General features: G+C 72.4%; 53 protein-coding genes (1 of these 53 cut by a window edge). 24 read left to right on the forward strand and 29 right to left on the reverse strand.

All coding sequences use genetic code 11. From position 1 onward, the window contains the following. A partial coding sequence (locus tag PV419_RS47450; RefSeq protein WP_319699852.1) for a transposase occupies nt 1-832 on the forward strand: 832 nt, incomplete at its 5' end. Nucleotides 833-978: 146 nt separating this feature from the next. Here the strand turns inward: PV419_RS47450 and PV419_RS47455 are convergent. After that, entirely contained in the window at nt 979-2,628 is a 1,650-nt protein-coding gene (locus PV419_RS47455; RefSeq protein WP_319699854.1) for a cellulase family glycosylhydrolase, read from the reverse strand. Between the two features lie 161 nt (nt 2,629-2,789). On the opposite strand from PV419_RS47455, the gene PV419_RS47460 reads away from it, so the two are divergent. The 4 genes from PV419_RS47460 (at nt 2,790) to PV419_RS47475 (ending at nt 7,473) form a co-directional block, all read left to right on the forward strand. Next, nucleotides 2,790-3,977 carry a sensor histidine kinase gene (locus PV419_RS47460; RefSeq protein ID WP_319699856.1) on the forward strand — a complete coding sequence of 396 codons (1,188 nt, stop codon included), beginning with the start codon at nt 2,790-2,792 and terminating at the stop codon, nt 3,975-3,977. Nucleotides 3,978-4,290: 313 nt separating this feature from the next. Further along, nucleotides 4,291-6,720 carry a GTPase-associated protein 1-related protein gene (locus PV419_RS47465; protein ID WP_319699858.1) on the forward strand — a complete coding sequence of 810 codons (2,430 nt, stop codon included), beginning with the start codon at nt 4,291-4,293 and terminating at the stop codon, nt 6,718-6,720. 6 nt (nt 6,721-6,726) lie between these two features. Then, nucleotides 6,727-7,044, forward strand: a complete 318-nt coding sequence (locus PV419_RS47470) for a hypothetical protein (protein WP_319699860.1) — start codon at nt 6,727-6,729, stop codon at nt 7,042-7,044. A gap of 21 nt (nt 7,045-7,065) precedes the next feature. Further along, complete coding sequence (locus PV419_RS47475) at nt 7,066-7,473, forward strand: amidohydrolase family protein (protein ID WP_319699862.1); 408 nt, start codon at nt 7,066-7,068, stop codon at nt 7,471-7,473. A 101-nt stretch (nt 7,474-7,574) separates the two neighbouring features. Here PV419_RS47475 and PV419_RS47480 read toward each other — a convergent pair whose 3' ends face one another. After that, entirely contained in the window at nt 7,575-8,324 is a 750-nt protein-coding gene (locus PV419_RS47480; protein ID WP_319699863.1) for an SDR family oxidoreductase, read from the reverse strand. A 194-nt stretch (nt 8,325-8,518) separates the two neighbouring features. Between PV419_RS47480 and PV419_RS47485 the strand changes: the two genes are divergently transcribed. From PV419_RS47485 to PV419_RS47500, 4 genes are read left to right on the forward strand one after another with little or no spacing between them, the layout of a single operon-like run. After that, nucleotides 8,519-9,397: a helix-turn-helix transcriptional regulator gene (locus PV419_RS47485; protein WP_319699865.1), complete on the forward strand. Its 879-nt coding sequence runs from the start codon at nt 8,519-8,521 to the stop codon at nt 9,395-9,397. A 52-nt stretch (nt 9,398-9,449) separates the two neighbouring features. Further along, nucleotides 9,450-10,547 (forward strand): glycoside hydrolase family 95 protein, encoded by a 1,098-nt coding sequence (locus tag PV419_RS47490; protein WP_319699867.1) that lies wholly within the window; start codon nt 9,450-9,452, stop codon nt 10,545-10,547. Further along, nucleotides 10,547-11,365, forward strand: a complete 819-nt coding sequence (locus PV419_RS47495; RefSeq protein ID WP_415925531.1) for a glycosyl hydrolase family 95 catalytic domain-containing protein — start codon at nt 10,547-10,549, stop codon at nt 11,363-11,365. Before PV419_RS47490 ends, PV419_RS47495 begins: the two co-directional genes overlap by 1 nt. Nucleotides 11,366-11,415: 50 nt before the next feature. Beyond that, nucleotides 11,416-11,673 (forward strand): glycoside hydrolase family 95-like protein, encoded by a 258-nt coding sequence (locus PV419_RS47500; RefSeq protein ID WP_415925532.1) that lies wholly within the window; start codon nt 11,416-11,418, stop codon nt 11,671-11,673. Between the two features lie 18 nt (nt 11,674-11,691). On the opposite strand, the gene PV419_RS47505 is transcribed toward PV419_RS47500, so the two are convergent. Next, nucleotides 11,692-12,543 carry an AraC family transcriptional regulator gene (locus PV419_RS47505; protein ID WP_319699872.1) on the reverse strand — a complete coding sequence of 284 codons (852 nt, stop codon included), beginning with the start codon at nt 12,541-12,543 and terminating at the stop codon, nt 11,692-11,694. Between the two features lie 76 nt (nt 12,544-12,619). On the opposite strand from PV419_RS47505, the gene PV419_RS47510 reads away from it, so the two are divergent. Both PV419_RS47510 and PV419_RS47515 read left to right on the forward strand, forming a co-directional pair. Beyond that, complete coding sequence (locus PV419_RS47510; RefSeq protein WP_319699874.1) at nt 12,620-13,576, forward strand: DMT family transporter; 957 nt, start codon at nt 12,620-12,622, stop codon at nt 13,574-13,576. Between the two features lie 449 nt (nt 13,577-14,025). Further along, the gene (locus PV419_RS47515; protein WP_319699876.1) at nt 14,026-16,098 is read left to right on the forward strand and encodes a non-reducing end alpha-L-arabinofuranosidase family hydrolase; all 2,073 of its coding nucleotides are present in this window, start codon (nt 14,026-14,028) and stop codon (nt 16,096-16,098) included. 62 nt (nt 16,099-16,160) lie between these two features. Here PV419_RS47515 and PV419_RS47520 read toward each other — a convergent pair whose 3' ends face one another. The 4 genes from PV419_RS47520 to PV419_RS47535 form a co-directional block, all read right to left on the reverse strand. Continuing rightward, complete coding sequence (locus PV419_RS47520) at nt 16,161-16,910, reverse strand: TIGR03943 family putative permease subunit (protein WP_319699878.1); 750 nt, start codon at nt 16,908-16,910, stop codon at nt 16,161-16,163. Continuing rightward, nucleotides 16,907-17,917 (reverse strand): permease, encoded by a 1,011-nt coding sequence (locus PV419_RS47525; RefSeq protein ID WP_415925525.1) that lies wholly within the window; start codon nt 17,915-17,917, stop codon nt 16,907-16,909. The genes PV419_RS47520 and PV419_RS47525 overlap by 4 nt, the downstream gene beginning before the upstream one ends. A 95-nt stretch (nt 17,918-18,012) precedes the next feature. Then, nucleotides 18,013-19,350: a CAP domain-containing protein gene (locus tag PV419_RS47530; protein ID WP_319699879.1), complete on the reverse strand. Its 1,338-nt coding sequence runs from the start codon at nt 19,348-19,350 to the stop codon at nt 18,013-18,015. Nucleotides 19,351-19,429: 79 nt separating this feature from the next. Continuing rightward, nucleotides 19,430-20,875, reverse strand: coding sequence for a glyceraldehyde-3-phosphate dehydrogenase (locus PV419_RS47535; protein ID WP_319699881.1), 1,446 nt, complete (start codon nt 20,873-20,875; stop codon nt 19,430-19,432). Nucleotides 20,876-21,010: 135 nt separating this feature from the next. Here PV419_RS47535 and PV419_RS47540 point away from each other — a divergent pair, with 135 nt between their 5' ends. Next, a complete protein-coding gene (locus tag PV419_RS47540) occupies nt 21,011-23,773 on the forward strand; it encodes a SpoIIE family protein phosphatase (protein ID WP_415925533.1) in 2,763 nt (920 codons plus the stop codon). A gap of 23 nt (nt 23,774-23,796) precedes the next feature. On the opposite strand, the gene PV419_RS47545 is transcribed toward PV419_RS47540, so the two are convergent. Together PV419_RS47545 and PV419_RS47550 are read right to left on the reverse strand one after the other, a co-directional pair. Next, nucleotides 23,797-24,012, reverse strand: coding sequence for a ferredoxin (locus PV419_RS47545; RefSeq protein WP_319699884.1), 216 nt, complete (start codon nt 24,010-24,012; stop codon nt 23,797-23,799). Between the two features lie 5 nt (nt 24,013-24,017). Continuing rightward, on the reverse strand, nt 24,018-25,220 hold the full coding sequence (locus PV419_RS47550; protein WP_319699885.1) for a cytochrome P450: 1,203 nt from the start codon (nt 25,218-25,220) through the stop codon (nt 24,018-24,020). Nucleotides 25,221-25,361: 141 nt separating this feature from the next. Here PV419_RS47550 and PV419_RS47555 point away from each other — a divergent pair, with 141 nt between their 5' ends. Beyond that, nucleotides 25,362-25,949 (forward strand): TetR/AcrR family transcriptional regulator, encoded by a 588-nt coding sequence (locus tag PV419_RS47555; RefSeq protein WP_319699886.1) that lies wholly within the window; start codon nt 25,362-25,364, stop codon nt 25,947-25,949. Nucleotides 25,950-26,018: 69 nt separating this feature from the next. Further along, a complete protein-coding gene (locus tag PV419_RS47560; RefSeq protein WP_319699887.1) occupies nt 26,019-26,786 on the forward strand; it encodes a sulfite exporter TauE/SafE family protein in 768 nt (255 codons plus the stop codon). Between the two features lie 37 nt (nt 26,787-26,823). Here the strand turns inward: PV419_RS47560 and PV419_RS47565 are convergent, their stop codons facing one another. Then, nucleotides 26,824-28,086, reverse strand: a complete 1,263-nt coding sequence (locus tag PV419_RS47565; RefSeq protein ID WP_415925534.1) for an MFS transporter — start codon at nt 28,084-28,086, stop codon at nt 26,824-26,826. Nucleotides 28,087-28,259: 173 nt separating this feature from the next. Here PV419_RS47565 and PV419_RS47570 point away from each other — a divergent pair, with 173 nt between their 5' ends. Further along, on the forward strand, nt 28,260-28,640 hold the full coding sequence (locus PV419_RS47570; RefSeq protein ID WP_319699890.1) for an ArsR family transcriptional regulator: 381 nt from the start codon (nt 28,260-28,262) through the stop codon (nt 28,638-28,640). Nucleotides 28,641-29,079: 439 nt separating this feature from the next. On the opposite strand, the gene PV419_RS47580 is transcribed toward PV419_RS47570, so the two are convergent. The 16 genes from PV419_RS47580 to PV419_RS47655 all read right to left on the reverse strand — a co-directional run bounded on the left by PV419_RS47580 (nt 29,080) and on the right by PV419_RS47655 (nt 44,453). After that, complete coding sequence (locus tag PV419_RS47580; RefSeq protein WP_319699892.1) at nt 29,080-30,654, reverse strand: alkaline phosphatase D family protein; 1,575 nt, start codon at nt 30,652-30,654, stop codon at nt 29,080-29,082. Between the two features lie 146 nt (nt 30,655-30,800). Next, nucleotides 30,801-31,319 carry a GNAT family N-acetyltransferase gene (locus PV419_RS47585; RefSeq protein ID WP_319699894.1) on the reverse strand — a complete coding sequence of 173 codons (519 nt, stop codon included), beginning with the start codon at nt 31,317-31,319 and terminating at the stop codon, nt 30,801-30,803. A gap of 66 nt (nt 31,320-31,385) precedes the next feature. Continuing rightward, complete coding sequence (locus PV419_RS47590) at nt 31,386-31,985, reverse strand: helix-turn-helix domain-containing protein (RefSeq protein ID WP_415925526.1); 600 nt, start codon at nt 31,983-31,985, stop codon at nt 31,386-31,388. A gap of 50 nt (nt 31,986-32,035) precedes the next feature. After that, nucleotides 32,036-36,412 carry a trypsin-like peptidase domain-containing protein gene (locus PV419_RS47595; RefSeq protein WP_319699897.1) on the reverse strand — a complete coding sequence of 1,459 codons (4,377 nt, stop codon included), beginning with the start codon at nt 36,410-36,412 and terminating at the stop codon, nt 32,036-32,038. A 72-nt stretch (nt 36,413-36,484) separates the two neighbouring features. Next, nucleotides 36,485-36,832, reverse strand: a complete 348-nt coding sequence (locus tag PV419_RS47600) for a gas vesicle protein K (RefSeq protein WP_319699899.1) — start codon at nt 36,830-36,832, stop codon at nt 36,485-36,487. Next, nucleotides 36,810-37,001 carry a gas vesicle protein gene (locus tag PV419_RS47605; protein WP_319699901.1) on the reverse strand — a complete coding sequence of 64 codons (192 nt, stop codon included), beginning with the start codon at nt 36,999-37,001 and terminating at the stop codon, nt 36,810-36,812. Before PV419_RS47605 ends, PV419_RS47600 begins: the two co-directional genes overlap by 23 nt. Continuing rightward, nucleotides 36,998-37,795 carry a GvpL/GvpF family gas vesicle protein gene (locus PV419_RS47610; protein ID WP_319699903.1) on the reverse strand — a complete coding sequence of 266 codons (798 nt, stop codon included), beginning with the start codon at nt 37,793-37,795 and terminating at the stop codon, nt 36,998-37,000. Before PV419_RS47610 ends, PV419_RS47605 begins: the two co-directional genes overlap by 4 nt. Further along, nucleotides 37,792-38,202 (reverse strand): gas vesicle protein, encoded by a 411-nt coding sequence (locus tag PV419_RS47615; RefSeq protein ID WP_319699905.1) that lies wholly within the window; start codon nt 38,200-38,202, stop codon nt 37,792-37,794. The genes PV419_RS47610 and PV419_RS47615 overlap by 4 nt, the downstream gene beginning before the upstream one ends. Further along, nucleotides 38,199-38,621 (reverse strand): gas vesicle protein, encoded by a 423-nt coding sequence (locus PV419_RS47620; RefSeq protein ID WP_319699907.1) that lies wholly within the window; start codon nt 38,619-38,621, stop codon nt 38,199-38,201. The genes PV419_RS47615 and PV419_RS47620 overlap by 4 nt, the downstream gene beginning before the upstream one ends. A gap of 3 nt (nt 38,622-38,624) precedes the next feature. Further along, entirely contained in the window at nt 38,625-38,876 is a 252-nt protein-coding gene (locus tag PV419_RS47625; RefSeq protein ID WP_319699909.1) for a gas vesicle protein GvpG, read from the reverse strand. Between the two features lie 2 nt (nt 38,877-38,878). Then, nucleotides 38,879-39,670 (reverse strand): GvpL/GvpF family gas vesicle protein, encoded by a 792-nt coding sequence (locus PV419_RS47630; protein WP_319699910.1) that lies wholly within the window; start codon nt 39,668-39,670, stop codon nt 38,879-38,881. Further along, entirely contained in the window at nt 39,670-40,134 is a 465-nt protein-coding gene (gene gvpJ / locus PV419_RS47635) for a gas vesicle protein GvpJ (protein WP_319699911.1), read from the reverse strand. Before gvpJ ends, PV419_RS47630 begins: the two co-directional genes overlap by 1 nt. Nucleotides 40,135-40,164: 30 nt before the next feature. Beyond that, complete coding sequence (locus PV419_RS47640; RefSeq protein WP_319699913.1) at nt 40,165-41,190, reverse strand: SRPBCC family protein; 1,026 nt, start codon at nt 41,188-41,190, stop codon at nt 40,165-40,167. Nucleotides 41,191-41,196: 6 nt separating this feature from the next. Beyond that, entirely contained in the window at nt 41,197-41,748 is a 552-nt protein-coding gene (locus PV419_RS47645) for a hypothetical protein (RefSeq protein ID WP_319699914.1), read from the reverse strand. Nucleotides 41,749-42,054: 306 nt separating this feature from the next. Beyond that, complete coding sequence (gene glpK / locus PV419_RS47650) at nt 42,055-43,572, reverse strand: glycerol kinase GlpK (RefSeq protein ID WP_319699916.1); 1,518 nt, start codon at nt 43,570-43,572, stop codon at nt 42,055-42,057. A 50-nt stretch (nt 43,573-43,622) separates the two neighbouring features. Further along, nucleotides 43,623-44,453 (reverse strand): MIP/aquaporin family protein, encoded by an 831-nt coding sequence (locus tag PV419_RS47655; RefSeq protein ID WP_319699918.1) that lies wholly within the window; start codon nt 44,451-44,453, stop codon nt 43,623-43,625. Nucleotides 44,454-44,705: 252 nt separating this feature from the next. Between PV419_RS47655 and PV419_RS47660 the strand changes: the two genes are divergently transcribed. The 7 genes from PV419_RS47660 (at nt 44,706) to PV419_RS47690 (ending at nt 50,683) form a co-directional block, all read left to right on the forward strand. Continuing rightward, complete coding sequence (locus PV419_RS47660; RefSeq protein WP_319699920.1) at nt 44,706-45,977, forward strand: FAD-binding protein; 1,272 nt, start codon at nt 44,706-44,708, stop codon at nt 45,975-45,977. A gap of 183 nt (nt 45,978-46,160) precedes the next feature. Beyond that, nucleotides 46,161-46,841 carry a CBS domain-containing protein gene (locus PV419_RS47665; protein ID WP_319699922.1) on the forward strand — a complete coding sequence of 227 codons (681 nt, stop codon included), beginning with the start codon at nt 46,161-46,163 and terminating at the stop codon, nt 46,839-46,841. A 17-nt stretch (nt 46,842-46,858) separates the two neighbouring features. Further along, nucleotides 46,859-47,122 (forward strand): SHOCT domain-containing protein, encoded by a 264-nt coding sequence (locus tag PV419_RS47670; protein WP_319699924.1) that lies wholly within the window; start codon nt 46,859-46,861, stop codon nt 47,120-47,122. 19 nt (nt 47,123-47,141) lie between these two features. Then, nucleotides 47,142-48,068 carry a universal stress protein gene (locus PV419_RS47675; RefSeq protein ID WP_319699926.1) on the forward strand — a complete coding sequence of 309 codons (927 nt, stop codon included), beginning with the start codon at nt 47,142-47,144 and terminating at the stop codon, nt 48,066-48,068. A 107-nt stretch (nt 48,069-48,175) separates the two neighbouring features. After that, nucleotides 48,176-49,258, forward strand: coding sequence for an alcohol dehydrogenase catalytic domain-containing protein (locus PV419_RS47680; protein WP_319699928.1), 1,083 nt, complete (start codon nt 48,176-48,178; stop codon nt 49,256-49,258). Nucleotides 49,259-49,264: 6 nt separating this feature from the next. Continuing rightward, nucleotides 49,265-49,939, forward strand: a complete 675-nt coding sequence (locus tag PV419_RS47685; RefSeq protein WP_319699929.1) for a helix-turn-helix domain-containing protein — start codon at nt 49,265-49,267, stop codon at nt 49,937-49,939. Nucleotides 49,940-50,014: 75 nt separating this feature from the next. Continuing rightward, the gene (locus PV419_RS47690) at nt 50,015-50,683 is read left to right on the forward strand and encodes a CBS domain-containing protein (protein WP_319699930.1); all 669 of its coding nucleotides are present in this window, start codon (nt 50,015-50,017) and stop codon (nt 50,681-50,683) included. 34 nt (nt 50,684-50,717) lie between these two features. Here the strand turns inward: PV419_RS47690 and PV419_RS47695 are convergent, their stop codons facing one another. Beyond that, nucleotides 50,718-51,299 (reverse strand): hypothetical protein, encoded by a 582-nt coding sequence (locus tag PV419_RS47695; protein WP_319699931.1) that lies wholly within the window; start codon nt 51,297-51,299, stop codon nt 50,718-50,720. Nucleotides 51,300-51,548: 249 nt separating this feature from the next. Between PV419_RS47695 and PV419_RS47700 the strand changes: the two genes are divergently transcribed. Both PV419_RS47700 and PV419_RS47705 read left to right on the forward strand, forming a co-directional pair. Continuing rightward, the gene (locus PV419_RS47700; RefSeq protein ID WP_415925527.1) at nt 51,549-52,310 is read left to right on the forward strand and encodes a response regulator; all 762 of its coding nucleotides are present in this window, start codon (nt 51,549-51,551) and stop codon (nt 52,308-52,310) included. A 72-nt stretch (nt 52,311-52,382) separates the two neighbouring features. After that, on the forward strand, nt 52,383-53,378 hold the full coding sequence (locus tag PV419_RS47705; protein WP_319699934.1) for a hypothetical protein: 996 nt from the start codon (nt 52,383-52,385) through the stop codon (nt 53,376-53,378). Here PV419_RS47705 and PV419_RS47710 read toward each other — a convergent pair. Together PV419_RS47710 and cydC are read right to left on the reverse strand one after the other, a co-directional pair. Continuing rightward, the gene (locus PV419_RS47710) at nt 53,278-54,990 is read right to left on the reverse strand and encodes a GAF domain-containing protein (protein WP_319699936.1); all 1,713 of its coding nucleotides are present in this window, start codon (nt 54,988-54,990) and stop codon (nt 53,278-53,280) included. The genes PV419_RS47705 and PV419_RS47710 overlap by 101 nt on opposite strands. A gap of 110 nt (nt 54,991-55,100) precedes the next feature. Next, nucleotides 55,101-56,563, reverse strand: partial view of a thiol reductant ABC exporter subunit CydC gene (gene cydC / locus PV419_RS47715; protein ID WP_319699938.1) — the 3' portion only. 238 nt of this gene lie beyond the right edge of the window; 1,463 of the gene's 1,701 nt are visible here — the last part of the coding sequence; its start codon lies off the right edge, out of view; it ends in the stop codon at nt 55,101-55,103.

Consider the following 56,563-nt stretch of genomic DNA (forward strand, 5'->3'; position numbering starts at 1 on the left):
CCACCTGGACTGCCTCGCGGATCTGTTCCTCCAGTCGCTGCACCTCGCGCAGAAGCTCGGCATGGTCAAGATGGGCCGCGTCGCCCTGGACGGAACGAAGCTTCAGGCCAACGCCTCAAAACACAAGGCGATGAGCTACGGCCGCCTGGTCGACAAGGAAGTGCGGATCGAAACCGAGATTGCCGCCCTGGAGGCCAAGGCCGCTGCCCTGCTGGAGGAGGCGGAGGCCACCGACACCGCCGAGGACCAGGCCTTCGGCCCCGACGGCAAGCAGGCGGACCTGCCCGCCGAGCTGGACCGGCGTGAGAAGCGGCTGGCCAAGCTGCAGGCCGCCCGCGCGCAGATCGAGGCCGAGGCCGCCGAGAAGGCCCGCGCTCACGCTGAAGACAAGGAGCGCCGCCGCCAAGAGCGCGCCGGGACCAGCGACGAGCAGGCCCTGGTCGACGCCGGCTACTGCCCCGAGGCCAACCTCGAGGCCGCCGGGGACCGCCAACTAACCTGTGGCACCGACACCTTCATGGCCACCGGCCGACCCGGCCACGACGAGCAGGTCCCGCCCGCACCCCGCGGGCGCATCCCCAAGGACGCCACCTTGAAGGAGCGCATGGCCCGCAGGCTGCGGACCAAGCCCGGCCGGGCCGCCTACAGCCGCCGCAAGGCCATCATTGAACCAGTCTTCGGCCAGATCATGACCTGCCAGGGCGGCCGCCAGCTCCTCCTGCGCGGCGAGGACCGGGCCCGCGGCGAGTGGCGACTGCTGGCCGCCTGCCACAACCTCCGCAAGATCTTCCGGCACGCCGGAACCGCCGGCCTCGCCGCCGCGATCGGCTGATCCCACCAGGCACACTGGACCCCTTCAGGCCGATTCCCAGGCCGACAGGACCAGGCCGTCCCGCCCCGGCAGGCACACACCGAGCGACCACGACCGATCCCACCACCACGACCACCCAGCCGATTGCCCGTTACTGGGACACGCTCCTAGCCGGTGGCGCAGGCACTGCCGCTGAGGGTGAAGGCGGTCGGCGCGGAGTTGGTGCTGCCCTTGTTGGCGGTGAAGCCGAGGGTGACCGAGCCGCCGGCGGGGATGGTGGAGGTGTAGGAGGCGGGGGTGACGGTCACCGCGGCGCCGGTCTGCTTCGGCGTGCCGCCCCACATGTTGGTCACGGTCTGGCCGTTGGCGAAGGAGAATCCCAGGGTCCAGCCGTTGATGACGGCGGAGCCGGTGTTACGGATGGAGATCTCGCCCTGGAAGCCGCTGCCCCAGTCGCCCACGACGCGGTAGCCGACCGAGCAGTCGGCCCCGGAGCCGCCACCCGCCTGGGTGGTGACACCGACGGTGGCGGAGCGGGCCGAGCGGTTGCCGGCCGCGTCCCGGGCGTAGACGGCGAAGGTGTAGGAGGTGGCGGCGGTCAGGCCGGTGATGGTCGTGCCGGCGCCGGTCGATGTGGCGACCCTCGTCTCGGCGCCACCGCTGACGCGGACGACGTCATAGGCGGTGACGCCCACGTTGTCGGTGGCGGCGGGCCAGGTGAGAGTGGCGGAGGTGGCCGTCACGGCCGAGGCGGTCGGGGTGCCGGGGGTGGTCGGGGCCTGGGTGTCGCCGCCGGAGCCACCGCCGTAGACCGTGGCCTCGCGGGAGGTCTCGGCGATGCCGTTGGGGCCGTTGAAGATGCGCTTGCCCCAATCGGTGAGCTTGTTGGGGTCGAAGCCGGTGGTCAGGTCCAGGATGGGATCGGTGTTGCCGCTCCAGGACCAGGCCAGATAGCCGAGCTTCAGCTGCTGGGCGGCGGCCATCATGGTGTTCTCGTCGGGGTCGCCGTACTGGTCGGCAGGTCCGCCGAACTCGCCGATGAGGATGGGCAGACGGGCGCTCACGAAGGCGTTCAGGTAGTCGGTGATCTCCTGTGCCGTGTCGTAGACGCTGTACATGTGGATCGAGAAGATCAGGTTGCCGGTGGTATCGGCCTTGTAGACGGCCTGCGCGTTGTCGCGCATGACGTTCTGCCAGTCCTGGCCCCAGTTGGGGGCGTCGATCATGATCGTGTGCTGGAACCCGGCGTTGCGCAGCTTCTGGATGGCGGCGGTGGTGGGGGCGGTCCAGCCGGAGGGGTTGGTGTTGCCCCAGGGTTCATTGCCGATGTTGATGATGATGTAGTTCTCTTCGCCGGTCAGCACGCTCTTGAGGCCGATCCAGTAGTCGGCCGCCTGGTCGAGCGAGGCGGCCGCGGACTCCTCGCCGTAGCCGGTGGTGTCGTGCACCTCCAGGACGCAGATGAGCCGGTTGGCCTTGCACTGGGCGACGATGGCGGCCACGTCTTCGGGGCTGTTCCTGGTCCAGCGGTGGCCGTTGGAGAGGACGACGCGGACGGTGTTGGCGCCCAGCGCCTTGATGTCGGCCAGCGACTGGGTCTCACCCGGGTACCACGTGTGGGCGTGGTTGACGCCGCGCATGATGAAGTCGTTGCCGTTGCCCTCCAGCAGGCGGCCGTTGCTGATGTGGAGGCCGGTGGCCAGCGGGGCGCGCGGCTCGGCGTGGCCGGCGGCCTGGGCGGCCGGGCCGAGGCCCACGATCCCGAGGAGGCCGGCCAATACGGCCAGCAGGACGGTAAGCGATCTCTTTCGTCTCATCGCGACTCCAAGGAGTGAGCGTCCGATGGCTTACGCGGGCAAGGCATTGGGAGCGCTCCCATCAACGCATCGCGCTCGAGGCACGTCAAGGTCTCCGACGGGAGCCGGTCCGGTCGACAGCCGCTCGGGCACCCGCCGCACGCCGCGTAAGCTGCTCGGCGATGGACATACGAGAGGACGTGCGGGGGTGGTGGGAGCGGGGCCGAGCACTGGTGGCGGCCAAACCCCTGGCCGTTGACATCGGGATCGCGCTCCTGGTCCAGGCGGCGGTGACGATGCCGTTCGTGGTGCCGCGCCCGGCCGATTTCGAACCGGCGACCTGGCCCGCCTACGGGCTGACCACGCTCACCGTGCTCCCCCTGATCTGGCGTCGGCGCGCTCCCCTCGCCGTCTTGTTCGCGATCCTGGCGGCCAGCGCGCTGTACCAGCTGGCGCTGGAGGGACCCGGCCAGCCGCTGCCGTACACCGGGCTCGTCATCGTCTATACGATCGCCGCCCTGTCACCGCCGTGGAAGCGGCTGGTCACCGGGGGTGTGCTGCTGGTCGCCGTGCCCCTGTCGGTGCGGCTCAACACCGAGTCGGCGCGCGAGCTGACCTTCTCCCTCTTCGTGTTCGCGGCGGCCTATGTCCTCGGGCGGCTGACCGATGCCCGGCAGCGCGCGAACCGGGTCGAGGCCGAGCAGGCCGCCGCGCGCGAACGGGCCCGGATCGCACGGGAGATGCACGACATCCTCTCCCACGCGGTGAGCCTGATGATCGTGCAGGCGGAGGCCGGGCCCGTGGCGGTGCGTACGGCTCCGGAGCGGGCGGAGGCCGCCTTCGACGCGATCTCCGAGACGGGCCGGGACGCCATGGCGCAGCTGCGCCGGATGCTGGGGGTGCTGCGCGAGGGCGACGAGCCGGACGGCGCCCCGCGCGAGCCGCAGCCGGGCCTCGCCGGTCTGCCCGATCTCCTCGGCCGGATCCAGGCCAGTGGCCTTGACGTCGCCTACGCAACGGCCGGAGCCGTGCGGGCGCTGCCGGACGCGGTCGGGGCGGCCGTCTTCCGGATCGTCCAGGAGGCGCTGACCAACGCGGTCAAGCACGCGGATGCCCGCGCCGTGTCCGTACGACTCACTTACGCGGCGCACGAAATGGAGATCCGGGTGACGGACGACGGGCGCGGCCCCCAGCCCGGTTCCGGCGGCGGGCACGGTCTCGTCGGGGTCCGCGAGCGGGCGACGGCGCACGGCGGTACGGCGGTCACCGGGCCGGGCCCGGACGGCCGGGGCTTCGAGGTGCGGGTCCGTATCCCCGTAAGTTCGTCCGTCTTCTCGCTTGAGAGGCATGAGGCACCGTGGGGGAGTTGAGGGGCCGTTTGCGGTTGCCCGAAGTTCAGTCGGGCACTGGGCGACTGGCTGATGTGGCCGACGATCCCGTATCTGCGCCAGTCCGGCCCACGGAAACGTCCACGGCCCTATCCTCGGAGACCCTGCCACCCCAGGGGTGGGTCTGCTGTGATAATCCTTCACACAGTCGACTGGGAGCAGGGGGGCGGGCGGTGGTGGAGTTCGGGCATCGCCTCGGGCTGCCTGGCGCCCTGTCCGGACTGTCGCTGCTCGGACGCCGAGGCCTCCTCCCGCTGAGCAAACCCGGCAAGCCCGAAGCCGTGGAGGCCGGAACATGAGCCTGGCGCAGCTGCACTACACCTCGGCACCGCCGGGGCCCGACGGGTCCGGATCCCGCTTCACCGCGGTCAGCCCCGGGGTGCCACCGTCGCTGCTCGGGGAGGCCGAGCAGCTCCTCGGATACGAGCCGCCACATGACGCTCCCCCGCGTCCCTCCGACTTCCAACCCGCCTCCTTTCCCGAGGTGTTCAGCTACAGCCTGCTCTCCGACGGCAGCGGACTTCTGGCCCGGACGGTGTACACGGGAGCCGACCACAGCGGGCGCTGGGGCAACTTCCACGCCCATGCCGTGCATCTGCCCACCGGTGCGCCACTGCCGGGCGGCGCGCTGCCCATCACCGCCTGGGGTTCCCCGCAGTGGGCCACGCGCACCCCGGAGGGTGGGGTGCCGGAGCCGCTGGAGGCGCTGACCGCCTCGGGGCGCATGGACCGGGACGGCCTGGTCGCTTTCGCGGGCTCCCGCGCGCCGTGGCTCGCGCGCTTCTTCGCCGATCTGCGCAGGCTGAGCGAGGACGAGTCCGCGCCGCAGATCGTCCTTGTCGAGCAGGACAGCGCTGATGTGGCCCGGTGGATCGCCCTGGCCTGCGCCGCGTTGCCGCGTGACCGTGCCCACCGGCTGACGTTCACCACCTACACGCGGCGGCCGGAGCTCTCCCGGCAGCAGATCATCGGCGTACGGCCGGAAGACGACCGGGAGCCGACCGGCCTCGACCACCGCTACCGCGTGTACGACGTGGCCGGCCGGAAGACCGGGGAGCCGGTATCCGACGCCTGGGCACAGGCGGCCGCGGGCATCTGGCTGGGCGGCGCCCCCGAGCTGTTCAAGGAGGCCGACGCGCTCCCGGGCGGCCAAGTCGCCCCCGGTACGCTCGCCGTCGCCGCGCTGTGCGCGGGGCTCGACCTCGGCACCACCGGCCGGACCGAGGCGGCCAACTGGGCACGCCACCACCCGGAGGCCTTGAGCGACGATCGGCTGCACCGGCTGCTGGCGGCGCTGTGTGTGCCGGCCGGGGCCCGGCCCGAGGCCGAAAAGACCGCGCTGACGGGGCTGTTCACCTGCCTCGACGGCAGGGTGCCGACCGCCGTCAGCACACCCCTCGCCGCGCTGGTGCTGACCGAAGCCGTCCATGCGCCCGCACCCGGCCCGGGGCTCGGAGCCCTCCGGCCCGACGCACTCACCGAGGATGTCCGGCTGCGCCTCGCGAGCGAACTCGCGGCCGATCTGCGCGCCGGCGTGTCGGACGCCGATCAGGGCGCCGCACACCCCTTGGAACTGCTGCGCATCGCCGACATGCTCGGCGTGGACTGCTCGGATCTGCTGCCGGAGGTGGCACACGGGCTCGCCCATGCGCTGCTGACCGACCCGGAAGCGACACACACCCCCGCGGTACGCCTGGCGCTGGAGGAGCACTTCGCGTTGCGGACCGCGCTGCTCGGCAAGCTCGACGCTCTGGCCGCGGGCGATCCGCTCGCCGCGGCCCGGCTGTTGGCCCGGGTTCCGCTGCGGTTCGCGGAGAGCCAGGCCCTGCCCCACCTGCGTATGTGCGCCGAGGCGCCGCGGGTGACGACGGGCGGAGGCGACCGCGCCACCGCGCTGAACGCCGTGTTGCGATCCGGTGGTGTTTCGGTGTTCGCCGAGCCGCTCGTCCTGCGCACCGCGGTCCGGCTGGTGTGGGGTGACGACGCGCCGACCGCCGGAGAGGCCCGGCTGATGCTCGGCGACATCGGATCCGACGCCCACCGCGCGGCGGGCACTTCCGCCATCCTGATCAAGACCGCGCTCGAAGGACCCGCGGAGGATGCCGAGGTACCCGATCTGGCCCATGACCTCCTGCGCTGTTTCACCGAGGATCTGGCACCGCGCGACCGTGCGTCCCTGACGCTCCTCGAGTTCGCACGCGATCTGAGGAGCCGCCTCGCCGGGCCCGGCTGGACCGACCGGGCGCTGTCGCTTCGGGCCATGGCGGAACCGGTGGAACCCACGGTTCTCGAGCATGCCTTCGGAGCGCTCGCGGACCGTGTGCTGTCCGAGGACGCCCCGGACGGAGAGTTGTACGCGCTGATCCACAGCGGGGATCCGGGCCTCCTTGCCGCCTACGGCCAGGCCGCGCGGTCCGAGCGGGTGCGTGACCGGCTCCGCACCGATCCCGCGTATGTGGCCGAGTGCTTCACCGCGTGGAGTTCGCATCCCCAGGCGGGTGGTGGCTGGCAGGAGACGCGGACGGCGCTGCTGGACTCGGTGCTCCGTCCGATGGTGCGGACGCTGCCCGACGCGCACCTCACCTCCGTCGAGCACTGTCTGGAGCGTACGAGCGTCCGCTGGGCCGATGAGTTCCGGACGTGGAACCGTCCCGGCGCGTTCGGCCGCATCGGTCGCCGCCTGGCCGGCCGGAAGCGAAAGGGGACGCCCGAAGGACACCGCTGAGCCTCGGTGGCTGTTCCCGCCCCCAGCCGGGCCCGACGCGAATTATCACGCAGATCACTCATCGAGCAGAGCGGCAAGGTGGCGGTCGGGGCTGGTGCCCTATGGCTGGGCGGCCCCTTGGCCGGCCTCGCCACCGAGGCATCCGCGGCACAGGGCAAGGCGGGGACGGAGGGCGACACCCGGCAGATCACCGTCAGCCAGGTCACCAACGCGTCCGCCGCGCTCTCGCCCGACGGCCGCCACCTGGTCTACCAGTCCTACGCCGACGGCAACTTCCACCTCTGGCTCGCCCGGGCGGACGGCACCGAGGGGGCGCAGGTGTGAGTCGGCACCGACAGCCCGCTGGTGCCCCCGGCCGTCTACTACCACCTGAATGTGCAGACCATGGTGCGCTACGGCGCCAGCCCGTACCAGGCGCTGCGCGCGGCCACCGTGACGGGCGCGCGGGCGCTGGGCATGAGCGCCCACCTGGGCACGGTCGAGCCGGGGAAGCTGGCCGACCTGGTGCTGGTGGAGGGCGACCCGCTGACCGACATCAGGGCGGCCGCGGCGGTACGGCAGGTGGTGCTCGGTGGCGTGGTGCACACGGTGGACGACCTGGTGGCCGAAGGGCCGGGGGCGGCTCGTAAGGCCTCGTCTGCGAGGAAGGCCGCGACGAAGACCACGCCGAGGGCCGAGGACGTGCCGCAGGGCCCGGCCCGGCAGCGCTACTGGTGGCACCGTGAGGAACACACGCACGGCCCCTGCTGCTGAGCTGCCTCCCCGCCGGCGGCGAGTCCGAGCCACCGCGGTGCGGCGTGCATGATCGGTACCGGGTGCCCACGCACGCCGCACACCTGGATCTCGACGTACGGTCAGACGATGCCGCCGTTGGCACGGATGACCTGGCCGTTGACCCAGTGGCCGGCCGGTGAGGCGAGGAAGGCGACGACGTTCGCGATGTCGGCGGGGGTGCCGAGGCGTTCCAGTGGGGGCTGGGCGGCCAGCCGGGCGACGGTCTCCTCGTCCTTGCCCTCGAGGAACAGGTCGGTGGCGGTGGGGCCGGGGGCGACGGTGTTGACCGTGACGTCCCGGCCGCGCAGCTCGCGCGCGAGGATCATCGTGAGCGCCTCGGCGGCGCCCTTGCTGGCGCTGTAGGCGCCGTAGCCGGGCAGGGCCAGGCCCACCACGGAGGTGGAGAAGGTGACGATCGCCCCGCCGTCGCGGATCCTCCTGGCGGACTGCTGGGCGACGACGAAGGTGCCGCGGATGTTGGTGCGGTGCAGCGCGTCCAGCTCCGTCAGGTCCAGGTCGGCCACCGGGGCCAGGTACATGCGGCCGGCCGCGTGGACGACGACGTCGATGCCGCCGTACTCGGCCTCCGCGGTGTCGAAGAGCGCGGCCACCTGCTGCTCGTCGGCGACATCGGCCCGGACGGCGACCGCCCTGCCGCCGGCGGCGGCGATCTCCTTGACGGCGGCCTCGGCCAGATCACGGTTGCCCGCGTACCCGACCACGACGGCGTATCCGTCGGCGGCCAGCCGGCTCACCGTCTCGCGACCGATGCCACGGGAACCGCCCGTGACGATGGCGACGCGACTCTTCGCGGTTTCTTGGGTGGACATGGAATCTCCCGCAGAGCAGATGGGGGATGGAACATCGGATGGATCGTGGCGCAGGGCGTCCGTGTCGGCCTCGGTGTCGGCGCCCTGCCTGTGTCTCCAGCATGGGCCGGTGTTCCCGGGCCGGCCAGGGCTGTCTCCACCCTGGGGTTCCCATCCCCTGGCTCAGCCCGCCGGCACGAGCGACGATGGGGGGCGTGAACCATGCCGAGCTCGCCGCATTCCTCAAATCCAGGCGCGATCGGATCCGCCCCTTTGACGTCGGCCTGCCCAGCGGGCCCCGGCGCCGGGTGCCGGGCCTGCGGCGCGAGGAGGTCGCCCATCTGGCCGGGCTGTCCGCGGACTACTACACCGAGCTGGAACGCGGGCGCGGCGCGCAGCCCTCGGCCCAGGTTTTGGCCGCTCTCGCCCGAGCGCTGCGGCTGGACGGCGACGAACGGGACCATCTGTTCCACCTCGCCGACCGGCCGGTCCCACCGGCGGCGCACGGCCCGGACGCGCATGTCCAGCCCGGCCTGCTCGGTCTGCTCGACCAGCTCACCACCACCCCCGCCCAGGTGATCACCGACCTGCACGAAACCCTCGTGCAGAACCCCCTGGCTGCCGCGCTCGTCGGCCGGCCCCCGGCGGTACGCGGCCCGGCGGCAAGTTTCGTCCACCGCTGGTTCACCGATCCAAACGCCCGTACGCTCTACCCGCCCGAGGACCACTCCCACCACTCCCGGGTCTTCGTCGCCGACCTCCAGGCGGTCGCCGCCCGGCGCGGCAGGGACACCGAGGTGTCCCGGATGGTGGCCGCGCTGCGCCGACGCAGCGAGGAGTTCGCCGCCCTCTGGGACACTCACGACGTCGCCCTCCGGCGGACCGACCACAAACGCATCGTCCACCCCGCGCTGGGCGTCATCGAGTTGGACTGCCACAGCCTGTTCAGCGAGGACGGACGCCAACGCCTGCTGTGGTTCAGCGCCCCGCCCGGCACCGAAGGCGCCGCCCAGCTGGAGCTGCTCTCCGTCATCGGCACACAGGACATGACGACCACGACCAACCCGGACGGACGCCGGCAGCCGAAGTCCTGACCCGCCTCCGACGTGTTGACAGTAGACCTCCGATGAATTGACTTTTGAGTCCATGGACCGCAGACATTTCTTCGCTCTGTCCACAGCGACCGCGGCCGGTGCGACCGGCCTCGCGTCCGGCGGTGCCCACGCCGCCGAGAAGACCATCGCCGAGAAGACCGGCGGTGCCACGCGCCCCGGCGAGCTCACCCTCTGGTACCCGCGGCCCGCTTCCGAGTGGCTGGAGGCGCTGCCCATCGGCAACGGACGGCTCGGCGCCATGGTGTTCGGCGGCACCGACACCGAACGGCTCCAGTTCAACGAGGACACGGTGTGGGCCGGCGGGCCGTACGACCCGGCCAATCCTCAGGGCCCGAGCAACCTTCCGGAGATCCGCAGGAGGGTCTTCGCCGGCGAATGGGCCGGCGCCCAGGCCCTGGTCGACAGCACCTTCATGGGAAACCCCCTCTCCGAGCTGCCCTATCAGACGGTCGGCGATCTGCGGCTGACCTTCTCTTCCCAAGGCGAGGTCAGCGGCTACCGGCGTGAGCTCGACATCGACTCCGCCGTCACCTCGGTCCGCTACACACAAGGCGGCGTCACCTACCGGCGCGAGGTCATCGCCAGCCATCCCGACCAGGTCATCGCCTTGCGGCTGACCGCGGACACCCCCGGTGCCATCTCGTTCACCGCCGCCTTCGACAGCCCTCAGAGCGTGACCGGTTCCTCGCCCGACCGGATCACCGTCGCGATCGACGGCACCGGGCAGACCCGGAGCGGCGTCACCGGGCAGGTGCGGTTCCGGGCGCTGGCCCGTGCCCGTGTTGAGGGGGGCACGGTCAACAGCGAGAGCGGAAAGCTCACGGTGGCCGGTGCCGACTCGGTCACCCTGCTGGTGTCCATCGGGACCAGCTATACGGACTTCAGCAACGCGACCGGCGACCACGCCGCCCGCGCCGCCGCCCCGCTCGACGCCGCGTCCGACATCCCGTTCACGACGCTGTGCAAGCGCCACACCGACGACTACCGGCGCCTGTTCCGCAGGGTGACGCTCGACCTGGGTTCGACCGATGCGGCCAGGCTGCCCACCGACGAGCGGGTCAGGAACTTCGCTTCCGCCTCCGATCCCCAACTGGTCGCGCTGTACTACCAGTTCGGTGGTATCTGCTGATCGCCTGCTCGCGGCCCGGCACCCAGCCGGCCAACCTTCAGAGCCTCTGGAACGATCTGCTCAGCCCGCCTTGGTCATGCCGGTACACCATCGACATCAACACCGAGATGAACTACTGGCCGGCCCCCGTCACCAACCTTCTGGAGTGCTGGGAGCCGGTCTTCGACATGCTCGCCGACCTGTCGGTTTCCGGCGCGAAGACCGCTCGGACGCAGTACGGGGCGCGCGGCTGGGTCGCCCATCACAACGTCGACGGCTGGCGTGGCACCGCCCCCTGCGACAAGGCCTTCTACGGCACCTGGCCCACCGGAGGGGCCTGGCTGGCCACCGGCATCTGGGACCACTATCTGTTCACGGGCGACAAGGAAGCGCTGCACGAGCGCTACCCGGTACTCAAGGGCGCGGTGCGGTTCTTCCTCGACACCCTGGTCACCGACCCCTCCAGCGGCCACCTCGTCACCTGCCCGTCGATGTCGCCCGAACACGCCCACCACCCGGACGTGTCCCTGTGTGCGGGGCCGACGATGGACAACCAGATTCTGCGTGATCTCTTCGACGGCTTCGTCAAGGTCTCCGAACTGCTCGCCGAGGACACGGACATGCGGGGCGAGGCGCGTACCGTGCGCGGGGAGTTGCCGCCCATGAAGATCGGCGCCCAGGGCCAGTTGCAGGAGTGGCAGGAGGACTGGGACGCCATCGCCCCGGAGCAGAACCACCGGCACATCTCGCACCTGTACGGCCTGCACCCCAGCATCCAGATCACCAAGCGCGGCGCCCGTTCCAGATCGACGGCAACTTCGGTGCCACATCGGGGATAACGGAGTGGCTGCTGCAGTCCCACGCCGGTGAACTCCACCTCCTGCCCGCCCTGCCTCCGTCGCTCCCAGACGGCCGGATCCACGGGCTCCTGGCCCGCGGCGGCTTCGAGGTGGATCTCACCTGGAGCGACGCCGCCCTGGCCGACTGCCGGCTGCGCTCCCGTACCGGCACCCGCGCCGTGGTCCGAGCGGCGATGCGGCTCAAGGTGATCGCGCGGGGGAAGCCGGTGGAGGTGGCGCACCCCGAGCCGGACCTCACCTCTTTCGACACCGTCCCCGGGCACACGTGCCGCCTCCTCCCCGTCTGACGGCCCGGCCACTTTGAGCTACCCGACGCCGAGCGCACGGCGGAAGGTGCCCGGAGTCAGGCCGTAGGTGCGGTGGAACCAGCGGGTGAAGTGGGCCTGGTCGGCGAAGCCGGTGGCGGCTGCCGCGGCGGCGGGGCTGATCCCGGTGGTCATCAGGTCGCGGGCGCGGCGGAGGCGGAGTTGGCGCTGGTAGGCACTGGGGGCCAGGCCGTATTCGGCGCGGAAGGCGCGGTAGAGGGTGTAGCGGCTGCAGCCGATCGTCTCGGCCAGGGCGTCGGCGGGCAGGGGTGCCGCGGACGGTTCGAGGCAGGACTCGCGGAGGAGGACGAGCGCCCGGCGGGCGATCTGATGCTGGGCGCTCGCCGATTCCACGCGCAGTCGGGGGGCGCGGGTGGCGCCGCGGCGGGCCATCGCCAGCACGGCCGCGGTCAGGCATTCGTCCCGTACGCAGGTGTCCGCGGGTCCGCTGAGCACGGCGTGGAGGCGGGCGAGAGCGCCGGTGAGCGCGGGGTCGTCGAGGACGGGCTGTCCGAACAGGGGCATGGCCGCGGCGCCCCCGCCGGCCGCGTCGGTGAGGACGTCGCGCACCAGCGCGGGGCCGATGTGCACGATGCGGTACTGGTAGCCCAGTTCCGCGGCGGCCCGGCCGTCGTGCACATCGTCCGGGTTGAAGGCCATCACCATCCCGGCGCCGCTGGTGTGGGCCGCGCCGCGGCAGTGGAATCGCTGGGCGCCGAGGTCGGTGATGCCGAAGGAGTACGTGTCGTGGCTGTGCGGCGGGTACACGTGGTCGAAGAAGTGGGCGTGCATCGCCTCCAGCGGATGCGAGCCGTCCCGCCAGTACCGCACCCAGCCCCGTGCCGTTTCCATGGCCTCATTGTGCGGTACCTGGTGTGCGCACCGACGTTCAAGACAGGGCGCGGGGCGGGTCGCCAGGGTGGGGGGCATGGCATCGAAGCAAGGCTTGAGGACCGGTCCCTATGCGCTCCTGTCGGTCACCATGGTGCTGTGGGGCAGCGCCTTCTCCAGCTCCAAGTCGGTGGTGGACCATGTGCCGCACACCGTTGCCGCGCTGCTGCGGTTCGGCGGTGGGGCCCTCGCGCTGCTGCTGGCCGTACGGGTGTCCGGGGACCGACGGCGGACGGGGGAGGCGGCGCGCCACGGGTGGCGCGCGGCACTGGCCGGGGTGCTGGGCGTGTTCGCGTACAACGCCTTCTTCTTCTGGGGGCTGTCGCTGGCACCCTCCTTGGACGCCGGCATTCTCATCCCGGTGATGAGCCCGGTGATCACCAGTGCCTTTCTTCTGGTGGTACGGCGTGAGCGGGCCTCGGCGGCGCGTATCGCCGGGCTCGGCACGGGACTGGCCGGGGCCGTGGTCTTCTTCCTGGGGGCGGGCGGCAATTCGTCCGGGGGCGGTGATCGGGCACGGCTCGCGGGGGATGCGCTGTTCCTCCTCAGCGCGCTGTGCTGGGCCGCGTACACACTGGCCGGGCCGCGGGTGCTGGCCGGCATCGAGCCGCTGCGGGCCACGACATACGCCACGTGTGCGGGCGCCGTCCTCCTGGCGGTGATCGCCGTGCCCGATCTGCCGGAGGTGCGCTGGGGCGAGTTGCCGGCCGGGGTGTGGCTGAACGCCGCGTATCTCGCCGTGTTCGCCGCCGCTGTCGCCAACCTGTTGTACTACCGGGGAATCGCGGCCGTGGGGCCCGCGTCGGCATCTCTCATGATGTTCCTGGTCCCGGTCGTCAACACCGTGTGCGCCACGCTCTTCATGGGCGAGTCGTTCGGTGGAGTGCAGGGCGCGGGAGCGCTTTTGCTGATGGCGGGTGCCGTCCTCAGTCTTCACACCCGTGGGGTTGACCGGGTGAATGCTGCGAGAGGTATTGACGCCTCCGGCGAGTGACCTATCATCCACAACGTCCGAACAACCGGCCGCTATTCGGCATGTCGAACATCATGTCACCGGGTCGGGGCACATGGCGCAAGCCGAGCACGGCAGCACCCGCATCACCCATACCGGCAAAACCTTCCGGCCGTCCCGCACCCTCCCGTGGGAGCGGTTCCACAGCGCAAGGGAGTGAGTCATATGTCATGGACCCATCACCCTCACAGCCGCCGGAGAGCGCTGACGACGGCCACCGGCCTGATCGCCGCCGCTGCCGCCCCCATGGCCACCGCCCCGCGCACCGCGGCCGCGGCCCAAGCGACGCCGGCGCGGTGGCCGCTGCCGCGTCGTACACCAACCGAACGTGTCCGGCGGCCGGATATGGCTACGGGCCAACGCCGACATCCGCCCCGGCGCGGCCCGGCCCGGCCCGGCACTGAGCACGCCCTGACCGCTCGAGGAGAGACATGACCCTTCTGATCCGATCCGCCCGACGCCGAGCCTCGGCGTTAGGACTCCTGGCCGCCGGCGTCATGGCGGTGGCCGGGACCGCGACCGCCGCACCCGCACCCAGCTCCGCCGCTGCCCCTGATTCCGCCGCTGCCTCCGACTCCGTTCAGGCCTCCACCCTGGGCGCGCAGGCGGCCCAGTCCGGGCGGTACTTCGGCGCCGCCGTGGCCGCCGGCAAGCTCGGCGACGGCACCTACTCGACCATCCTGGACCGCGAGTTCAACATGGTCACCCCCGAGAACGAGATGAAGTGGGACACCACGGAGCGGTCCCGCGGCTCGTTCAACTTCGCTCCCGCCGACCAGATCGTGGGCCACGCCACCTCGCACAGCCAGCGGGTACGGGGCCACACCCTGGTCTGGCACTCCCAGCTGCCCAGCTGGGTCAGCTCCATCACGGACGCGAACACCTTGCGCAGTGTGATGAACAACCACATCACCACCCTGATGAACCACTACAAGGGCAAGGTCTACGCCTGGGACGTGGTGAACGAGGCGTTCGCCGACGGCGGCAGCGGAGCACACCGCGCCTCGGTCTTCCAGAACCTGCTGGGCGACAGCTTCATCGAGCAGGCCTTCCGCACCGCGCGGTCTGCCGACGCGTCGGCCAAGCTCTGCTACAACGACTACAACATCGAGAACTGGAGTGACGCCAAGACCCAGGGCGTCTACCGCATGGTGCGCGACTTCAAAGCGCGCGGCGTGCCCATCGACTGCGTCGGCTTCCAGGCCCACTTCGGCACCGGCGGCCCGCCGGCCAGCTTCCAGACCACCCTGTCCAACTTCGCCGCCCTCGGCGTGGACGTACAGATCACCGAGCTGGACATCGCTCAGGCGCCGACGACCGCGTACGCGAACACGGTGAAGGCCTGCCTGAACGTCGCGCGGTGCACCGGCATCACCACATGGGGCATCCGGGACACCGACTCCTGGCGCGCCGGGGAGAAGCCGCTGCTCTTCGACGGCAGCGGCAACAAGAAGGCGGCCTACAACTCGGTGCTGTCCACGCTGGGCGGCACGGCCTCGGCCAAGGCCACGGCGAGGGCCTCGACCTCCCCGACCTCGTCGGCCGCCGCACTGCCCACCAGGTACTCATGGAGCTCCAGCGGGATTCTGATGTCCCCCAAGTCGGACTCGACGCACAACATCGCCGGGCTCAAGGACCCGTCAGTGGTCTACTACAACGGCAAGTACCACGTGTTCGCCAGCGTCGCCAGCTCCTCCGGGTACAGCCTCGTCTACCTGAGCTTCAGTGACTGGTCCCAGGCGGCCTCGGCCACGCACTACTACCTGGACCGAAGCGGCATCGGCACCGGATACCGGGCCGCCCCCCAGGTGTTCTACTTCGCGCCCCAGCGCACCTGGTACCTGGTGTACCAGACCGGCAACGCCTCGTACTCCACCAACACCGACATCAGCAACCCGGGCGGGTGGAGCGCCCCGCGCAACTTCTACTCCTCGATGCCGGACATCATCAAGCAGAACATCGGCAACGGTTACTGGGTCGACATGTGGGTGATCTGCGACAGCGCCAACTGCTACCTGTTCTCCTCTGACGACAACGGTCATCTGTACCGCTCGCAGACCACCCTCGCCCAGTTCCCGAACGGGTTCACCAACACCGTCATCGCGGCCCAGGATTCCAACAAGTACGCCCTCTTCGAAGCCAGCAATGTGTACAAGGTGCAAGGCAGCAACCAGTACCTGCTGATCGTCGAGGCGATCGGCTCGGACGGCAAGCGCTACTTCCGCTCCTGGACCTCCAGCAGCATCGGCGGCTCCTGGACACCGCTGGCCGCCTCCGAGAGCAACCCGTTCGCCCGGGCCAGCAACACCGCCTTCCCCTCGGGGGCCTGGACCAAGGACATCAGCCATGGCGAGCTGATCCGCGCCGGGTACGACCAGACCCTCACCATCAACCCCTGCAAGCTCCAGTACCTGTACCAGGGCATGAACCCCAACGCCAGCGGCGACTACAACACCCTGCCGTGGCGGCTCGGCCTGCTCACCCAGACCAACTCCACCTGCTGACGGACCGCCGGGGCCGCCGCGGATCCCGCACGGGGACCGCGGCGGCCCCGGGCCGACCGGGGTCAGCCGTTCCAGCTCTCGTCGTACGGGTCGCGCGGGGTCGCGACCGGTCTGGCCCGGCTGACGTCGATGAACGGAATGGTGCCGCCGCCCAGGGGGTCCTCGGTCTGTTTGCCGGTGTAGGTGCCGGTGACCTCGAGCCAGGTGTCGGGTTGCACGACGGGAGGGATCCGTCCGGTCAGCCCGATCTTGACGGGCTGGGCATCGGCGGCGCAGCAGTTGAGGGCCATGCGGACAAGATGGGGTGCGCCGTCGCGATCGAAGGCGACAAAGCCGGTGATCTTGATCCGCCGGTGGCGGAGTGAGTGTCCGTGGTCGTAGACCGCGCGACCGGCGTAATCGGCCACGCTGAGCGGGAGCGGGTCCTTGGCCGGAAGGTCGGGGAAGCCCCAGGGGCGTTGCAGGGCGGTGCCGGTGTGCATGGCGCTGTAGGAGCCGAGCGCGGGCGGGGCGACCAGGATGAGCGCGAAGAGGGGCAGGACGAGAAGCCAGGACACGCGTGGTTCGCGGTGGGCGTGGCCGCCGCCCCCGTCGTGGCTCGCGCACTCCGGCTCGTGGTCGCGGGGTGCGCTCGGCCGTCGCAGTTCGTACCGGACGGTGGCGACGGCGGTGACGATCAGGACGCCCCCGGAGGCCAGCAGCAGCGGGCGCAACCCGGCCTTGACGTAACGGAGGTAGAGATCGGTGAAGCCGGCCCGCAGCATCGCCACTCCGACGAGGAACAGCACCACCGCCTGCGCCTTCCGGTTCACAGCAGGACCGCCCCGACCAGGACCGACACCAGGACCGCCAGGGCGAAGGTGGCGGGGGCGAACCGCAGCGCGAAGGCGCGGCCGAACGTGCCGGCCTGCATCGCGAAGAGCTTCAGGTCGATCATCGGTCCGACGACGAGGAACGCCAACCGGGCGGTGAGCGAGAACTGCGACAGGGACGCGGCCACGAAGGCGTCGGCCTCCGAGCAGATCGACAACAGCACCGCGAGGATCGCGAGCGCGAGGATGGACACCGCGGGGTCATCGGCCGCGGTGCGCAGCAGGCGCGCCGGCACCACGGCCTTGAGCGTGGCCGCGGCCATCGCGCCGACGACGAGGAAGCCGCCGGCATGCATCACATCGTGCCGCACGGACCCCCAGAAGGCGGCCCCCTTGCTGTGGCCGTCGAGCGCCGGGCGGGCCGGTGGGCGCAGCCAGTCGGCGCGGCCCAGTCGCTGCCACAGCCAGCCCATCGCACATGCCACGAGCAGACTCGCCACGAACCGGGCGAGGACCATCCGCGGTTCGCCGGGGAACGCGACGGCGGTCGCGGTCAGCACGATCGGGTTGATCGCCGGGGCCGACAGCAGAAACGCCAACGCCGCCGCGGGGGTGACGCCCCGGCGCACCAGCGCCCCGGCCACCGGCACGGAGGCACACTCGCAACCGGGCAGGACCGCCCCCGCCACCCCGGCGACCGGCACCGCCAGGGCGGGCCGCCGCGGCAGCGCGCGGGCGAAGAACGACGGCGGAACGAACACCGCGATGAGCGCCGACAGCAGCACACCGAGGACGAGGAAGGGCAGGGCCTGCACGACCACCGCGACGAACACGGTCATCCAGCTCTGCATCACCGGCGCGGACAACGCCCGGCGCACCGGCCCCTGCGCCGCCACCCCCAGGACCAGCAGCATGGTCAGGACGAGCGACGAGTCCAACCGCCCGCCCCGGCGATCGCCCGCGTCACGGCGGTCGGCCCGGGGCTGGGCTGCTTTGACGGTGGCCACGGTGGGTACCTCCGGCGTCGAAGGGGGGGCGCGAGTGGGTTCCTCTCCCCTTCAGTACGCCGGTGCACCCCCAACCGCTCACTCGCCGCGGTGTGTCACACGCTGCCGAACAGCTGCGTCCAGTACGTGCCCGCCCGGCTCCCCGTCGCGTAGCCGACGCCGATGTGGCTGAACTCCGGCTTCAGGATGTTCGCGCGGTGTCCGGGGCTGTTCATCCAGCCCCGGACCACCTCCGACGGAGTGCGCTGGCCGCACGCGATGTTCTCGCCGATGCCTCGATGGCGGCATCCGGCGGCCGCCGCCCGGTCCCATGGCCTGCTGCCCTCGGGGGCGGTGTGGGAGTAGAAGTCGCGGGCGACCATGTCCGCGCTGTGCCGCTGCGCGGCCATGGTCAGGTGAGGGTCCAAGGCGAGCGGCGGCAGTCCGGCCGCGGCGCGCTCCGCGTTGGTGAGCGCGCGGACGGCGTCCGCCGTACGGGCGAGGCCCTCGGCCGTGAACGGCTGGGCCCACAGCACGGTCCAGAAGACCTCTCCCGAGCGGCCGCCGGCGGCCCGGCCCACCCCGACGTGCGCGACCGAGGCGTCCCGGAACGGCGCGCCGCGCTCACCGTCGGCAAGGCAGTAGTCCACGAATTCGGCCGCCGTGCGGGGCCCGGAGACGATGTGCTCGGCGATGGTCAGACAGGCGTAGCCGGCGGTGGCGATCCGGTGGAAGACCGATGTCCCGTCGGGGCTCACGAGGCCGAGGCCGCCCTGCGCGGCCATGGCGTCGGCATGGGCCCGGGCGGCCGTGCTCAGCCGGGCGTCGAGGGCGACGGCCGGGGCCCCGCTCCGCGACCGTACGCCGTTGACCAGGCCGAGGAAGCCGTCGGAGTCCTGGGGGGCACGGGCCGGCGGCAGAGCGGGCGACACAGCGGGTGGCCACGACGGCGGCGGAGGTGGCGGCTGCCCGCCGTCGTCCGCGACATCGACGCCGAAGTCCCTCGCCACCCCGGCCAGCCCCTCCGCGTACCCCTGGCCCAGGGCCCGCACCTTCCACCGGTCGCCGCGCCGGTAGATCTCGGCGAGCAGCAGCACTGTTTCCCGGGTCGGGCGCGGCGGGGTGAACCGGATGGCCCGCGCCCCGCCCACCCCCGTGACCGTCATGGTGGGGGCGGGCAGTCGGCCGAGCGGTGTGCCGGGGTCGGCGGGGCTGATCACCACCGTGACGCGGCTGGCGCCGGGGCGCAGCTGCCCCGGCCGGACGGTGACCGTGTCGCCGTGCAGCCGGGCGCCGGGGGCGGACGGCTGGTTGAAGAAGACGAAGTCGCCGTCCCCCGCGACCTTTCCGTCCTCTCCGGTGATCAGTACGGACAGGTCGAAGGGGCCCGGCACCCGGATCCACAGCGCGCCGTCCGGGAGCAATGCGTTTCCGCCAGGAACCAGTTCGCCCATGTCACACCCAACGCGGCGGCGGCGCGCGGGGTTCCGGCGCCCCGCCTGCCGGGGCGCCGGATCGGTGATCGCGCCGGGATCAGACCTGCGGGGCCGGGTAGGTCGGGTACTCCACCCCGGAGACATGCTGGACGACGCGGATGACCTGGCAGGAGTAGCCGAACTCGTTGTCGTACCACAGGTAGAGGATCGCGTTGTCCCCGTCGACCTTGGTGGCGCCGGCGTCGACGATCGAGGCGTGGCGCGAGCCGATGAAATCGCTGGAGACCGCGTCCGGGGCGCTGGTGAAGTCGATCTGGCGCTTGAGCGGCGAGGTCAGCGACACATCGCGGAGGTGGTCGAGGACCTCCTCGCGGGTGGTCTCGCGGCCGAGCCGCAGGCTGAGGATCGCGATCGAGACGTCCGGCACCGGGACCCGGATGGAGCTGCCGGTGATCGTCGCCTTGAGGTCGGGCAGCGCCTTGGCGACGGCGGAGGCGGCGCCGGTCTCGGTGATGACCATGTTGAGCGGCGCCGAGCGGCCGCGGCGGTCCGACTTGTGGTAGTTGTCCAACAGGTTCTGGTCGTTGGTGAACGAGTGGACGGTCTCGACGTGGCCGCGCAGGACGCCGTACTCGTCCGCCATCGCCTTCAGCGGCGGGACGATCGCGTTGGTGGTGCAGGAGGCGCAGGACAGGATCTGCTCGTCCGGCTTGATCATGTCGTGGTTGACGCCATGGACGACGTTGGGGACGTCACCCTTGCCCGGCGCGGTCAGGACGACCTTGTCGATCCCGGGCTGGAGGTGCTGGGACAGGCCCTCGCGGTCGCGCCACTTGCCGGTGTTGTCGATGAGGATGGCGTCCTTGATTCCGTACGCCGCGTAGTCCACCGACGTCGGGTCGTCGGAGTAGATCACCTTGATCTCGTTGCCGTTGGCGACGATCATGCTGTTCGCCTCGTCGACGGTGATCGTGCCGTGGAACTGGCCGTGGATGGAGTCACGGCGCAGCAGCGAGGCGCGCTTGACGAGGTCCTGGCCGGCGCCCTTGCGGACGACGATGGCGCGCAGCCGCAGGCCGTTGCCGGAGCCGGCCTTCTCGATGAGGAGGCGGGCGATGAGACGGCCGATGCGGCCGAATCCATAGAGGACGACGTCACGCGGTTCGCGGCACTCGATCTTGTTGGCACCCGTGGCGCCGGCGACGGCCTCGGCGGTGAACTCCTCCACCGCCAGGCCGCGGTCGTCGCTCTTGTACATCGCGGCGAGCATGCCGATGTCGATCTGGGCGGGGCCGAGGTCGAGCGTGGTGAGGGCCTGCAGGAACGGCAGCGTGTCGGTGACCGAGAGTTCCGCACCGGCGATCTGCCGGGCGAATCGGTGGGTCTTGAGGATGCTGACCACTGACTTGTTCACCAAGGAGCGGCTGTGGAGCAGGACCGTGACGTCCCGCTCGCGGTGCAGCTTCCCGATGATCGGGATCATCGACTCCGCGATCTCCTCGCGGTGCTTCCAGTTGGTGAACGAGTCCTCGTTGACAGTCACAAATTTATCTTTCGAGCTAGGCGGCGCTCATATGCTAACCCGCCGCCATTTTGATCCTTCAAACAGTGCCATCCGAGCCCTGTCGACCGCGCCGAATGGAATGTTATAAATGCGGACATGAGCACACATGCTCGTATGCCCTGGCGGCGGCGTCGGCCCCGATCCGGGTCCGAGGTACTCCACGCATCCCCCTCACCACGGCCGGGGCCCCTGTCGCGTGCGCGGAGCGTCGCCGGGCAGGTGTTCGTCCTGCAGCTGCTGGTGATCCTCGTCCTGATCGCCGGGGCGGTCGCGACCCTCGCGCTGGAGGCGCGGAGCCAGGGCATGGAGGACGCCCGGCGCCGCTCCCTCGCGGTCGCCGGGACCTTCGCACACGCTCCCGGGGTGGCCCAGGCCATGAGCAGCGACCATGCGACCGCGCTGCTGCGGGCTCCCGCCGAAGCGGCGAGAAAGGGCTCCGACGTCGACAGTGTCGTGGTGTTCGACCGCCATGGGATCCGTCTCACCCACCCCGAGCCGGCGTTGATCGGCAAACGGATCATCGGACCCGCCAAGCTGGTGCGGGAAGAGCTGGCCGGAAAGACGATCTCGCAGACATTTCACGCGAGCCAGGGCCTCTCCGTGGTCTCGGCGGTCCCCGTCACCAGGCCCGACGGCAGCGTCCTCGGCGGGGTGTCGGTCGGGGTCAAGGTCAAGAGCGTGAACAGCGTGGTGCACCGGCGGCTGCCGCTGCTGCTCGGCAGCGGCGCCGGGGCGCTGGCCTTGACCACCTGCGGGACGGCGCTGATCAGCAGGCGGGTGCGGCGGCAGACCCACGGCCTGGGTGCCGCGGAGATGACGCGGATGTACGAACACCACGACGCGGTGTTGCACTCGGTCCGGGAAGGGGTGCTGGTCCTGGCGTCGGACGGGCGGCTGCTGCTGGTCAACAGCGAGGCCCGGGAACTGCTCGAGCTCGCTCCGGACGCCGAGGGGCGGCATGTCGGCGAGCTCGGCCTCGAGCCGCACCTGACGGAGCTGCTGGCTTCGGGGCGGCCCGTCACGGACGAGGTGCACCCGTGCGGCAACCGGCTACTGACGGTCAATGTCCGGTCCACGGACCGTACGGGCGGCCCCGCCGGGAGCGTGGCGACGCTCAGGGACACCACCGAGCTGCGGGCGCTGTCCGGCCGGGCCGCGGCGGCCCGCGAGCGGCTGGAGCTGCTGTACGACGCCGGGGTGCGGATCGGCTCGACCCTGGAGCTGACCGAGACCACCGAGAAGCTGGTGGAAGTGTCCGCCCCCCGGTTCGCCGACATCGTCACCGTCGAGCTGCTGGGCCCCGTGCTGCAGGGTGAGGAACCCGAGCCGCCGTATGAGGTTCTGCACCGTACGGCGGTGGGCGGGGACGCCACCGCACACCCCCTCTTCCGCCCCGGTGAGCGGGCCGTCTACCTGCCTGCCGCACCGCAGAGCCAGGCCCTGCGGACCGGCCGTGCCATCCTGCGGGCCGAGGTGAGCGACACCACCGAGTTCGGCGCCCCTGGCGAACGCCTCCCCGACCACGGGATCCAGTCGCTGATCACGGTTCCGCTGCGCTATCGCGGCGTCACCCTGGGCCTGGCCAACTTCTGGCGGACACGGCGGAGCGAACCGTTCGAGGAAGAGGATCTGGTGATCGCCGGGGAGCTGACCGCGCGAACCGCCATCTGTGTCGACAACGCCCGCCGATACGCGCGCGAACACGCCATGGTCACCACCCTGCAGCGCAATCTGCTGCCCGGCAGCCTGCCCGATCAGGACGCCGTGGAGGTGGCCTCGCGCTATCTGCCCGCGCAGGGCGGGACGAGCGGGAGCTGGTTCGATGTCATCCCGCTGCCGGGTCACCGGGTCGCCCTGGTCGTCGGGAACGTGGCCGGACAGGGCCTGCACGCCGCGGCCACGATGGGCCGGCTGCGCATCGCCGTCCAGAACTTCTCGGCGCTGGACCTGCCCCCCGATGAGCTCCTCTCCCTCCTGGACGAGCTGGTCACCCGGCTCGACCTGGAGCAGGAGGCCGACCCGGACGGCACGCGGATCACCGGAGCCGGCTGCCTGTACGCGATCTACGACTCGGTGCGTGGCCGTTGCACCATGGCCCGGGCCGGCCACCCGGGGCCCCTGCTGGTCGGCCCGGACGGCACCGTGGACACCCCCGCGGTGCCGGTCTCCCCGCCCCTGGGCCTGGGCGGGGAACCCTTCGAGGTGGCCGAGCTCCCACTGTCCGAGGGGACTCGCCTGGTGCTGTACACGGGCGGGCTCCTCGAAAGCCCCGACGGCGCCCCCGGCACCGGCCCCGACCTGCTGCGCAGCGCCCTCGCCCGCGGTACGGACCCCGGCCCCGAGGAGATCTGCGAGAGCCTGCTCGACACCGTGCTCCCCACCCACCCGAGCGATGACGTCGCCCTGCTGGTGGCCCGCACCCACGTGCTCGCCCCCTCGAGCGTGGCGGAGTGGGAGGTGCCGCTCGACCCGGCGGCGGTGGCCCCGCTCCGTGCCGCGTGCGCCGAGAAGATACGGGCGTGGGGTCTGGAGGAGGCCGACTACGCCGCCGAGCTGATCATCAGCGAACTGATCACCAATGCCCTGCGGTACGGCGCCCCTCCCGTGCGCCTACGGCTGCTCCGCGGCCGCAATCTGACCTGCGAGGTCTCCGACGGCAGCAGCACCTCGCCCCATCTGCGGCAGGCCAAGGCCACCGATGAAGGCGGGCGCGGCCTGTTCCTGGTCTCCCAGTTCGCCCAGCGCTGGGGCACCCGCTACACCCCTCAGGGCAAGGTCATCTGGGCCGAGCAGTCCCTGAACAGCACGGAGGCGCTCGACGGCGCGCAGACGCTGGGTGACAGTCTGGTCGACCAGGGGGATCCGTCCGCCTTGTAGCGGCCGGCGTACGGGCGCGGAGGTCAGGGGCGCGGACCGACCGCCGTGGCGCCGTCCCGGACGGTGATCGCCGCCGCGGGACAGGAGTCCGCCACGTCCAGCACCCGCTCCTCCTCGGGGACCTCGTCGGCCAGCGGACGGGCGTGTTCCGCGTCGAGCGCGAACAGATCGGGAGCGATTCCGGCACACATGCCGGACGCGATGCACCGGTGCCCGTCGATCTCGGCCTTCCAGGTCATCCCGCTCACCACCCGACCGGCATGACGCGCGGTCCGCGGACCAGCATCCGGTCCTTCCACACCACATCCCCGGCCGGGCGCAGCCCCGGGAAGCGGGTGAGCAGCGCGCCGAGCGCCTCCTGGAGCTCCAGACGGGCCAGGGGCGCCCCAAGGCAGTGGTGCACACCGTGGCCGAAGCCCAGATGCTGGGTGGCGGGGCGGGCCACGTTCAGTTTGCCCGGCTCGTCGAAGCGCAGCGCGTCGCGGTTGGCGGAACCGACGGCGACCAGGACGGGCTCTCCGGCGCGCACCAGTGTGCCGCCCACCTCGATGTCCTCGGTCGCGTAGCGCGGCTGGGAGGCGCCCATGCCCAGGGGCACGAAGCGCAGCAGCTCCTCGACCGCGCCGCCCAGCAGGCCCGGCTCCTCGCGCAGGCGGCGGAGTTCGTCGGGGTGGTCCAGGAGCGTCAGCACGAAGTTGGGGATCTGGGTGGCCGTGGTCTCGTGTCCGGCCACCAGAATGCCGACGCACAGGTCGACGAGTTCGAGCTCGGAGAGCCGGTCGCCGGCGTCCCGGGCCTCGATCAGCGAGGTCATGAGGTCGTCCCGCGGCGCGGCGCGGTGGGTCTCGATCAGCCCGGCCATATAGGCGCGCAGTTCGTCGCGGTTGCGGTCGAACTCCTCGGCGCTCAAAGAGCTGGTGGACAGTGCGGCGTCGCTCCAGGCCCGGAACTTGGGCCGGTCCTCCTCCGGCACGCCGAGCAGCCGGCAGATGACCCCGACCGGGATCGGCAGGGCGTAGCGGTCGACCAGGTCGGCGGGCGGCCCGGCGGCCTCCAGTTCGTCGAGGAGTTCGTGGGTCAACCGCCGGACCGACGGCCTGAGTTTCTCCACCTGGTGGACGGTGAACGCCTTGGCGACGAGGGTGCGCAACCGGGTGTGATCGGGCGGGTCCATGGTCAGGATGCCGCTGTTGCGCCGGCCCTCGGACTGCCGGGGCTCGTCGTGGTGGAGCGCCTCGGCGCGGCTGAAGCGCCGGTCCCCGAGCACCAGCCGGGCTTCGGCGTAGCGCGTGACGAGCCAGGCGGGCTCGCCGTACGGCATGCGCACCCGCACCAACCCCGGGTGGTTCCTGGCCTCCTGGTACGCCTCGCTGAGCCCCAGGCCTTCGGAGGAGTTGAAGGGATAGGCAATCGCCGTCGACTGCACTGCCGTCTCCGCTGTGGTCACCGTGACCTCCCTTGCGTAAGCAGGTGCTTACAAACGTAGGAGTCGCTCTTGGTACGGTCAACGGCCCGATTGCGCCGTTGATCCGGCGAGCCCCCCGTGGGCCCGCGGGGATCGCGGGGAGCGGACGAGAGGAGTGTCGCGGTGGGTACGACCACGTCAGAGGGGCGGCGACGGGATGCGCGGGCCACCCGGCGGCGGTTGCTGGAGGCCGCGTCCGCGCTGTTCGCCGAGCGGGGTTATGAGCGGACGACGGTCCGCGATATCGCGGATCGCGCCGGAGTGAACCAGGCGCTGCTCTTCCGTTATTACGGCTCGAAAAGAGCGCTGTTCGGCGAGGTGGTGGCGCACGACGGGGAGACGCAGATGCGCGGCACCCCGCCCGGCGAGCTGCTCGAGGCCGCCCTGCGCGGGCTGCTCGCCCACCGCGGCAGGGAGCCGGGGAGCCGCGCGCTGGCGACCCTGCTGCGTTCCGTCGGCAGCGGTGACGAGATCGGTTCGGCGGTGCGTTCGGTCAGCGACGACTACGCGCGGGTGCTCGCGTCCCTGAGCAGCGCCGACAACCGTGCGCTGCGGGCGGACCTGGCGTTGTCCTGGATGCTCGGCATCGGCATGATGCGGGTGGTCGTCGGCAAGGAGCCGCTGGCCGACGCCGACCCGGACGAGGTGTGCGCACTGGTCATGGTCGCGCTGGGCACCCTGCTCGACGGCCTGCCGGAGACACCGGCGTAAGGTTCGGTGAACACCGAATCATCGGCCCTTTAGCGTCGGTGCCATGAGAATCTCGCGAGAGGACGCCGTATGACGCCGGGCGAGATGGTCGCCGTCTGCATGGCAGGCATCAGTGCGGGCGCCATCAACACCGTCGTCGGTTCGGGGACCCTGATCACCTTTCCGGTGCTGCTCGCGACCGGCCTGCCACCGGTCACCGCCACGGTGTCCAACGCGCTCGGCCTGATCCCCGGGTCGGTCAGCGGAGCCATCGGCTACCGGAGCGAGCTGAGCGGCCAGCGCCGGCGCATCCTGAAGCTCGGCGTCGGCGCCCTGCTGGGCAGCTTCACCGGCGCCACGCTGCTGCTGGCCCTGCCCGCGAAGGCGTTCGAGACGGTCGTTCCCGTGCTCGTCGGGCTCGCTCTCGTGCTGGTCGCGCTCCAGCCCGTGATCAGCAAAAGGGTGCGCGCCCGCCGCGAGAGGGCCGGGCGGGCCGCCCACCGCGACGGAGGCCCGCTGCTGTTCATCGGCCTGATGCTCGCCAGTGTCTACGGTGGCTACTTCGCCGCCGCGCAGGGGATCATCTACATGTCGCTGATGGGCATGCTGCTCGACGAGCCCATGCAACGCCTCAACGCCGTCAAGAACGTCCTCGCCGCCGTCGTCAACACGGTCGCCGCGCTCTTCTTCCTCTTCGTCGCGGACTTCGACTGGACGGCCGTCGCGCTCATCGCGGTCGGCTCCGCGCTCGGCGGCCAGATCGGCGCCAGGGCGGGCCGCCGGCTGCGCCCGGTGGTCCTGCGGGGCCTGATCGTGACGATCGGCACCGTGTCCATCGTCCAGATGCTGCTCGGCTGACCCGGCGACCGCCCTTGCGGTGCGACTCAAAGGACGCTCAGAGGGTGGTACGGCGGTGGGCCAGCACCACGGCGCCTCCGGCGAGCGCGGCGGCCGCGACGACGGCGCTGAAGACGGTGGTGCCACGCGACAGCCCGACCACGTCGCTGAGGTATCCGACCGCGACCGGCAGCAGCCCGGCGGGGACGTAGCCGCCGACGTTCAGCGCCGCGTTGGCCTCGGCCAGCCGGACGGCCGGCACATGGGCGCTGATCAGCGTGAGCCCGCCCAGCTGCCCCATCCCCTGACCCGCGCCGGCCAGGACCGCCGCGAGGGCCAGCAGCGGGGTGGAGGACAGCTGGACGGCCAGCGCCAGCGCGGCCATGGCCACGACGGTCGACGCGGCTCCGGCCGACAGGATGACGCCCACCCTCAGCCGCCGCACGGCGAACTGGACGGCCGTCGCCGCCGTGAACATCACGAAGGCGGTGGCCCCGGCCACGACACGGCTGGTGGTGCCGAGCAGATCCACCAGGAGCGAGGGGCCCAGCGACAGGACGAAGGAGGTGGAGGTGATGCCGGGGGCGAACACCACGATGCCCAGCAGGAGGTGGACACGGTTGGCGCGCGGCACGGACGGCACGCGGACCCAGGCGCCCGGGAGCCGAACCGAGCCACGGAAAAGGGGGACCAGCCCGGCGGGGCGGCGCAGTGGCATGCGCACCACGACGAGCACCGCCAGGGCCAGGAGCGCGATCTCCACCAGGAACACGGTGACCGTGGGGCCGGGCAGGGTCTCCGAGAGGACGCCGGCCAGCAGCGGGCCGAGCCCCGCCCCCAGGACCATGGCCGTGGAGGCCAGCAGCGCGGCGAGCCGCTTGCGGTCCGGTCCCGCGACATCGCTCACCGCCGCCATGCCCGCCGAGACGATGGAGCCGACCGCCACACCGCTCAGCAGCCGGGCGATCGCCAGGGCCACGATCGAGCCGGCCGTCGCGAACAGCACACTGGCCACGATGCCCAGCGCGAGCGCCGGCAGCAGGACCGGCTTGCGGCCGACCCGGTCCGACACCACCCCGGCCACCAGCAGGGCCGCGATCAGACCCACGATGTAGCAGGCGAAGACGACGGTCAGCATCCCGGAGGAGAAGCCGAGCTCCTTCTGCCACAGGACATAGAGCGGGGTTGCCGTGTTGGACAGGATGAACACGGCGGTCACCGGCCATGCCGCGAGCCAGACCTCCCGGCGCGGCGGGGGCTCGGCCGCGGTGGCCGGGGGCGGTGTGTGCCGCCTGGTCGCATCCGCCGTCGTCGTCGCCATTCGGGTTTCGGTGTGCCGGGCGCTCCCTGCGCTCCTCATGAGGTCTCCCCTCCACGCCGCACAACAAGCGGTACGAGAAAAGTCGAACCGCCAGTACGAGAAGAGTCGAACATAAACTCCGGTACGATTCAACTCGTACTGATGGTTGTGTTGTCCCCCCGGAGGTGACGTGGATGCCGCAGACCGCCACGGCCGACAGGTTCGCCGGCCCCTATCCCGCCCCCGCCGACCTGCCGGATCCCCTGGCCGAGCCCGCCCGTGACGAGCTGCGCCTCGAGGCGGTGATGGCGGCGCTGAGCGACCCGCTGCGCATGAGCGTCGTCCGCACGCTGCTGCTGGAGTCGGAGGCGTACGACCACCCGTGCGGCTGGTTCGGCATCGACCGCCCGAAGTCCTCGCTCACCCACCACTTCCGCGCCCTGCGCGACGCGGGGCTGATCCGGCAGCGCCAGTACGGCCTGGAGCGCCGCAGCCATGTGCGCATCGACGATCTGGAGGCGCGGTTTCCCGGGCTGCTCGACCTGATCGCGGACTGGACCCCGCCCGAGCGATGAGGTCCGCGATGCGATGAGTTCCGCGCTTCACCCCGCGGCCCTGGCCGAACGCGCCGATTGGCATGTGCTGTTCTGGGTGCCGGCGGCTGCGGGCGTGGCCGTGATCGCGCTGGTGAGAATGCTCTGATGCGGGCCATCGGCACCTCGACCTCCAGCGCGGTGGTCGGCATCGTCCTCGCCCATATGACCACCCGCCTGGGGGCCCGTTGGCGGTGCCCTCGGAGAACGGCTTCCGCACCGCCTTCGCCACGGGCGCCGCCGGTGCGGTGGTGGCGCTGCTGATCGCCGCGCCGATACCGGGAAAGCCGCGGCCCGGCCCACCGCCACCGCCGCCGGGGCGCCGACCGGGCCGCAGCCGGTGCGCAACGGCTGACCTTCCGTAGTGCGCAGGGCCGCAGGACCCCGGTGACGGGGGCGGTGGCGGTGGCTTGACCAGCGGCTAGACCTGCTCGACTCCGGGGCGTCCGTTCTCCACCCGCAGCCGCGCCAGGGTCCGCGTGGCCGACTGGGGCCGGGTGACGGTGTCCACGATCCGCACCTGGGCGTCGATGCCGCCGCGGTCGATGTCGAAGAGGTGGTATCCCCGATGGGCGTCGAGGACCTTCCAGTGCGGGTTGTCGGGCACCAAGGGGTCGAACTCGGCGTGGAAGGCGGCCTGGTCCTGGTCCCCGTTCGAAGAGATCGACGTGCCCACGAACTCGGCCCCCACCACCGGGGACGCGGGGTCGGCGAAGTCCCGCTTGAGGTCGCTGATCATCGTCAGGTGGCGGTCCCCGGAGAGCACCACCGGGTTGCGGACCTCGGCGAACTCGGCCATCAGGGCGTCGCGTTCCACCTGGTAGCCGTCCCAGGCGTCGTAGAACCAGAGCTTGCCCGGGCCCGCGAGCCGGTCGGTCTCGGCCATCATGATCTGTGACCCGATCAGGTTCCAGCGGGCGGGCGAGCGGCGCAGCCCGTCCAGCATCCACTGCTTCTGCTCGGCGCCGAGCATCGTCAGCAGCGGGCTCTGCGCGCCCTCCTGCGTGGTGGCCTGGTCGCTGCGGTACTGCCGGGTGTCCAGCACCTGGAGCCGGGCCAGGCGGCCGAAGTCGAGGCTGCGGTACATCTTGATGTGCGGGCCGTTCGGCACCGCGGTGGCCCGCACCGGCATGTGCTCGTAGAACGCCTGGTAGGCGGCGGTCAGCCGGGCGACGAACGCGTCGTGCGACTGCTTGTCCGGGTCCTGCGGGATCTCGCCCGCCCAGTCGTTGTCCACCTCGTGGTCGTCGAAGGTGACGATCCAGGGCGCCTGGGCGTGCATCCGAGTGAGGTCGGGGTCGGTGTGGTATTGCGCGTAGCGGTTGCGGTACTCGACGAGCGAGTACGGCTCGCCCTTGCCCTCGTGACGGCGTACGGCGGTGGCGGAGGGGGTGCTCTCGTAGATGTAGTCGCCGACGAACAGCACCGCGTCCGGGTCCTGTTCGGCCATGTCGGCGTAGGGCGTGAAGTAGCCGTGCTGCCAGTTCTGACAGGAGGCCAGGGCCAGGCGCAGTGGGGTGACGGCGTGCGGTGAGGGAGCGGTGCGGGTGCGGCCGGCCGGGGATATCTGGTCCGCGGCGCGGAAGCGGTACCAGTACTCGCGGTGCGGCCGCAGACCGCGTACGTCCACGTGGACGCTGTGGCCGAGGGCGGGTACGGCCTGCGCGGTGCCCTGCCTGACGATGCGCCGGAAGCGCGGGTCCTCGGCCACCTGCCAGGCGACGTCGACGGCCTGGTCGGGCATGCCACCGCCGTTCAGCGGGTCGGGGGCGAGGCGGGTCCACAGCACCACCCCGTCGGGCAGCGGGTCGCCCGAGGCCACGCCGAGGGTGAAGACTCCGCTGGGGAGCGCGGGGTCCGCGGCGCGCGCGGTGCCCGCGAGGGCCAACTGGCCCACGGCTGCCGCGCCGACGGCCGCGGCGCCGGCGGCGAGGAATCGGCGTCTGCCGGAAGGGCGTCTGTCGGATGGCTGTGCTTCGGTGGCCTGTCCAGGCATGGCGGTCCCTCTCGTCGGTCGAACGATGGATCATTGTGACCGGGCGAGACGTTTTCAGGCAGACCTGGGGCGGCCCTTGAACGAGGGCCGTCCTGATGATGACGCGTGCATGGCCAATAAGCGTTCAGTTGGGCACAACGGGACTGTCAGGCCAGCTGTTTGTAGTAGAAGCTGCAGTCCTGGAGGGTGCCCGCCGGATCGGCAGCGTAGCCGGGGACGATGCCGTAACGGGTCCAACCGGCGGCGCCGTAGAGGCGGTCCGCGACGCTGCCGGTCTCCGTGTCCAGCATCAGGAGAGTGACCCCGGCCTCGGCGGCGGCCTGTTCCGCGGTGGTGAGGAGCGCGCGGCCCAGGCCCTGGCCACGGGACTCGCGGTGCACGATGAGCTTGAGGACCTCGGCACGGTGGCGGCCGTTGGGCTTGCGCTCCAGGGCCAGGCTGACGGTGCCAAAGATGCCGTCGGGGCCATGGGCGGCCCAGACCACGAGGCTGCCGTCGGCCACGGCGGGCTGCCGGGCGCGCCACCAGTTAACCGCCGCGCTCTGGTCGAAGGTGGCGAGGAAGCCGAGGGAGAAGCCGCCGCGCACGGCGTCGACCAGGAGGTCGGCCAGGCTTTTTGCGCTGTCGTGGAACGCGTCGGCGGACAGGCGGGTGATGGTGTGCACTGCGGGCTTCCTTCTCTCGGTGCCGGGCAGGGGCGGACGGGGGATCCGGGCGGCCGGGACGCACCCTCACGGGGGGACGACCACCACGGCGTAGCGCACCGGGTCGGGCCCCGGACAGCGGAACCGCGACCGGTCCCACAGCCGGAAGCGCAGGCAGTCCCCCGCCCGCAGCTCGTGCGCCACGCCGCCCACGGTGACGTCGAGGACCCCTTCCAGCACCCAGATGTGCTGCTCCAGGCCCGGCACCGGCGGGGCGTCGTACGAGATGTCCGCGCCGGGCCGCAGGATTCCCTCGACGAGCTCGCCGCGCAGCCCGGGGTGGGGCGGGGAGACCGAACGCCGGGTGAAGCCCGACTTCTCGTCCCGCCAGACCGGCTGCCGGTCGGCCCGGACCAGTCGCGGCGGCTCCTCCTCCACCTCGGCCAGCAGCCGGGACATGGTCCGCTCGTACGCCGCGCACAGCCGGCCCAGCAGCGCCGCGGTCGGGCTGATCTCCGCCCGCTCCAGCCGGGACAGCGTGGAGCGGCTGACGCCCGTGCGCCGCGCCAGCTCGTCCAGGGACCAGCCGCGCTCCACACGCAGCTCGGCGAGCCGGCCCGCGAGCCGGGCCTCCAGGGGCCCGGGGCCGGGCGACGGCTCCTCTTCAACCGATCTCACCGCTCCCATAATCGGGAATGTATCCCAGATATGAGAGAGACACCAAGGCCGGAGGGTCCTCAGGCGCCGTCGGCCGGGTCCGGTCGGCGGAGCAGCGCCTCCATGAGGGGAGGAACCCGGCTGTCGGTGCGCTCGGCCGTGCCGAGCCATCGCAGGGCGTGCGCGGCGCAGTCGTCGTACTGTCCGGGCGTCAGATCGGGCCGGCCGAGAAGGCCCGCCAGGAAGTTCCCCGCGAAGGTGTGCGTGGCGTGGAGGCCGAGCCAGTCGAGCGCCATCGGGACGACGTCACCACGGGCCGTGGCGAGGTGGCCGTTGTTCAGCAGCTGCTCCAGGATCAGGCCGGCGAACGTGGTGGTCGGGTTGGCCCTCAGCCACTCCAGCGCCAGGTCGGCGGCCCGCCCCTTCCGCTCGGCGTCCAGATCGGCCCGGGACAGCAGGACGCGCAGCGACTGCCCCCATTTGCTCCAGGCCGGGCTGTCGGCCAGGTGCTCCAGGGCGCGGTCGGCGAGCGCCGCCACCTGGTCGGGGCGGATGTCTTGGCGCCGCAGGACGGACGGCAGCAGTTCCCGGACGCCGCGCCGTGAAACCATCAGCGCGAGCGCCTGGTCGGCGATGCGGGCGCCGAGGTCGCAGGGCACCTCGCCCAGCCGGCACAGCTGCCGGACCCGCTGCGAGCCGAGCTCCGCGGGGTGGTCGGCGAGCCGCCGCAGGGCGAGTTCCGCGGCGCGGCCGCGCTGCTCCCGGTCGAGCCCCGGCTGCCCCAGCAGCGGCCACACCACCAACCCGGCCTGCCTGCCGGCGTGGTGCAGCTCCAGCCAGCGGAAGGCATGGCGGACGGCGCGGTCCGCCCACTCGGGGTCGGGGCCGGTGTCGGGGGCGGGGTGCGCGTCGAGGTGCCCGAGCAGCCGCCCGAGGACATACACCGCGTGGTCGGCCGTGCCATGGGCCCGCAGCCAGGCGAGGGCGAAGGTGATGGCCCGGTCGTGGCCCGGATGTCTGTCGTGTCCCAGATGTCTGAGGACGGCGCCGAGCACGAACCGCGCCTCCACATCGGTGTGGCGGGGCTCCAGCCAGGACAGGGCGGAGCCGACGGCGGCGGCCATGCAGTCGTCGGACAGGTCGTCGCGCGCGAGCAGGCGGCGGAACACGAACGACGCGGCGTCGCGGGCGCCGTGGCCGTCCAGCCAGGCGAGCGCGTACCCGGTGGCGGCGCCGACGGCCCCCTGCCGCCCCTCGAGCGCGGGATGGTCGAGCACCGGGTCGAGGACGTAGCAGGCCTCCAGGGTGGTGTGGTGGGCCCGGAGCCAGCCGAGCGCCGCGGCACAGGCGTCCGGACCGTGCGGGCCGGGCAGCGCGAGCAGCCCGGGCAACACCGAGCGGGCGGCCTCGGCCCGGTGGTGGGCCGCGAGCCAGGCGAGGGTCCGCTCGACAGCGGGGCGGGTCAGCGCCGAAGGCAGGGCCGGGTGATCGAGGAGGGGCCGCAGCACATAGGCGGCGTCTTCCCGCGTGCCGTGGTGTTCCAGCCACATCACGGCGGCGGCCGTCGCCTCGGCCGTCCAGATCTGCTCCGGGTCGTCCCGGGAGAGCAGCGGTCGGAGCACGAACGACGCGTCGGCGCTGGTGCCGTGGGCCACCAGCCAGCGCGCCGCATGGCCCACCGCGCGCTCGACGTCCCCGGCCGCGAGATGGGGGTGGGCGAGCACATGGCCGACGACGAAGCTGGCCTCCCGGGAGGTGTCCTGGACCTTCAACCAGGCCAGTGCGTGTCTGATCGTGTCGGCGTGCCACGACGCGTCGGCTTCCGGACGGGTGAGCAGGGGCCGCAGGAGGAACGAGGCGTCGGGCTTGCCCTTGTGGGAGGTGAGCCACAGATGGCCGAGTCGGACGGCGCGGTCGAGCCGGGCGCGGGGCAGGTCGGTGCGGTACAGCACCGTCCGCAGCAGGTGGACCGTCGCCGCCACGGGAAGGTATCGGCGGATTCCGGTCAGTCCGAGGTCCAGGACACGCCCCATGACGTCGGCCGGAAGGTCGTCCCGGTCGAGCAGGGCCACGAAGACCGGCCGGTTGCGCGGGCCCACGCCGTGGATCGCGAGCCACTCGACCGCCTCGTGGAGGGCGGCGGCCCGCTGCTCGTCCGGCAGGCCGGACGCCCGGGCCAGTGCTTCGACGACGCCGCGGGCCTCGGCCTGGTCGCGGTGGTGCCGCAGCCAGTCCAGGGCAGCGGTGGCGAGGCGCTCGGGGACGGCGTCGGAGGTGTTTCTGAGGGCGTTGGCGAACAGGCTCCGGACCAGGGGCGGGGACTCCTGCCCGGCCGCGCGCAGCCAGGGCTCCACGAGCCGGTCCCACGCGGCCACGGCACCGGACTGCCAGGGCGCCCCGGCGAGCAGGGTCAGCAGGGTCGTACCGCCCGTCTCCCGCTCCCCCGGGCCGCTCAGCCGCTCGCCGAGGGCGAGGGACTGGGAGGCGAGCCAGTCCTCGCACACCATCCGGACGTCGGTCTGCGCCTCCGCGCCCAGGTCGGCGGCCCATCGGCGGACATGGCTCGCCGTGAGCCGCAGGGTGCGGGTGCTGACGAGGGCGGCGGAGAACAGTTCCCGGGCCGTATCGCCCTGGAACCACGGCCCGTCCGGGAAGCACGCCTTGTGCAGGAACTCGTCGGCCACGGTGTCGTGTACGACGTCGAGTTCGCCGTCGGAGGACAGCAGCCACCCCAGACGGACCAGACCGCCGACCACGCCCTCGGCTCCGGTCGCCGGCTTCGGGCCCTCGTGGTGGTCGAGGAAGTACCTGACGGCCTCCTGGACCGCCGCCCGGTCCTGCGCGCACGCCGCCGCCGCGACGGCCGCGGCGAGCAGCGCGGTCCTGGGCTCTCCCGGCCCGGCCCGACCGGGCCCGCCGGCGTCGCGCAGGTCGGGGAAGTCCTCGTCGGTGCGCTGCCGCGCCCAGAACGACAGGTCGTCGCTGCCCACCGTGGACAAGTCCCGCAGCGTCGCGCCGTCGCGCGCGCCGGACTCGATGGCCTGGGCCCGCATCAGGGCGACGGCCGGGCGGCGCCCGCCACACAGCGCGGCGACCGCCACCTGGCCGAACTCGGCCACCGCGCTCGGCGCGACGCTGGCCAGGATCCGGTCGGTGACCGCCCTTTGGTAGTCGTCGTCCTGGCACAGGTCCTGCCACTCGAAGAGACGGCGCCGGTCCTGCCGCTCGACGATGCCGCGCCTGCCGGGACGTACGGAGGCGATGCACGCCACCCGAGTGCCCGGCGACTCACGCTCCTCCAACTCGTCGACGACGTGGGTCAGGTTCAGCTCCGCGTAGGTGTCCAGGTAGTCGAAGACCAGCAGCACGTTCTGCCGGGGCGGCATGCTCACCGCCGCGACCAGGTCCGCGGCCGTGACCCGGGCGTCCGCCGCGATGTGCAGCACCCGCCAGCCGTCCGTCCGGTCGGCCAGGGCCGCCACCTCGAAACAGGTGCGGGTCTTGCCGGCGCCGGCCGGGCCGATCAGGATCACCCCGCGCGCGGACTCCGGCGACGGCGCCGTGAGCCGGGCCCACAGGTTGACCGGGTCGGCCGGATGCCGCCCCTCCCGCGGGTGGACGAAGGGGAGCCGGTCCTCCGTCAGGTACTTCTTCTTGTTCGCGCCACGCGCCAGCTCCTGCGCATGGGTGCGTATGCCCCGCGCGGGCCGCCGCGCGTCCTCGTCCCGCGCGGGCCGCGGCGGGCCGGAGTGCGGCACCACGTCCGGCAGGTCGGTGAGGCGCAGGCGGTGGCCGAGCAGTGACTCCAGCCGGTCGAGTTCGCCCCCCTTGAGCTCCTTCTCCAGCACCTCCGCCCACCGGCCCACGTGGCTCGCGGCCAGCCGCCCCGCGCCCTCGAAGGTGTGGTGTTCCGCGACCACGCCGACGAGTCGGCCACCGCTGAACACCGCCGCGCCGGACATGCCCTCCCAGGGCGATCGCCCGGGGCCGACGCTCGCCGGCGGGACGTCGACTTTCAGCTCGAGCGTTCCTTCACGGCGGTTGGAGAACGCCGGGCAGGTGGCGAACACATGCGCCACATCGCGGTAGCGGGCTTCGCCGTCACGGAGCTTGTGCAGCGGAAATCCCGCGGCGCTGCACCGCACCTCCGCGTCGTGCTCGCCGACCCGGCCCAGCGGCGTGGCGGACACCTCCTCCGGGCCGGCCCCGGCGAGGGTGAGGACGGCGACATGAATCCCGTCGTGCCGCCACGCCACGGACGCCTCGAACGTGCGCTCCTCGGGCCGGTCGGCGTCGAACCGCACAGCCACCGTGAGCGCGTCGTCGACGACGTGGGCCGCGGTCAGCACCGTGCCCGTCGCGATCAGATAGCCCGATCCCCGGCGCCCCGGTCCGTCCCGCGGCGTGACGATGACCTCGGCGACCCGCCCGGCCTCGACCTCGGCTCCCCCTGCCATGCGGAGCATGGTAATCACCCCGGCGGCGGGCGGGCCAAATCCCGCGCCCGGGCGGCGAGTTCCCGTCGGAGGCTAGTCGCGGGGAAGCAGCGGGCCCAGCGGGCCGAGGTCGATGTTCAGGTCGTCCTGGGTCAGGCCGAAGTGCTCACGCAGCTCGTCCATGTTCTCCTCCAGGGCCATCAGGGTCAGCCCCAGTTCCTCGATCTGCTCGTCGCTGAGGCCGCCCTGGTCGACCCGGCGCAGCGCTTGACGTTCCATCAGCTGGCGCAGCAGCTCCACGATGGTCAGCACCAGGCCGGCCAGGCTGCGCCGGGTCGACTCGGGGTCCACGGTGATGCGCCGCGGGGGGTCGCCGGGGCGGCGTTCGTCGTGGAACCGGTGATCGGGGTGGCGCTCGTCAGGAGTGCGGTCGGTGGTCATCTTCGACTTCCACTCGTACGGAAGCGATCAGTGCCCGAAGGGAGATGCGCACAAGATCGATGTCGGCGATGCACAGGGTGATCTCTCCGCTGATCACGACCCCTCCCGCCAGCACCCGGTCGAGCAGGTCCACCAGGGCCACCTCACGCCGTTCGATCGCTCCTGTCACGGCTCCTCCGCTTCCGGTCGCGGCAGGGCCGTGAACGAGTACGGCGGCCACGGGCCGCTGAGCTCCAGGCCGACCTCGGGGAAGCGCTCCCCGAGCGCGGTCACGGCGGCGGCGAACTCGTCGGTGCGGTCATCCGGCACCAGATAGGAGTTGTTGAGGACCATCCACCCCTCGTAGGCGGCGAGCGCCGCGTCCTGCGGGGGGTGTTCGGCGGTCGCGACCGCCAGTCCGGCCAGGGTCGCGTGGACCTCCTCCGCCCGCTCGGTGGCGCGCAGATGGGCCGTCTCCTGCTCCTGCCGCTGGGCGCGGCGACGCGCGAGGTAGGCGGCGCCGGGCCGCCCGCCGCCCTCGGCCGCGTCCTCGGCGGGGTCCGGGAGGAAGGCCCGCGGATCGACATAGGCCTTCACGCCCCACTCGGTCCGCCCGGCCACCCGCCGCAGCGCGGCCGCGAAGTCCGCCCGCCGTTCCTCCAGCATGGCGCGGACCCGGTCGTCGTCGCGGTAGAGGGTCGCGAAGCGCAGGGGGACGACATGGCGCCGGCCGGCGGCGACGTCGATGACCTGGTGGTGGGCCCGGGCCGCCCGCTCCAGCCAGCGCAGGTCCTCCAGGTGCTCGCGCAGCGCCCGCTCGTCGAAGTCGCTCAGCGGTACCGAACCGACCACGGCCGCGAGTCCCCCGCCCTCGACCAGGCGCACCGGCTCGTCCGCCACGCCGGTGAGGTCCGCGGGCACACCGGCGGCGGCCACGTCGCCGGACGTCACCGCGTAGAGCCAGGTGGCCTCGGCCCCGGTCACCGTTCCTCCTCCCCGTCCTGCCCTTCTTCACCTCGCTCTTCCCCTCGCTTCGCTATCGGCCGCCGCGTGCCGCCGCCGCTCTCCAGCTCCCCGATCCGCCGCCGCAGTCGTTCGTTCTCCTCCAGGACGTCCCGGGCGCCGGAGGAGAGCGAGGGGTCGTGCTCCCACCAGTCGATGCCCATCTCACGGGCCCGGTCGACGGAGGCCACCAGCAGCCGGATCTTGATCGTGAGCAGCTCGATGTCCAGCAGGTTGATCCGGATGTCCCCCGCGATGACGATCCCCTTGTCGAGCACGCGCTCGAGGATGTCGGCCAGGTTGGCGGATTCGCGGCGGGCCGGCTCGCGGGAGGTGCCCCCGCGCCGGCTCGGCACGAGCCCGCCTGCCTGGCCGAAGTCCTCGCTCATCCGCCCTCCCCCGCCCCGCCGCGGGAGTAGCGCTTGCCACGGCGGTAGGAGACGAGAGCGCCGTCGTCGTCCACCGTGATGCTGTAGAGCGCGAGGACGTCCGCGGTGTCCGGGACCCGGTGGGTCTCCACCACCTCGACCCCGACGGTCCAGCCCTCCTCCCCGCGCTCCAGCGAGACCACGCCCTCGGGCTCCTCCCCGGTCAGCTCCCACACCTGCCGCGCGGCCCTCACTGCGGCCCCGCGCGCGTCCATGGGCCGCCGCCGGGGGCGTACCCGCCCGCGGTCCTCACGACGCTCCCGATCGCGACGGTCCTCGCGATCCTCATAGCGGTCCCGCTCGTCGTCACGGCCGTCCCGTTCGTCGTCACGGCGGTCGTCACGGCGGTCGTCGCGGTCGTCCCGTTCCGCACGGGGCACGACTCATACCTCCAGGCCCCCGGCCGACTGCGCGCCCTGCATCAGCCGGCCGACCAGCTCGCGCTCCAGCTCCGCCGCCTCCTCGTCGGACAGCTCGCCCGCCTCGCGGGCGTCCGCGACCTCCTCCAGGCGCTGATGGATCACCGTGGGGTCGTACAACTCCCGCAGCGCCTCCTGACGCAGCTGCTCGGCGATCCACGTCACGCCGCGCACCGGCGCCAGCGGGAGGGTCAGCAGACCCGTGAACAGGCCCATGGCTACCCGCCCTCCTCGCCCCGGCGCAGCGCGTCGGCCACGAAGTCGTACGGGGCCTGCGGCCCGAGCAGCCGCAGTCGGACCCGGCCGTGCCACTGCCGGGCCAGCTCCTCAGCGGCCTTCTCGAACGCCTCGCGCTTCTGGTCCTCGATCAGGAAGGCGGCGTTCACCACCCCTTCCGAGGACGCCGGCTCGGAGGTCGCCACCGCGAGGGCGAACGGCGCCAGCCGGTGCTCGATCTCCCGGGCGTCCGCCTCCCGCTTGGTGGCGATGGCCTCCACGACCAGCTGTCCCAGCTGGATGCGCTGGTCGTAGCCGGCGGCCTCCGGCAGCCCTTCCAGCTCCTCGCGCAGCCGTCTGGCCTCGACGTGTTCCTCCAGGACCTCGTGCAGCACCTCGTCCTGGACATAGCGGGCCCTGAGCGTGAACTGCGCGCTGCCGCGCAGCCGGTCGAGGGCCCAGGCGAAGTCGTCGCGGCCCTCGGTCAGCAGCTCGTCGGTCACCGCCTGCGGATCCCGCACCACCGTGCCGAACCGGAACGGCAGCACGGGCCGGCCCGAGGCGGCCAGCGTGTCCAGCACCTGGGCGTGGACGCTGAGGTCGTCGGGGCTGCCGAGCGGCTTGTCCGTGGGCACCTCACTCACCACCGCGGCCAGCCCGCGGTGCCTGACGAAGGTGACCGGGGACTCCTGGTGGCCGACCGCGGGCAGGTCCTTGACCGTCAGGTCGCTGTGCTCGCCCTTCTCGTCGGGGACCACCCCGTACACGTAGCAGGCATGTCCGTCCTCGGCCATCACCGCTCGCGCTCCCTGTCACTCGTCCGGCTCCTGCGGCGCGGCCGGTCCTCGGCATCCCGCCGGCGCGCCTCTTCCCGCTCGTCGTCCCTGTCCTCGTCGTCCTCGTCCTCCGCGGGCTGGAGGAGGTCGCTGACCTTCTCCTTGACGCCCTCCAGCGCGCCCTTGGTCTTCTGGCGTGCGCCGCCCTCGCGCATCTCGTCCATCAGACCCGGCAGGCCGCGGGTCTCGGTCCCGCTGCGGGCGATGTCGAGCCGGCGCGTCGCCTCGGCGAACTTCAGATACGTGTCGACGCTGGCGACGACGACGCGGGCATCCACCGTCAGCAGCTCGATGCCGACCAGCGACACCCGGACGTAGACGTCGATGACCAGTCCCTTGTCCAGGATCACGCCGACCACGTCGGCGAGACCGCTGGACGAGGGCCGGTCCAGATAATGGCCCTGCTGGCTTGCTACGGTCACCACGCTCACCCGTTCCGGGGCGGGGGTCCGTCAGCGGCGCGAGCGCCGCTGGGGCTCCTCGTCCTCGTCCTCCTCCTCGTATTGGCCTTCCTCGTCCGCCTCTTCGTCGTACGCGTCCTCACCGCCCCGGGTGGCGCGCTCCTCGTCGTCGTACGCGTCCTCGTCCTCTTCGTCGTACTCGCCCCTGGGCTCCTCGTCCTCACGCTCTTCGTCCTCGGACTTCTCGTCCTCGGCCTTCTCGCCCTCGGCCTTCTCGCCCTTGCCCTCGGCCTCCTCTGGGGGGACGACCTCGCCGTCGTGGATCTCGCCGCGCCAACCCTGGACCTCGTCGGGGTGCAGCAGCACCTCGGACATGACATGGCGGCGGAAGTGCTTCAGCTCCAGGCGCGCGCGCCGGCCCGGGGCCCGCCAGAGGTTGCCGGTGTGCTCGAAGAAGCCCTGCGGGTGGTACTGCAGGACGACGAGGATCCGGGTGAGGTGGGGGGCCATCTCATGGAAGGTGACCGCGCCGTCCACGTGGCCCTTCTGGCCCCGGGACCGCCAGACGATGTGCTCGTCCGGCACCTGGTCCACGATCTCGGCGTGCCACTCGCGGTGCGAGAGGAAGATCTGTGCCTTCCAGTCGACCTCTTCGTCGCTCGTCTGATCGACGTTCTCCACCTTCTTCGTGAAGCTGGGGAAGTCCTCGAACTGCGTCCACTGGTTGTAGGCGACCGAGACGGGGACACCCACGTCGATCTGCTCGACGATGTTGGTGACCTTGAGCTTCTTGCCCTTGCCGCCACCTCCGCCGCCGCCGAGGCCCGGGATGACGTCCTTGGCCTTCTCCTTCGCCTTCTCCGCGATCTGCTTCGCGCCCATCTTGAGCAGCGGCTTCACCGGTGCCTTGAGCTTGATGCCGGCACCGTCCCCGAGATTGCCGACCGTGTGCAGGGCGCGCTCCCCCAGCGCGAAGAGCAGGTCCTGCGCCTCCTTCTTCAGACGCTCGGTGGGCAGTTCCTTGGTCAGCGTGCCGAGCCCGCCCTCGCGCCGGTCGCCGTCTGATCGCTCAGCCATGGCTCCTCACCCTCGGCCTCGCCGCTCGGATCCTTCGGCGCCGGCCTTCTTCCCGGGCCGCTCCGGACGGTCGGCCGTCCTCTTGTGCCTGGTCTCCCGTTCACCGCCGCGGGAGCGCTCCTCGCGCCCGGATTCCCGCTCGCCCCCGCGCTCCTCGCCCCGCGCCTTCGAGCCCCCGGCCCCCTTGGCCTCCTTGCTCTCCTCGGCCCCCTTGCTCTCCTTGCTCTCCTCGCGGCCCTCGTCTCCCTTGTGGCCGTCGGAGCCGGAGCGCAGGGCCGTGGCCCGCTGCTCCAGCCGGTCGCTCAGCGCGTCGATACGGTGGCTGGCCGCCGACATGGCCGCCGATCGCCCGGCCGCCATCAACTGGTCGCGCACATCGTGGCTCAGCTTGCCGAGCTCGGAGGACATCAGCCGCTCGGGGCCCACCGCCCCCCGGCTCATCACGAGCCGCCTGCCGGCGGTCAGCCCCGCGAGGGCGAGCGCCGACCGCATCCTGTGGCCGCGCCCGAAGAGATAGCCGCTGGTGAAGGCGAGGGCCACCTGGCCGTTGTTCGTCATCCGCTCTTACCTCCCCTGTCGGGTGAGCACGCTATGTGGACATATCACCCAGTATGGTGCATTTCGCTCGCCAGCCGCCGACTGCGCTTGGCGTGCTCTTCGGGCCCGCCCGGTGTCGGCGGGCACCTGGCAGCCGACGGGGCCATGGACACCCATGGAATCCGGATACGGAGGGGATCGGCGCGGGCCGTCGGTCAGCGCCGTGGCCCCGGGTGCGATATCGCTTCACCGCCGGATACTTCCAGGTAACCCCCGTCCGGCAGGAGAGGCAAACGCTGGGCCACCAGGGGCCGTCGCCTTGCGACGCTATTGAACCTTCACCCAGTCAAGCGTGCGCTCGACGGCCCGCTTCCAGCCCGCGTAGCCCTCGTCCCGTCGCTCCCGGCGCCACCGGGGCTCCCATCGCTTGGACTCCTGCCAGTGGGAGCGCAGTTCGTCGGTGTCGCGCCAGAACCCGGTGGCCAGGCCCGCGGCGTAGGCGGCGCCGAGCGCGGTGGTCTCGGCGATCCGGGGGCGGCTGACCGGGACGCCGAGGACATCGGCCTGGATCTGCATGCACAGGTCGTTCGCGGTGACGCCGCCGTCCACCTTGAGCACATCGAGGTGGACGCCGGAGTCCTGGTCCATGGCCTCCACCACGTCCCGGCTCTGGTAGCAGATGGCCTCCAGCGTGGCCCGTGCCAGGTGGCCGCCGCTGTGAAAGCGGGAGAGGCCGACGATCGCGCCGCGCGCGTCGGAGCGCCAGTGCGGGGCGAACAGCCCGGAGAAGGCCGGGACGAAGTAGATCCCTCCGCTGTCCTCGACCGTGAGCGCCAGCCGCTCGCTCTCGGCCGCGTCACCAATGATCTTCAGTTGGTCGCGCAGCCACTGCACGGCCGAGCCGGTCACCGCGATGGAGCCCTCCAGGGCGTAGACGGTGGGGCTGTCGCCGAACCGGTACGCCACGGTGGTGAGCAGCCCGCTGCGTGAGCGGACGAGTTCGGTACCCGTGTTGAGCAGCAGGAAGTTGCCGGTGCCGTAGGTGTTCTTCGCCTCGCCCGGCGCGAAGCAGACCTGGCCGACGGTGGCCGCCTGCTGGTCGCCGAGCACACCGGTGACGGGGATGGCGGTGCGCAGCGGGCGGGTGGTGCGGGTCCGGCCGAACGCCTCGGGGTGGGCGGAGGGGTTGATCGTCGGCAGCATCGCCCGCGGCACGCCGAAGATTTCCAGCAGCTCGTCGTCCCAGTCCAGGGTCTCCAGGTTCATCAGCATGGTGCGGCTGGCGTTGGTCACATCGGTGGCGTGGACACCGCTCCCCGGGCCGCCGGTGAGGTTCCACAGCACCCAGCTGTCGGTGTTCCCGAAGAGGGCGTGGCCGCGCTCGGCGGCCTCGCGGACGCCGTCGACGTTCTCCAGGATCCACTGGATCTTCGCGCCGGAGAAGTAGGTGGCCGGCGGCAGGCCGGCCTTGCGGCGGATGACCTCGCCGCGGCCGTCGCGTTCGAGGGCGGCGGCGATGGTGTCGGTGCGGGTGTCCTGCCAGACGATGGCGTTGTAGTACGGCATCCCGTTGCGCGGATCCCAGACGACGGTGGTCTCCCGCTGGTTGGTGATACCGATCGCGGCCAGGTCGGAGGGCGCCAGTCCGCTGGCCCGGATCGCGTTCTGCATGACCGAGTTGGTGCGCTCCCAGATCTCCACCGGGTCGTGCTCGACCCAGCCGGAGCGCGGCAGCATCTGGCGGTGTTCGAGCTGGTACTTCGCCACTTCGCCGCCGTCGTGGTCGAAGATCATGAAACGGGTGCTGGTGGTTCCCTGGTCCACCGCACCGACGAATTCCGGCATCCTGCCCACCTCTCGTGGCTCGGGGTCCCGCTCGGGGTCCCGCTCGGGTCTCAGGTCTCGGCGGACGGGGTCTGTCCCACCTCCTGCGGCCCGGGCCCGGGCACCGGGAGGAAGGGGCTGACCAGGAACCGGTAGAGGGCCGCGCCGACCAGGCCGCCGACGAGCGGGCCGACGACGGGCACCCAGAAGTAGACGTTTCCGTACTGGTCCCGCCAGGCGCTGTGATAGCCGGTGATGAAGCTGGCGAGGCGGGGGCCGAAGTCACGGGCCGGGTTGATGGCGTACCCCGCGTCGGTCCCCCACGCCATGCCGATGGCGACCACGATGAGGCCGATGACGACGGCGGCGAGGTTGGCGCCCGGGGGTGTGTTCAGCAGGTCGGTGACCGCGAAGACGAGCAGCATCAGGATCGCGGTGCCGATGACCTGGTCGCGCAGCGCGCCCCACTCGCTCACCGGAAGCACGCCGTTGCCGGGGAGGGTGGAGAAGACGAACTGGGTCTTGAGGGTGTGGCCCGGATCGGCCTTGGCCAGCACCTCGGTGTAGTTCCAGCGCACCAGCAGGGCCGCGACGAACGCCCCGGCGGTCTGCGCGATCGCGTACGGCAGGACCTTGCTCCACGGGAAGCCCTTGAAGGCCGCCAGGGAGACGGTGACGGCGGGGTTGAGGTGGCCGCCGCTGAGCCGGGCCGCGACGTACACCCCGAAGGTGACGCCGAGCCCCCAGGCCCAGGCGATGCTGTCGTGGTCGCCGAGCCCGCCGACGACGACCTGGGCCACCACGCCGCAGCCGAAGAGGATGAGGACCATGGTGCCGACGAACTCCGCGGACAGCTCGCCGAGCAGCCCCGTCCTGTGGACGACCGGTTTCTGCTCGCTCATGGGGCCACCCGTCCCGTCTCCGGCGCTTTGACGACCATCGTGGACGCGCCGGGTCCCGGCGGCTTGCGCAACTGGGCCGGTCGGGGCAACCCGCAGGCGCGGGGGGCTGTACGGGGAGGCGGGCGGCCCTGTACTACGGTCGTGGCCACCCCGCCGGGCGACCTCCTTGACCAGCACTCTTCGGCCGGCACGCTTTACCAGGAACGCTTTACCCAGAACCGAGCACTTCCCAGGACAGGATCAGGAACGCGGATGCCGACAACCGGAGCCCCCACGAACTGGGCCGGCAACATCACCTTCGGCGCGGCGCGGGTGCACCACCCGGCCTCGGTCGCCGAGCTGCGACGGATCGTCGGCTCCGCCGAGCGCGTTCGCGCGCTCGGCACCGGCCACTCCTTCAATCGCATAGCCGACACCAGCGGCGATCTGATCCGCCTCGACCGGCTGCCGCACCGGGTCGAGATCGACCCCGGCGGCTCGCGGGTGACCGTCGCCGCGGGCATGCGGTACGCGCAGGTCGCCGAGGCCCTGCAGGCGGCCGGGTACGCGCTGGCCAACCTCGCCTCGCTGCCCCACATCACGGTCGCGGGGGCCTGCGCGACCGGCACCCACGGCTCCGGCGACGCACAGCGGAGCCTCGCGGCGTCGGTGGCGGGGCTGGAGATCGTCGGCCCGGAGGGGGACCTGACGCGGCTGAGCCGGGAGACGGACGCGGACCGGCTGGCCGGGGCGGTGGTCTCGCTGGGCGGGCTGGGCATCGTCACCGGCGTCACCTTGGACATCGAGCCGACCTACGACGTGGCCCAGTGGGTCTACGACGGGCTGCCCCTGGACCGGCTCGCCGACCGGTTCGACGAGGTGTCCGGCGCCGCGTACAGCGTGAGCGTGTTCACCGACTGGCACTCCGGGTCCGGGGTGGTGTGGCTCAAGTGCCGCGCCGACCGGCCCGGTCCGCCCCGGCCGGGACAGCCCTGGCTGGGCGCCCGCCCGGCCGACGGCCCGCGCCACCCCGTGCCCGGTATGCCGCCCTCGCACTGCACCCGGCAGGCGGGCGCACCCGGGCCGTGGCACGAGCGGCTGCCGCACTTCCGGCCGGACTTCACGCCCAGCAGCGGCGAGGAGCTGCAGTCGGAGCTCCTCCTCCCTCGCGGCGCGGCACCCGAGGCCTTCGCGGCGCTGCGCCGGCTGGGCGGCCGGATCGCGCCGGCGCTGCTGGTGTCCGAGGTCCGCACGATCGCCGCCGACGACCTGTGGCTGAGCCCGGCGTACGGCCGTGACAGCGTCGCCCTCCACTTCACCTGGGTGCAGGACCGCGCCGCGGTGCTGGAGGTCGTCGCCGCGATCGAGGAGCAGCTGCTGCCGCTGGGGGCGCGGCCCCACTGGGGCAAGCTGACCGCGGCCGCGCCCGGGGACGTGGTGGCGGGCTATGAACGGGCCGCGGACTTCGGGCGGTTGCTGCGCGAGTACGACCCGGCGGGGAAGTTCCGCAACCCGTACCTGGACCGTCTGTTCCCGGCGGGGTGAAGGCCCGGGGGCGCCCCAACCACCGCTGGGAGGTGCCCCCGCCCAGCGGTGGCTGGGGGAGAACCGAGCCCCCCAAAAAAGCGGGGCTGGGGCCGAACGTCCCTTATGGGGCCCCGGGCAGCCCATGCGGCCCGGGGTCCCGCCGCGGGAGGCTGGTCGTACAGGGCGGAGAAGGAGCCCACGATGAAGCACCGCAAGATCGGCAATGTGATGACCGACGACGTCGTCCGGGTCGGCTCCGGAACCTCGTCCCACGAGGTCATGGAGCTGCTCGCGCGGCATCGCATCGGCGGGCTGCCCGTGGTGGACGAGGACGAGAAGGTCCTCGGGGTGGTCTCGGGGACCGATCTGCGGACCGGGTCCGACGCCCCCACCGCCGGGCAGCTGATGTCGCGGCCCGCGATCACCGTGCGCCCGCAGGACAGCGTGGTCGACGCGGCGCGGACCATGGCGCGGCACGGCGTGGAGCGGCTGCCGGTGATCGACGAGGAGGACCGGCTGGTCGGCATCGTCACCCGGCGCGACCTGCTGACGGTCTTCCTCCGCCCGGACCAGGAGATCCGCGCCGAGGTGATCGACGAGGTGCTGATCCGCTCCCTGTGGCTGCTGCCCCACGTGGTCGACGTCACGGTGACCGACGGGGTGGTGCGGCTGGAGGGGCAGCTGGAGCGGCACAGCGAGGTCCCCATCGCGGTGCGGATGGCCGGCCAGGTGGACGGGGTGGTGGCCGTCGTCGACCGCCTCACCTACCGCGTCGACGACGCGGCGCTGCCCGGCGGCGCGCCATGGGCGGGCCAGGGGGCGGGCCAGGAGCCGGGGTGCGACGGGAGGCCGGGGGAAGGTGAGCGGGCCGGGCTCGGGTGAGGTGAAGGAGATCCGGCATGTACTGGTGGTACGACCACACGACGAGCGGCTGGGGTTCCACCCTGCTGGCCTTCATCGCGCTCGCGCTGTGGGCCCTGGTGGCCCTGGTGGCGGTGGCGCTGTTCCGGCACCTGGAGCACGGCCTGCGCGTCCCCTGGTCCCCGGCCGAACGGGTGCTCTCCGAGCGGTTCGCCCGCGGCGAGATCGACGAGGACGAGTACCGGAGGCGGCTGGCCGTTCTGCGGGGGCGGACACCGCCGCCCCCGGCCGGGCCCGGGTGAGAAAGGGAGGTCGTCGCCCATGACGCGTTCGGTCACCCCGCCTTCCGGCACCCCGCCGCCGAACGGCCGCATCGTGGTGGGCCTGGACGGCTCCGACAGCGCGTGGGGCGCGCTGGACCGGGCGATCGGCGAGGCCCAGCGCCGCGGGACGACGCTGGAGATCGTGCACGCCTGGCCGTGGGCGCAGACCGACCCGGTCGCCTTCGGCGTGGTGACCGAGGCGCACCAGACCCCGGTGGAGATCGCCCGGGCGGTGCTGCGGCTGGCGGTGGCGCGGGTCGCCGAGCAGGCTCCGGAGCTGCGGGTGGTGCCCACCCTCACGGCGCAGGACGCGGTGCCGGAGCTTTTGCGCATCGGCGGAGACGCGGCGCTGACCGTCATCGGCACCCGCGGTCTGGGGGGCTTCACCGGGCTGCTGCTGGGCTCGGTGGGGCTCCGGCTGGCCGCGCACACCGCGCGTCCGCTGCTGGTGGTGCGGGGCGACATCCCGGCCGCGTACGGGCCCGAGGGCCATGGCAAGGTCCTGGTCGGGGTCGAGACGAGCGCGGACGAGGCCGCGGCGCGGTACGCGTTCGAGGAGGCGGCGCGGCGCGGCGCGCGGCTGCGTGTGCTGTACGCGGGGGCGCACCCGCAGCTGTTCGGGGGCGATCACGCGCTGCCCTCGCGGGAGGACCCGGCGGCGCGGGCCGAGCGGGAGCAGGCGGGTGCGCGCCAGGTGGTCGCGGCACTGGGCGAGGAGTTCGGGCAGGTGCCGGTGCGCGAGCACACGGCCCACGGCGCCCCGGCGCCCGCCCTGGTGGAGGCCTCGCGCGCGGCGGATGTCGTGGTCCTCCCGGTCCACCGCCGTACGGCCCGGCTGGGCATGCAGCTCGGCCCGGTCACCCACGCGGTGCTGCACCACTCCCACTGCCCGGTGGTGCTCGTCCCGGTCGACCAGCGGGAGTGAGATCGACCGGCGCGGGAGAGCTCATGCACGGTGTGTGCTCAGCGGAGATAATTGGGTATATCAATATTTACGAGATTTTTTGGGGACATATCCGAGGGGAAGCGGTCATGAAAGCGCTCGTCTTCCACGGACCCGGGAGCACCTCCTGGGAGGACGTTCCCGACCCCGGCCTCCAGGAGCCCGCCGACGCGATCGTCCGTGTCGACACGACCACCATCTGCGGCACCGATCTGCACATTCTGAACGGCGATGTGCCGGGCGTCCGGCCCGGTACGGTCCTCGGCCACGAGGCCGTCGGCGAGGTCGTCGAGACCGGCGACGACGTGCGCACCGTACGCCCCGGGGACCGGGTGCTGGTCTCCTGTGTCTCGCCGTGCGGCCGCTGCCGGTTCTGCCGGGAGCAGGCATACGGTCAGTGCCACGGCGGCGGGGGCTGGGTTCTGGGGCGGCTGATCGACGGCACCCAGGCCGAGTACGTTCGCGTGCCCTTCGCCGACCTGTCCTTGCATCCGCTGGCCGGTGCGGCCGACACCCTCGAGGCCGTGCTGCTGGCCGATGTCTTCCCCACCGCCTACGAGGTGGGGGTGGTGAACGCGGGGGTGCGGCCCGGGGACACGGTCGCGGTCGTCGGCACCGGGCCCGTCGGGCTCGCCGCGATCGCCACCGCGGAGCTCTTCTCCCCCGGCCGGATCATCGCCGTCGACCTGCTGCCCGCCCGGCTGGAGGCGGCCAAGCGGCTGGGCGCCGACGCGGTGGTGCAGACCACGGAGGGGCCCGAGCCCCTGGTCGACGACCTCACCGGAGGCCTCGGCGCCGATGTGGTCATCGAGGCGGTGGGCACCCCCGAGAGCTTCGAGGCGTGCACGCGGATGGCGCGGCCCGGCGGGCGGATCGCCAACATCGGCGTGCACGGCCGGCCCGTGACGCTGCATCTGGAGGACCTGTGGATGCGCAATCTGACGATCACCACCGGTCTCGTCGACACCCGCACCACGCCGACGCTGCTGTCCATGCTGGCCACCGGGCGGCTGCCCGCGGCGGCGTCGCTCATCACCCACACCTTCGAGCTCGACCAGATGGAGGAGGCGTACGACGTCTTCTCGCAGGCGGCCGACACCGGTGCGCTCAAGATCGCACTCGGGGTGCCCACCAGGCCGCTGGTGCCCAAAGAGACGAGCGGAGAGAAGTGAGCGGCCATGTCCGATTCGGCACGACCCGCTGCGCCCGCCGCCCGGCGGCCCGTCCGCGGCGGAGGTGACATCGGGCGGCGCGTGGCCCTGCGACGCCGGGAACTGGGCCTGAGCCGGGAGGACGTGGCCGCGCGGGCGGGCACGGCGCCGGGCTGTCTGACGTATCTGGAGGAGCGTCCCGCCGCCCCCGGCGCGGGCTTCCTCCTGCGGCTGGCCGCGGCCCTGGACACCACCGCCGCCGAGCTCCAGGGCCGGGGCGCCGGCCCCGGCCGGGAGACCGGCCACCCGGCCCTGGCGGAGCTGGGCCCCGAGGAGTGCCGCGGCCTGCTCGTCACCCGCGGGGTGGGCAGGATCTCGGTGTCCACCTCGTGGGGGCCCGCCATCGTCCCGGTCGACTACCGCGTCGTCGACGACGCGGTGGTCTTCCGCACCGCCCCCGACGCCTCCCCGGCCGCCGCCGCGGGTTCACAGGTCGCGTTCGAGGTGGACCACATCGACGAGACGCTCAGCGGGGGCTGGAGCGTGCTCGTCGTGGGGCGGGCCCGGCAGATCACCGAGCCGGAGGCGGTACGGCGCCTGGCCGGCCGGGAGTACCACAGGCCCTGGCCGGGCGGCAGCCGCGACCTGTGGCTGCGCATCGACCCCACCAGCGTCACGGGACGCCGGATCCGCGTGCGCTGAGCGCGGGCGAGGCACCGCGGCGGAGCCCGCCGCTGCCTGCCGCTGCCTGTCACTGAGGCAAGGAAGGAGGTCCCGGTGCACCGGACCTCGCACATCGTGAGTGATGTGATGACTCATACCGTCGTCGCCGTCGGCCGCGAGGCCCCGTTCAAGGAGATCGTGAAGACGCTGGAGCAGTGGAAAGTGAGCGCCCTGCCGGTCCTGGAGGGCGAGGGGCGGGTGATCGGCGTGGTCTCGGAGGCCGATCTGCTGCCCAAGGAGGAGTTCCGGGACAGCGACCCGACCCGGCTCAGCCAGTTGCGCGACCTCCCCGACATCGTGAAGGCGGGCGCGGTGACCGCCGAGGAGCTGATGACCTCACCCGCCATCACCGTGCACGCGAACGCGACCTTGGCCGAGACCGCCCGGATCATGACCCACAAGCGCGTCAAGCGGCTTCCCGTGGTCGATGACGAGGGCCGGCTGGAAGGCATCGTCAGCCGTGCCGATCTGCTCAAGGTGTTTCTGCGCCCGGACGAGGACATCGAGGAGGAAGTACGGCGCGAGGTCGTGTCGTACCTCTTCCCGGCCTCGGCGGACCAGCCGGTGCGGGTGAGCGTGCGGGAGGGCGTGGTCACCCTCACCGGCCAGGTCAGGGACGCCGCCCTGATCCCGGCGGCGGCGCGGCTGATCCGCTCGGTCGAGGGCGTGGTGGATTTCGACAACCGGCTGACCGCCGCCCACCACGTCACCGGGCCGTCGTGACCCGCAAGGCTTGGGCCGTCGTGACGGCGGCGGCTCAGCCGCCGCGGCTGCTCCAGCGCGGCTCGACCTCGGCCCATGCGCGCTCCCACTGCGCGGCCCGGCAGCGGTCCAGCCGCCACCGTACGACGCGCCGGCCGGCCAGGGTCACCAGGCATACGCCGGTGGCCGCCGTGACGCCGGTCAGCGCCGCCCGGCTCTCGGCCTCCTGCTGGGTGAGCGGCTCGCGGACCACTCGGCCCCGCCGGTCGATCCACACCACCGTCGCCGTGCCGGCCGCGCTTCCCTCGCGTACCCGTGCGGTGCCGGTGTGGGCCGTGCCGTCGGGCGCCTTCCAGCGCACGGTGGCGGGGACGCGGTCGGCCCTGGTGCCGTCGGCGCCGGGCGCCGCCACGGGGGCGTCCTCCAGCAGCCGCGCCGGGACGCGGTGCCGCTCGGCGCGCTGCGCCAGCAGGGGTCGCTCCACGGCCGCGGAGGTGGCCACACCGGCCGCCGTGCCGCCGACCGTCATCACCAGGCCGGCCACCAGCGCGACCCAGGCCTCCACGACGTCCGAGCGCCGTTTGAGCGGGTTGCGCCGCCACCGCCAGAAGAGCCGCCCCCGCGCCTTGGCACTCATCGCCGCACCCCCTGTCGCGTGCAGTCGCGTGCTGCTCGGCGGAAACCCGCGCGGCAGCGCGAGGGCTCCCTGTGACGACCCTCCCACGCTTGGGCCGGATGGGCGAGGGCCGGGCAGACCCGGCGGCGGGGACCATCGGTCCCGCCGCCCGAACCCGGGGCCCGTTCGGCCCTGGCGCGGCCCGCCGGGAGCGCGCCAGGATCGGTCCCAGAGGGCCGGGCCACGACAATCCTGTTGCGGAAGGCCGCCATGACCGACTCACCACACCACCTCCCGCCGACTCCGAGCAGTCCGAGCAGTCCGAGCAGTCCCATCAGCCCGAGCGGTCCCATCAGGGTGTTCTTGCTGGACGACCACGAGGTCGTACGGCGCGGGCTGCACGACCTCCTTGACGCCGAGCCGGACATCGAGGTGGTCGGCGACGCGGGGACCGTGGCCCAGGCGCTCACCCGGGGGCCCGCGCTGCGGCCCGATGTCGCGATCCTGGACGTGCGGCTGCCGGACGGGAACGGGGTCACCGTCTGCCGCGAACTGCGCTCCGCCATGCCCCGGCTCGCCTGTCTGATGCTGACCTCGTTCGACGACGACGATGCGCTGCTGGACGCGATCATGGCCGGGGCCGCGGGATACGTCCTCAAGCAGATCAAGGGCTCGGACCTGGTCTCCGCCGTACGCACGGTCGCGTCCGGCCAGTCGATGCTCGACCCGGCCACCACCGCCCGGCTGATGAGCACCCTGCGCGGGGACAGCACCGAGCCGCAGCCGCAGGACGAGACGCTGGCCGGGCTGTCCACCCGGGAGCGGGAGATCCTGACCCTGATCGGCGAGGGAATGACGAACCGGCAGATCGGCAAGCGGCTCTACCTGTCCGAGAAGACGGTGAAGAACCACATCTCCCGCCTGCTGGCCAAGCTCGGCGTCGAACGCCGCGTCCAGGCGGCCGTGATCGCCACCCACGCGGACCCGCGGCACCCCGACGGCCCCTCCGCCCACCCGGACTCCGCCCGCTGACACCGGGCCCGCCCGGTCCCCCCTCAGGGACCATTGGCCCCTGCCCGCGCCCGCCCCTGCCCAGCAGGCTGAGTGACCAGGAACCCCTGCGCGTCCGCCGAGGAGATCACCATGCGCCCCTCAGCACTCGACGCGGCGACACTGGAGAAGCTGGTCTCAGCCGCTGTGGCCGCCCCGTCGATGCACAACACCCGGCCCTGGTACTACCGACTCGACCCCGACACCGTCACGGTCGAAGTGCGCGCCGACGCCGAGCGCGTCCCGCGCCGGGCCGACCCCGGGGGGCGGGCCCTGAGCATCTCCGCCGGAGCGGCCGTGTTCAACCTGCGCGTCGCCATGGCCCACTTCGGCTGGCGGCCCGTGGTCCGGCTGACGCCACGGCCCTCGGAGCCGGACCTGCTGGCCACCCTGCGTCCCGACGGCGGTGACCCGGGCCACCTGGACGCTCTGTACGAGGTGCTCTGGCGGCGGCAGAACAGCCACTTCCCGTTCGCCGGCGAACGGCTGCCGCACCGGGTGCGCGCCGAGCTGACCGAGGCCGCGCACGCGGACGGCGCGGCCCTGTGCTTCGCCCGCCCCGAGGAGATCTCACAGCTGTTGCGCATCACGGAGGAGGCCGAGCGGCGCAACGCCCGCGACCACGACCTCTCTGGTCCGCAGGGCGACGGGCGGGCCAGAGACCTCGAGCGGCGGCCGACCGTCGCCGTGCTGACCACACGCCACGACCGGCGCACCGACTGGCTGCGGGCCGGCCAGGCGCTGCAGCACGTCCTGCTGGTGGCCACCGCGCTCACGGCGCGGGCCACGCTGCTGCACCAGGCCCTGGAGTGGCCCGATCTGCGCTGGGCGCTCAGCGACAACCGCCGCGCCCCGGACCATGTACAAATGCTGATCCGGCTAGGATACGGCCGGTCCGCCCCGGACGCGGTCACCGGCCCGGCCGCGGTCACCGCCCCGGACGCGGCCCTCAGTCCTGCCGCAGCGGAACGCTCCACACCAGGCGCGTACCGCCGCCCGGCGGCACCTCCAGCACCAGGTCACCGCCACGCTTTCCGGCACGCTCGGTGAGGTTCCGCAGCCCGCTGCGCCGCCCGCCCTCCGCAATGCCCACCCCGTCGTCGACGACCGTGAGGGTCAGCCGACCGGACCCGACGACCAGGGAGATCTCCGCGCCGCCGGCCCGCGCGTGGCGGGCGATGTTGGACAGCGCCTCGGCCAGGACCGCGACCACGTCGTCCGCGACCGGGTACGGCACATCGGTGTCGACCAGCCCCTCCGTACGCAGCGAGGGCGTGAACCCCAGCGCGGGCACGGCCTCCTCCACCGTCCTCGCCGTACGCACCCGCAGCCCCTGGGCGGCCGGGCCCGCCTCATGCGACCGCAGGCCGAAGATCGTCGACCGGATGATCTTGATGGTGTCGTCCAGGTCGTCCACCACCCGCAACAGGCGCTCGGAGCCCTCCGGGTGGTGGACGAAACGCAGGGTGGACTGCAGCGACATCCCCGCGGCGAACAGCCGCTGGATGGCCAGGTCGTGCAGATCGCGGGCGATCCGGTCGCGGTCCTCCAGCAGCGCCAGCTGCTCGGCGTCGCGCCGCCGCTCGGCCAGCCTCATGGCGATCGCCGCCTGACCGGCGAAGCCGAGCAGCATGTCCGTCTCCACCGGAGTGAAGGGCGCGCTGCCCGCCGCGCGGGCCAGCGACAGCACCCCCTGGACCCCCTCGCTGGTCCGCATCGGCACCGCCACCGCCGGACCGAGGCCCTTCCACCGCATGGGGCCGACCGTGATCCGTGGATCGTTTTCGACGTCGACGCTGGTGACGGCCTCGGACGCGAGGAAGGCCGCGCCGGCGAACGAGCCCTGGCAGGGCAGCACAAGACCGCGGTGCGCCTCGGCGTCGATGCCGTCCGCGAGCGCCACCTGGAGGTTCGCGGTCCCCTCGACCGGCAGCGCGAGCACCCCCAGGTCCGCCACGACGAGGCGCCGGGCGTGCCCGACGATCAGCCCGAGAACGCGGGTCTCGTCCACACCGGACAGCAGCCCCTGAGTGACCTCCGCGTTCGCCTCCAGCCAGCGCTGGCGGTGTCGGGCCTCCTCGTACAGCCGGGCGTTCTCGATGGCCACGCCGGCCGCCACGGCGAGGGTGGACAGCACCGTCTCGTCCTCGCCGTCGAACTCCTTACCGCTCCGCTTCTCCGTCAGGTAGAGGTTGCCGAAGACCTCGTCCCGCACCCGGATGGGCACCCCCAGGAACGAGTGCATGGGCGGATGCCCCGCCGGAAAGCCGTAGGAGGCCGGGTGCTCGGACAGCTCGGCCAGCCGCAGCGGCTCGGGGTGGCGGATGAGCTCGCCCAGGATGCCGTGGCCGGACGGCAGCGTCCCGATCGCCGCGGTCTGCTCCTCGTCGACGCCCACGGTCAGAAACTCCGCCAGCCGCCGGTCCTCGCCGATCACGCCCAGGGCGCCGTACTCGGCGTCCACCAGGATCACGGCCGCCTCGACGATCCGCCGCAGCACCTGCGGCAGATCCAGCTCCCGGCCGACCGAGAGCACGGCCTCCAACAGGCTGTGCACCCTGTCCTGCGTCCCCCGCACCGCGTCGATACGCGTCTGCAGCTCGTCCAGCAGCTCGTCGAGCCGCAGCCGAGGCAGATTCCTGGAGCTCCTCGCGCTACCCATGCCCACGGCGCCTCCCACTTCCTTACGGTAGCCGCGCACCGTGGGCGGTGAACGCTGTCGGGAGTCTTGGCGCGACCGCATTGGCTCATGTTCGACGCTGTCGCTTTTCATCACTTTTTATTGTCGTCGGGAGCGACGGGACGGATCCGGCCGCGGTCGAGGGCCACGATCCGGTCGGCGGCGGCGAGGCCCGACCGCTCGTGGGTGACCAGGAGCGTGGTGCGGCCGCGGGTGGCGTCGAGGATGTCGGCGAGCACGGCGGCGGCGGTGTCCGGGTCGAGTCCCTCGGTGGGTTCGTCCAGGACGAGGACGGGCGGGTCGGCGAGCAGCGCGCGGGCCAGGAGCAGGCGCCCGCGCTGGCCGCCCGACATCGTGGCGCCGTCCCCGCCGAGGACGGTGTCCCAGCGGTCGGGCAGCGACTCGATCCAGTCCAGGAGCCGGGCCCTGCGGGCCGCGTCCAGCAGGTCGGCGTCCGTGGCGCCGGGGCGGGCCAGCAGCAGATTGGCGCGGATCGTGGTGTGGAAGACGTGCGCGTCCTGGGTCATGCCGGTGATCAACCGGCGGGCGTCGGCGCCCGCACAGTCTCGAAGTTCGCGCTGTTCGCGCCCGCCGACGCGGATGGATCCGGCTTCGTACGGGACGAACCGCATGAGCGCCGCGATCAGCGTCGACTTGCCGGACCCGCTGGCGCCGAGGAGCACGACCCGGCGGCCGGGCGGCAGCCTCAGGCTCACCCCGTCCAGAACCGGGGGGCCGCCGGGGTGGTGGCGCACCCGCAGGTCGGTGATGTCCACGCCGAGCGGCTCGCCGGTGGGGAGCGGGACCGGGGCAGGCGGGTCGGCGACCGGGGGCGGGGTGTCGAGGAGCTCGGCCAGCCGGCGTGCGGAGGCCCGTACGTCGGCGAGGCGGCGGGCCGCGGCGGGCAGTGGCGCGAGCGCCTCGAAGGAGACCAGCGCGAGGACCGCGAGGACGGTGAGGTACACGGCGGGCAGCGCGCCGGCCGCGTGCGCGCGCAGCGCGAGCCAGGTGACGCCGACCGTCGCCCCGCCCTGGAGCAGCAGTACCACGGCCGAGGCGAGCGAGGTGGTCAGGGCCTTCCGCCGCTCCAGCGCGGCGATCCGGGCGGAGGCGCGGCGGGCCCGCTCGTGGGCGCGGCCCCGGGCCCCGTACGCGGCGAGGTCCGCCGCTCCCTGGGTCACGTCCACGGTGAGTGCGGTGAGTTCGGCGCGCGCCGCCTTCTCCGCGCGGCCCGCGCGGCCGGACAGCGCGAGCACCAGGGCGGGCACGAGGAGCCCCGCCACGGCCAGGAGCAGCCCGAGCAGGACGCCCGCCTGCGGCAGCAGCACCGTGGCCGCCGCGGTGGCGGTGGCGGTGACCGCGCAGGCGGCCGCGGCCGGGATCAGGACCCGCAGCAGCAGGTCCTGGGCGGCGTCGACGTCGTCGACGAGGCGGGTCAGCAGGTCGCCGCTGCGAAAGGCCGGGGTGCCCGCCGGGGCGAGCGGAACCAGCGCCTCGTACACCCGGGTGCGGAAGCCCGCGACGGCTCGCAGCGCCCCGTCGTGGCCCAGCAGCC

Origin of the sequence: Streptomyces sp. ME19-01-6, from assembly GCF_033793745.1 — a bacterium.
GTDB lineage: Bacteria > Actinomycetota > Actinomycetes > Streptomycetales > Streptomycetaceae > Streptomyces.

What these genes read in the sequence shown, in the direction of transcription:
- PV419_RS47455 (WP_319699854.1), bottom strand. Translation starts at nt 2,628, where the DNA reads ATGAGACGAAAGAGATCGCTTACCGTCCTGCTGGCCGTATTGGCCGGC.
- PV419_RS47460 (WP_319699856.1), top strand. Translation starts at nt 2,790, where the DNA reads ATGGACATACGAGAGGACGTGCGGGGGTGGTGGGAGCGGGGCCGAGCA.
- PV419_RS47465 (WP_319699858.1), top strand. Translation starts at nt 4,291, where the DNA reads ATGAGCCTGGCGCAGCTGCACTACACCTCGGCACCGCCGGGGCCCGAC.
- PV419_RS47480 (WP_319699863.1), bottom strand. Translation starts at nt 8,324, where the DNA reads ATGTCCACCCAAGAAACCGCGAAGAGTCGCGTCGCCATCGTCACGGGC.
- PV419_RS47490 (WP_319699867.1), top strand. Translation starts at nt 9,450, where the DNA reads ATGGACCGCAGACATTTCTTCGCTCTGTCCACAGCGACCGCGGCCGGT.
- PV419_RS47505 (WP_319699872.1), bottom strand. Translation starts at nt 12,543, where the DNA reads ATGGAAACGGCACGGGGCTGGGTGCGGTACTGGCGGGACGGCTCGCAT.
- PV419_RS47510 (WP_319699874.1), top strand. Translation starts at nt 12,620, where the DNA reads ATGGCATCGAAGCAAGGCTTGAGGACCGGTCCCTATGCGCTCCTGTCG.
- PV419_RS47515 (WP_319699876.1), top strand. Translation starts at nt 14,026, where the DNA reads ATGACCCTTCTGATCCGATCCGCCCGACGCCGAGCCTCGGCGTTAGGA.
- PV419_RS47530 (WP_319699879.1), bottom strand. Translation starts at nt 19,350, where the DNA reads ATGGGCGAACTGGTTCCTGGCGGAAACGCATTGCTCCCGGACGGCGCG.
- PV419_RS47540 (WP_415925533.1), top strand. Translation starts at nt 21,011, where the DNA reads ATGCCCTGGCGGCGGCGTCGGCCCCGATCCGGGTCCGAGGTACTCCAC.
- PV419_RS47545 (WP_319699884.1), bottom strand. Translation starts at nt 24,012, where the DNA reads ATGACCTGGAAGGCCGAGATCGACGGGCACCGGTGCATCGCGTCCGGC.
- PV419_RS47560 (WP_319699887.1), top strand. Translation starts at nt 26,019, where the DNA reads ATGACGCCGGGCGAGATGGTCGCCGTCTGCATGGCAGGCATCAGTGCG.
- PV419_RS47565 (WP_415925534.1), bottom strand. Translation starts at nt 28,086, where the DNA reads ATGGCGACGACGACGGCGGATGCGACCAGGCGGCACACACCGCCCCCG.
- PV419_RS47570 (WP_319699890.1), top strand. Translation starts at nt 28,260, where the DNA reads ATGCCGCAGACCGCCACGGCCGACAGGTTCGCCGGCCCCTATCCCGCC.
- PV419_RS47580 (WP_319699892.1), bottom strand. Translation starts at nt 30,654, where the DNA reads ATGCCTGGACAGGCCACCGAAGCACAGCCATCCGACAGACGCCCTTCC.
- PV419_RS47590 (WP_415925526.1), bottom strand. Translation starts at nt 31,985, where the DNA reads ATGGGAGCGGTGAGATCGGTTGAAGAGGAGCCGTCGCCCGGCCCCGGG.
- PV419_RS47595 (WP_319699897.1), bottom strand. Translation starts at nt 36,412, where the DNA reads ATGGCAGGGGGAGCCGAGGTCGAGGCCGGGCGGGTCGCCGAGGTCATC.
- PV419_RS47600 (WP_319699899.1), bottom strand. Translation starts at nt 36,832, where the DNA reads ATGACCACCGACCGCACTCCTGACGAGCGCCACCCCGATCACCGGTTC.
- PV419_RS47615 (WP_319699905.1), bottom strand. Translation starts at nt 38,202, where the DNA reads ATGAGCGAGGACTTCGGCCAGGCAGGCGGGCTCGTGCCGAGCCGGCGC.
- PV419_RS47625 (WP_319699909.1), bottom strand. Translation starts at nt 38,876, where the DNA reads ATGGGCCTGTTCACGGGTCTGCTGACCCTCCCGCTGGCGCCGGTGCGC.
- PV419_RS47630 (WP_319699910.1), bottom strand. Translation starts at nt 39,670, where the DNA reads ATGGCCGAGGACGGACATGCCTGCTACGTGTACGGGGTGGTCCCCGAC.
- PV419_RS47640 (WP_319699913.1), bottom strand. Translation starts at nt 41,190, where the DNA reads ATGGCTGAGCGATCAGACGGCGACCGGCGCGAGGGCGGGCTCGGCACG.
- PV419_RS47645 (WP_319699914.1), bottom strand. Translation starts at nt 41,748, where the DNA reads ATGACGAACAACGGCCAGGTGGCCCTCGCCTTCACCAGCGGCTATCTC.
- glpK (WP_319699916.1), bottom strand. Translation starts at nt 43,572, where the DNA reads ATGCCGGAATTCGTCGGTGCGGTGGACCAGGGAACCACCAGCACCCGT.
- PV419_RS47655 (WP_319699918.1), bottom strand. Translation starts at nt 44,453, where the DNA reads ATGAGCGAGCAGAAACCGGTCGTCCACAGGACGGGGCTGCTCGGCGAG.
- PV419_RS47660 (WP_319699920.1), top strand. Translation starts at nt 44,706, where the DNA reads ATGCCGACAACCGGAGCCCCCACGAACTGGGCCGGCAACATCACCTTC.
- PV419_RS47665 (WP_319699922.1), top strand. Translation starts at nt 46,161, where the DNA reads ATGAAGCACCGCAAGATCGGCAATGTGATGACCGACGACGTCGTCCGG.
- PV419_RS47670 (WP_319699924.1), top strand. Translation starts at nt 46,859, where the DNA reads ATGTACTGGTGGTACGACCACACGACGAGCGGCTGGGGTTCCACCCTG.
- PV419_RS47675 (WP_319699926.1), top strand. Translation starts at nt 47,142, where the DNA reads ATGACGCGTTCGGTCACCCCGCCTTCCGGCACCCCGCCGCCGAACGGC.
- PV419_RS47680 (WP_319699928.1), top strand. Translation starts at nt 48,176, where the DNA reads ATGAAAGCGCTCGTCTTCCACGGACCCGGGAGCACCTCCTGGGAGGAC.
- PV419_RS47685 (WP_319699929.1), top strand. Translation starts at nt 49,265, where the DNA reads ATGTCCGATTCGGCACGACCCGCTGCGCCCGCCGCCCGGCGGCCCGTC.
- PV419_RS47695 (WP_319699931.1), bottom strand. Translation starts at nt 51,299, where the DNA reads ATGAGTGCCAAGGCGCGGGGGCGGCTCTTCTGGCGGTGGCGGCGCAAC.
- PV419_RS47700 (WP_415925527.1), top strand. Translation starts at nt 51,549, where the DNA reads ATGACCGACTCACCACACCACCTCCCGCCGACTCCGAGCAGTCCGAGC.
- PV419_RS47710 (WP_319699936.1), bottom strand. Translation starts at nt 54,990, where the DNA reads ATGGGTAGCGCGAGGAGCTCCAGGAATCTGCCTCGGCTGCGGCTCGAC.